The organism is Delftia acidovorans SPH-1 (assembly GCF_000018665.1).
GTDB classification, from domain to species: Bacteria; Pseudomonadota; Gammaproteobacteria; order Burkholderiales; family Burkholderiaceae_C; genus Comamonas; species Comamonas acidovorans.
The window spans coordinates 110,776-167,448 of sequence record NC_010002.1 but is presented as its reverse complement, the minus strand read 5'-3'; the positions used below and the strand labels follow the sequence as shown (position 1 = coordinate 167,448).

The 56,673-nt window shown below is 69.0% G+C and carries 49 protein-coding genes and 1 pseudogene (2 of these 50 cut by a window edge); 25 read left to right on the top strand and 25 right to left on the bottom strand.

Annotation, left to right across the window (positions count from 1 at the left end):
* The 9 genes from hutI to DACI_RS00710 all read right to left on the bottom strand — a co-directional run.
* Positions 1 to 1,012, bottom strand: partial view of an imidazolonepropionase gene (hutI, locus tag DACI_RS00750; RefSeq protein WP_012202091.1) — the 5' portion only. The gene continues 284 nt to the left of window position 1, outside the view; the window shows 1,012 of its 1,296 coding nt (coding positions 1-1,012); the start codon lies at positions 1,010 to 1,012; its stop codon lies off the left edge, out of view.
* Positions 1,013 to 1,041: 29 nt separating this feature from the next.
* Complete coding sequence (locus tag DACI_RS00745; protein ID WP_043783094.1) at positions 1,042 to 1,602, bottom strand: HutD/Ves family protein; 561 nt, start codon at positions 1,600 to 1,602, stop codon at positions 1,042 to 1,044.
* Between the two features lie 23 nt (positions 1,603 to 1,625).
* A complete protein-coding gene (gene hutU, locus DACI_RS00740; RefSeq protein ID WP_012202089.1) occupies positions 1,626 to 3,359 on the bottom strand; it encodes a urocanate hydratase in 1,734 nt (577 codons plus the stop codon).
* A 39-nt stretch (positions 3,360 to 3,398) separates the two neighbouring features.
* On the bottom strand, positions 3,399 to 4,970 hold the full coding sequence (hutH, locus tag DACI_RS00735) for a histidine ammonia-lyase (RefSeq protein ID WP_012202088.1): 1,572 nt from the start codon (positions 4,968 to 4,970) through the stop codon (positions 3,399 to 3,401).
* A 113-nt stretch (positions 4,971 to 5,083) separates the two neighbouring features.
* A complete protein-coding gene (gene hutC / locus DACI_RS00730) occupies positions 5,084 to 5,854 on the bottom strand; it encodes a histidine utilization repressor (protein ID WP_049801468.1) in 771 nt (256 codons plus the stop codon).
* A 27-nt stretch (positions 5,855 to 5,881) separates the two neighbouring features.
* Positions 5,882 to 6,661 carry an ABC transporter ATP-binding protein gene (locus DACI_RS00725; protein ID WP_012202086.1) on the bottom strand — a complete coding sequence of 260 codons (780 nt, stop codon included), beginning with the start codon at positions 6,659 to 6,661 and terminating at the stop codon, positions 5,882 to 5,884.
* Complete coding sequence (locus DACI_RS00720) at positions 6,661 to 7,545, bottom strand: ABC transporter permease (protein WP_016447378.1); 885 nt, start codon at positions 7,543 to 7,545, stop codon at positions 6,661 to 6,663. The genes DACI_RS00725 and DACI_RS00720 overlap by 1 nt, the downstream gene beginning before the upstream one ends.
* Before the next feature lie 18 nt (positions 7,546 to 7,563).
* Positions 7,564 to 8,538 (bottom strand): ABC transporter substrate-binding protein, encoded by a 975-nt coding sequence (locus DACI_RS00715; protein WP_012202084.1) that lies wholly within the window; start codon positions 8,536 to 8,538, stop codon positions 7,564 to 7,566.
* Positions 8,539 to 8,812: 274 nt separating this feature from the next.
* A complete protein-coding gene (locus DACI_RS00710; protein WP_012202083.1) occupies positions 8,813 to 9,703 on the bottom strand; it encodes a LysR substrate-binding domain-containing protein in 891 nt (296 codons plus the stop codon).
* Between the two features lie 94 nt (positions 9,704 to 9,797).
* Between DACI_RS00710 and DACI_RS00705 the strand changes: the two genes are divergently transcribed.
* From DACI_RS00705 to DACI_RS00695, 3 genes are all read left to right on the top strand, one after another.
* On the top strand, positions 9,798 to 11,039 hold the full coding sequence (locus tag DACI_RS00705; RefSeq protein WP_012202082.1) for a CaiB/BaiF CoA transferase family protein: 1,242 nt from the start codon (positions 9,798 to 9,800) through the stop codon (positions 11,037 to 11,039).
* A gap of 10 nt (positions 11,040 to 11,049) precedes the next feature.
* On the top strand, positions 11,050 to 12,201 hold the full coding sequence (locus tag DACI_RS00700) for an acyl-CoA dehydrogenase family protein (protein WP_012202081.1): 1,152 nt from the start codon (positions 11,050 to 11,052) through the stop codon (positions 12,199 to 12,201).
* A 220-nt stretch (positions 12,202 to 12,421) separates the two neighbouring features.
* Positions 12,422 to 14,353, top strand: coding sequence for a RecQ family ATP-dependent DNA helicase (locus DACI_RS00695; RefSeq protein ID WP_043780224.1), 1,932 nt, complete (start codon positions 12,422 to 12,424; stop codon positions 14,351 to 14,353).
* Positions 14,354 to 14,453: 100 nt separating this feature from the next.
* Here DACI_RS00695 and DACI_RS00690 read toward each other — a convergent pair whose 3' ends face one another.
* The 3 genes from DACI_RS00690 to DACI_RS00680 form a co-directional block, all read right to left on the bottom strand.
* On the bottom strand, positions 14,454 to 15,263 hold the full coding sequence (locus DACI_RS00690) for a DUF4198 domain-containing protein (RefSeq protein WP_012202079.1): 810 nt from the start codon (positions 15,261 to 15,263) through the stop codon (positions 14,454 to 14,456).
* A gap of 6 nt (positions 15,264 to 15,269) precedes the next feature.
* Positions 15,270 to 15,758, bottom strand: a complete 489-nt coding sequence (locus DACI_RS00685; RefSeq protein ID WP_012202078.1) for an EF-hand domain-containing protein — start codon at positions 15,756 to 15,758, stop codon at positions 15,270 to 15,272.
* 172 nt (positions 15,759 to 15,930) lie between these two features.
* Positions 15,931 to 18,363, bottom strand: a complete 2,433-nt coding sequence (locus tag DACI_RS00680; RefSeq protein ID WP_012202077.1) for a TonB-dependent hemoglobin/transferrin/lactoferrin family receptor — start codon at positions 18,361 to 18,363, stop codon at positions 15,931 to 15,933.
* Between the two features lie 277 nt (positions 18,364 to 18,640).
* Between DACI_RS00680 and DACI_RS00675 the strand changes: the two genes are divergently transcribed.
* From DACI_RS00675 to DACI_RS00660, 4 genes are all read left to right on the top strand, one after another.
* Complete coding sequence (locus tag DACI_RS00675) at positions 18,641 to 20,014, top strand: aspartate aminotransferase family protein (protein ID WP_034397609.1); 1,374 nt, start codon at positions 18,641 to 18,643, stop codon at positions 20,012 to 20,014.
* A gap of 7 nt (positions 20,015 to 20,021) precedes the next feature.
* Complete coding sequence (locus DACI_RS00670) at positions 20,022 to 21,095, top strand: GNAT family N-acetyltransferase (protein ID WP_012202075.1); 1,074 nt, start codon at positions 20,022 to 20,024, stop codon at positions 21,093 to 21,095.
* Entirely contained in the window at positions 21,077 to 21,988 is a 912-nt protein-coding gene (locus DACI_RS00665; RefSeq protein WP_012202074.1) for an arginase family protein, read from the top strand. The genes DACI_RS00670 and DACI_RS00665 overlap by 19 nt, the downstream gene beginning before the upstream one ends.
* Positions 21,989 to 22,065: 77 nt before the next feature.
* Entirely contained in the window at positions 22,066 to 23,388 is a 1,323-nt protein-coding gene (locus tag DACI_RS00660; protein ID WP_012202073.1) for an SAM-dependent methyltransferase, read from the top strand.
* Here DACI_RS00660 and DACI_RS00655 read toward each other — a convergent pair.
* The 9 genes from DACI_RS00655 to DACI_RS00615 all read right to left on the bottom strand — a co-directional run bounded on the left by DACI_RS00655 (position 23,351) and on the right by DACI_RS00615 (position 31,560).
* Entirely contained in the window at positions 23,351 to 24,577 is a 1,227-nt protein-coding gene (locus tag DACI_RS00655; protein WP_012202072.1) for a DegT/DnrJ/EryC1/StrS family aminotransferase, read from the bottom strand. The two genes, DACI_RS00660 and DACI_RS00655, sit on opposite strands and share 38 nt — an antisense overlap.
* Positions 24,570 to 25,064: a DMT family transporter gene (locus DACI_RS00650; protein ID WP_012202071.1), complete on the bottom strand. Its 495-nt coding sequence runs from the start codon at positions 25,062 to 25,064 to the stop codon at positions 24,570 to 24,572. Before DACI_RS00650 ends, DACI_RS00655 begins: the two co-directional genes overlap by 8 nt.
* 164 nt (positions 25,065 to 25,228) lie before the next feature.
* Positions 25,229 to 25,597 carry a DMT family transporter gene (locus tag DACI_RS00645; RefSeq protein ID WP_012202070.1) on the bottom strand — a complete coding sequence of 123 codons (369 nt, stop codon included), beginning with the start codon at positions 25,595 to 25,597 and terminating at the stop codon, positions 25,229 to 25,231.
* Positions 25,587 to 26,528 carry an alpha/beta hydrolase gene (locus DACI_RS00640; RefSeq protein ID WP_012202069.1) on the bottom strand — a complete coding sequence of 314 codons (942 nt, stop codon included), beginning with the start codon at positions 26,526 to 26,528 and terminating at the stop codon, positions 25,587 to 25,589. The genes DACI_RS00645 and DACI_RS00640 overlap by 11 nt, the downstream gene beginning before the upstream one ends.
* The gene (locus tag DACI_RS00635) at positions 26,525 to 27,229 is read right to left on the bottom strand and encodes an MtnX-like HAD-IB family phosphatase (RefSeq protein WP_012202068.1); all 705 of its coding nucleotides are present in this window, start codon (positions 27,227 to 27,229) and stop codon (positions 26,525 to 26,527) included. Before DACI_RS00635 ends, DACI_RS00640 begins: the two co-directional genes overlap by 4 nt.
* A complete protein-coding gene (locus DACI_RS00630) occupies positions 27,222 to 28,166 on the bottom strand; it encodes an HlyD family secretion protein (RefSeq protein WP_012202067.1) in 945 nt (314 codons plus the stop codon). Before DACI_RS00630 ends, DACI_RS00635 begins: the two co-directional genes overlap by 8 nt.
* On the bottom strand, positions 28,163 to 28,921 hold the full coding sequence (locus tag DACI_RS00625; RefSeq protein ID WP_012202066.1) for an ABC transporter ATP-binding protein: 759 nt from the start codon (positions 28,919 to 28,921) through the stop codon (positions 28,163 to 28,165). The genes DACI_RS00630 and DACI_RS00625 overlap by 4 nt, the downstream gene beginning before the upstream one ends.
* A 15-nt stretch (positions 28,922 to 28,936) precedes the next feature.
* On the bottom strand, positions 28,937 to 30,091 hold the full coding sequence (locus DACI_RS00620) for an ABC transporter permease (RefSeq protein ID WP_012202065.1): 1,155 nt from the start codon (positions 30,089 to 30,091) through the stop codon (positions 28,937 to 28,939).
* A complete protein-coding gene (locus DACI_RS00615) occupies positions 30,088 to 31,560 on the bottom strand; it encodes an efflux transporter outer membrane subunit (RefSeq protein WP_043780213.1) in 1,473 nt (490 codons plus the stop codon). Before DACI_RS00615 ends, DACI_RS00620 begins: the two co-directional genes overlap by 4 nt.
* A 344-nt stretch (positions 31,561 to 31,904) precedes the next feature.
* On the opposite strand from DACI_RS00615, the gene DACI_RS00610 reads away from it, so the two are divergent.
* The 3 genes from DACI_RS00610 (at position 31,905) to DACI_RS00600 (ending at position 34,931) form a co-directional block, all read left to right on the top strand.
* Entirely contained in the window at positions 31,905 to 32,909 is a 1,005-nt protein-coding gene (locus DACI_RS00610; protein WP_012202063.1) for a fimbrial protein, read from the top strand.
* A gap of 133 nt (positions 32,910 to 33,042) precedes the next feature.
* On the top strand, positions 33,043 to 33,768 hold the full coding sequence (locus DACI_RS00605; protein WP_012202062.1) for a response regulator: 726 nt from the start codon (positions 33,043 to 33,045) through the stop codon (positions 33,766 to 33,768).
* Positions 33,753 to 34,931 (top strand): sensor histidine kinase, encoded by a 1,179-nt coding sequence (locus DACI_RS00600; protein WP_012202061.1) that lies wholly within the window; start codon positions 33,753 to 33,755, stop codon positions 34,929 to 34,931. The genes DACI_RS00605 and DACI_RS00600 overlap by 16 nt, the downstream gene beginning before the upstream one ends.
* Positions 34,932 to 34,972: 41 nt before the next feature.
* Here the strand turns inward: DACI_RS00600 and DACI_RS00595 are convergent, their stop codons facing one another.
* Positions 34,973 to 35,632, bottom strand: coding sequence for a TetR/AcrR family transcriptional regulator (locus tag DACI_RS00595; protein WP_043780208.1), 660 nt, complete (start codon positions 35,630 to 35,632; stop codon positions 34,973 to 34,975).
* 45 nt (positions 35,633 to 35,677) lie between these two features.
* Between DACI_RS00595 and DACI_RS00590 the strand changes: the two genes are divergently transcribed.
* Entirely contained in the window at positions 35,678 to 37,372 is a 1,695-nt protein-coding gene (locus DACI_RS00590; RefSeq protein WP_012202059.1) for an acyl-CoA dehydrogenase family protein, read from the top strand.
* Between the two features lie 45 nt (positions 37,373 to 37,417).
* Positions 37,418 to 38,938, top strand: coding sequence for a class I adenylate-forming enzyme family protein (locus DACI_RS00585; RefSeq protein WP_012202058.1), 1,521 nt, complete (start codon positions 37,418 to 37,420; stop codon positions 38,936 to 38,938).
* Between the two features lie 21 nt (positions 38,939 to 38,959).
* Here DACI_RS00585 and DACI_RS00580 read toward each other — a convergent pair whose 3' ends face one another.
* Both DACI_RS00580 and DACI_RS00575 read right to left on the bottom strand, forming a co-directional pair.
* Positions 38,960 to 40,072: a siderophore-interacting protein gene (locus DACI_RS00580; protein WP_012202057.1), complete on the bottom strand. Its 1,113-nt coding sequence runs from the start codon at positions 40,070 to 40,072 to the stop codon at positions 38,960 to 38,962.
* 138 nt (positions 40,073 to 40,210) lie between these two features.
* The gene (locus tag DACI_RS00575) at positions 40,211 to 41,239 is read right to left on the bottom strand and encodes a helix-turn-helix transcriptional regulator (RefSeq protein WP_012202056.1); all 1,029 of its coding nucleotides are present in this window, start codon (positions 41,237 to 41,239) and stop codon (positions 40,211 to 40,213) included.
* 135 nt (positions 41,240 to 41,374) lie between these two features.
* On the opposite strand from DACI_RS00575, the gene DACI_RS00570 reads away from it, so the two are divergent.
* The 3 genes from DACI_RS00570 (at position 41,375) to DACI_RS00565 (ending at position 45,008) form a co-directional block, all read left to right on the top strand.
* Positions 41,375 to 42,574: a threonine ammonia-lyase gene (locus DACI_RS00570; RefSeq protein WP_043780198.1), complete on the top strand. Its 1,200-nt coding sequence runs from the start codon at positions 41,375 to 41,377 to the stop codon at positions 42,572 to 42,574.
* A gap of 90 nt (positions 42,575 to 42,664) precedes the next feature.
* The gene (locus DACI_RS32330) at positions 42,665 to 42,817 is read left to right on the top strand and encodes a hypothetical protein (protein ID WP_012202054.1); all 153 of its coding nucleotides are present in this window, start codon (positions 42,665 to 42,667) and stop codon (positions 42,815 to 42,817) included.
* 325 nt (positions 42,818 to 43,142) lie between these two features.
* Complete coding sequence (locus tag DACI_RS00565; RefSeq protein WP_012202053.1) at positions 43,143 to 45,008, top strand: phosphoenolpyruvate carboxykinase (GTP); 1,866 nt, start codon at positions 43,143 to 43,145, stop codon at positions 45,006 to 45,008.
* A gap of 141 nt (positions 45,009 to 45,149) precedes the next feature.
* Here DACI_RS00565 and DACI_RS00560 read toward each other — a convergent pair whose 3' ends face one another.
* Positions 45,150 to 45,569 carry a hypothetical protein gene (locus DACI_RS00560; protein WP_012202052.1) on the bottom strand — a complete coding sequence of 140 codons (420 nt, stop codon included), beginning with the start codon at positions 45,567 to 45,569 and terminating at the stop codon, positions 45,150 to 45,152.
* 141 nt (positions 45,570 to 45,710) lie between these two features.
* Between DACI_RS00560 and DACI_RS00555 the strand changes: the two genes are divergently transcribed.
* The 10 genes and pseudogenes from DACI_RS00555 to DACI_RS00510 form a co-directional block, all read left to right on the top strand.
* Complete coding sequence (locus DACI_RS00555; RefSeq protein ID WP_012202051.1) at positions 45,711 to 46,670, top strand: LysR family transcriptional regulator; 960 nt, start codon at positions 45,711 to 45,713, stop codon at positions 46,668 to 46,670.
* Between the two features lie 48 nt (positions 46,671 to 46,718).
* A complete protein-coding gene (locus tag DACI_RS00550; RefSeq protein WP_012202050.1) occupies positions 46,719 to 47,618 on the top strand; it encodes a metallophosphoesterase in 900 nt (299 codons plus the stop codon).
* Positions 47,619 to 47,681: 63 nt separating this feature from the next.
* Positions 47,682 to 48,104 (top strand): universal stress protein, encoded by a 423-nt coding sequence (locus DACI_RS00545; RefSeq protein WP_012202049.1) that lies wholly within the window; start codon positions 47,682 to 47,684, stop codon positions 48,102 to 48,104.
* A gap of 209 nt (positions 48,105 to 48,313) precedes the next feature.
* On the top strand, positions 48,314 to 51,985 hold the full coding sequence (locus tag DACI_RS00540) for a fibronectin type III domain-containing protein (RefSeq protein ID WP_225971017.1): 3,672 nt from the start codon (positions 48,314 to 48,316) through the stop codon (positions 51,983 to 51,985).
* 173 nt (positions 51,986 to 52,158) lie between these two features.
* On the top strand, positions 52,159 to 52,839 hold the full coding sequence (locus DACI_RS00535) for a fumarylacetoacetate hydrolase family protein (RefSeq protein ID WP_012202047.1): 681 nt from the start codon (positions 52,159 to 52,161) through the stop codon (positions 52,837 to 52,839).
* Positions 52,836 to 53,597, top strand: coding sequence for a fumarylacetoacetate hydrolase family protein (locus DACI_RS00530; RefSeq protein ID WP_012202046.1), 762 nt, complete (start codon positions 52,836 to 52,838; stop codon positions 53,595 to 53,597). The genes DACI_RS00535 and DACI_RS00530 overlap by 4 nt, the downstream gene beginning before the upstream one ends.
* A gap of 28 nt (positions 53,598 to 53,625) precedes the next feature.
* Positions 53,626 to 55,083, top strand: coding sequence for a 5-carboxymethyl-2-hydroxymuconate semialdehyde dehydrogenase (gene hpaE, locus DACI_RS00525; protein ID WP_012202045.1), 1,458 nt, complete (start codon positions 53,626 to 53,628; stop codon positions 55,081 to 55,083).
* Positions 55,084 to 55,125: 42 nt separating this feature from the next.
* Positions 55,126 to 56,121: pseudogene (locus DACI_RS00520) on the top strand (tripartite tricarboxylate transporter substrate binding protein); the annotation flags it as partial.
* Positions 56,122 to 56,141: 20 nt separating this feature from the next.
* A complete protein-coding gene (locus DACI_RS00515; RefSeq protein ID WP_012202043.1) occupies positions 56,142 to 56,468 on the top strand; it encodes an aromatic ring-opening dioxygenase subunit LigA in 327 nt (108 codons plus the stop codon).
* Between the two features lies 1 nt (position 56,469).
* On the top strand, positions 56,470 to 56,673 hold the beginning of the coding sequence (locus DACI_RS00510) for a DODA-type extradiol aromatic ring-opening family dioxygenase (protein ID WP_012202042.1). 615 nt of this gene lie beyond the right edge of the window; 204 of the gene's 819 nt are visible here — the first part of the coding sequence; the start codon lies at positions 56,470 to 56,472; the stop codon falls past the right edge of the window.

Below are 56,673 nucleotides of genomic sequence, written 5' to 3'. Positions count from 1 at the left end.
GATTGTGATCGGTAGAGACGGCCATGGGAACGCCCGCGGCGCGCAGGCCCGCGATGGGCGGCATGTGGGTGTCGTGCAGCGTGTAGTAGGCGCCGGGCAGCAGCACGGCCACGGAACCCGCGCCGCGCATGGCGGTGATGCCGGATTCGGACAGGTGCTCGATGTGGTCGCACGACAGCGCGCCATAGCGGGCCGCGAGGGCCGCCCCCTCCATGTTCGACAGCTGCTCGGCATGCAGCTTGACGGGCAGGCCCAGGCGGCGTGCGGCCTGGAAGACCTGCTCGGTCTCGGCCAGCGAGAAGGCGATGCGCTCGCAGAACACATCGACCGCATCGACCAGGCCCTCGGCCGCCAGCGCGGGCAGCATGGTGCCGGCGACGAGGTCGATGTAGTCCTGGCTGCGCCCTGCGTACTCGGGCGGCAGCGCATGAGCGCCCAGGAAGGTGGTGCGCACGGTCACGCCCAGGGTCTGGCCCAGGCGCCGCGCCACGCGCAGCTGCTTGCGCTCGTGCTCCAGCGCCAGGCCGTAGCCCGACTTGATCTCGATGGCGCAGACGCCCTCGTCCAGCAGCTGCTGCAGGCGCGGCAGGGCCTGGGCGAACAGCTCGTCCTCGCTGGCCTCGCGCGTGGCACGCACGCTGGAGACGATGCCGCCGCCGGCGCGTGCCACCTCTTCGTAGCTGGCGCCGTCCAGGCGCATGGCGAATTCGTTGGCGCGCTCGCCGCCATAGACCAAGTGGGTGTGGCAATCGACCAGGCCCGGCGTGGCCAGCATGCCCTGGCCGTCATGGCGCGGCAGGGACGCATATGCGGGCGGCAGGGCCTGCTGCGGCCCCACCCAGGCCACGCGGCCCTGCTGCACCACGATGCAGGCATCCTCCCCGTCACCCACGGCCTGGCCGGCCTCGAACATGTCAGGCGCCAGGCGCAGGTTCTGCCAGCAGCCGTCGGCCGAAGAGGATGGAGCGAGTGCGCAAGCGGATGCAGAAGCGGGTGCGTGGGGCTCGGTCATGGAGGTGATTCCTTGGATGTCGTGGGTCGTCAGCAGGCTTGCAGCAGCACCTGCACCAGCCGCGCGTCGTCGGTCTGCGGCACCAGCTGCTGCGGGTCGGGCTGCTGCGCGCTCCACCACAGGCCCTGGCCGGGGATGAGCGCAGCGCCATCCGCCTGCCAGTTGCCCTGCAGCACCATGCACAGGCCGGCGTCGGCGCGGCCGGCGTCGGCAGCGCTGTCCAGCACCTGGACCTGCGCCCGCCACCGGCCGCGCCGCGCCATCACGTTGAAGTCGGTGGAAGTGCCGCCCAGCAGCGAGCAGCCCAGCGCCACATCGCCGGAGAAGGCAAACGGCTGCCAGCGCGCGTCCAGCACATGGTCGATGCCTTCGCCGCGCAGGTGCACGCCGTCGCCATCGAGCAGCATGATCTGCCGGTCCACGCCCGCAAAGGCCGAGAACGGGCCGGGCTGGTCGATGGTGGCCACGCTGATGCGCCAGCCGAAAGCCTCCATGCCCGCCCCGGGCGGCCAGCAGGCGATCTCGCGCGTGCTGCCGCCCCCGTTCTTCCAGGGGCTGGCGGCGATCTGGTTCAGGTCGAAACGCTGCATGGCCGTGGTGTCCTGCAAGCGGCTCACTTGACCATGGGCAGGTTCAGCTGATGGCGCTTGGCCGCAGCCACGGCGATGTCGTAGCCCGCATCCGCATGGCGCATGACGCCGGTGGCCGGATCGTTCCAGAGCACGCGGCCCAGGCGGGCGGCGGCCTCGTCCGTGCCGTCGGCCACGATGACCACGCCCGCATGCTGGGAGTAGCCCATGCCCACGCCGCCGCCGTGGTGCAGGCTGACCCAGGTGGCGCCACCTGCGGTGTTGAGCAGGGCGTTGAGCAGCGGCCAGTCGCTGACGGCGTCCGTGCCGTCCTTCATGGATTCGGTCTCGCGGTTGGGGCTGGCCACCGAGCCGCAGTCCAGGTGGTCGCGGCCGATCACGATGGGGGCCTTGAGTTCGCCGTTCTTCACCATCTCGTTGAAGGCCAGGGCCGCCTTGTGGCGCTCGCCCAGTCCCAGCCAGCAGATGCGCGCGGGCAGGCCCTGGAAGCTGATGCGCTCGCGCGCCATGTCCAGCCAGCGGTGGGTGTGCTTGTTGTCGGGGAACAGTTCCTTGATCTTGGCGTCGGTCTTGTAGATGTCCTCGGGGTCGCCGGACAGGGCCACCCAGCGGAACGGGCCCTTGCCTTCGCAAAACAGCGGGCGGATGTAGGCGGGCACGAAGCCGGGGAAATCAAAGGCGTTCTTCACGCCCTGGTCCAGGGCCACCTGGCGGATGTTGTTGCCGTAGTCCACCGTGGGAATGCCCATGGCCTGGAAGTCCAGCATGGCCTGCACGTGCTGGGCGCAGCCCTGGGCAGCGGCGGCCTTGAGCTGGGCATGGCGCGACGGATCGGCCGCGGCGGCACGCCACTCGTCCACGGTCCAGCCCACGGGCAGGTAGCCGTTGATCAGGTCATGGGCCGAGGTCTGGTCGGTCACGATGTCGGGGCGGGCGCCGCCGGCCTGGGCGCGGCGCACCAGCTCGGGCAGGATTTCGGCGGCATTGCCCAGCAGGCCGATGGAGATGGCCTCGCCCGCAGCCGTGTGCTGGGCGATGAGCTCCAGCGCGTGGTCGATGTCGCGCGCCTGCTTGTCCAGGTAGCGCGTGCGCAGGCGGAAGTCGATGCTGCTTTGCTGGCATTCGATGGCCAGCACGCAGGCGCCGGCCAGCACGCCGGCCAGGGGCTGGGCACCGCCCATGCCGCCCAGGCCCGCCGTGAGGATCCACTTGCCCGTGAGGTCGTTGTTGTAGTGCTGGCGGCCGGCCTCGACGAAGGTCTCGAACGTGCCCTGCACGATGCCCTGGGCGCCGATGTAGATCCAGCTGCCGGCCGTCATCTGGCCGTACATGAACAGGCCCTTCTGGTCGAGCTCGTTGAAGTGCTCCCAGTTGGCCCACTGGGGCACGAGGTTGGAGTTGGCCAGCAGCACGCGCGGTGCGTTCTCGTGCGTCTTGAACACGCCCACGGGCTTGCCCGACTGGATCAGCAGGGACTCGTCGGCCTCCAGCTTTTTCAGCGACTCCAGGATCTGGTCATAGCACTCCCAGTTGCGCGCCGCGCGGCCGATGCCGCCGTAGACCACCAGGGCCTTGGGGTTCTCGGCCACGTCGGGGTCCAGGTTGTTCTGCAGCATGCGGTAGGCGGCCTCGGCCAGCCAGTTCTTGCAGTGCAGTTCGCTGCCGCGCGGGGCGCGGATGACGCGGCTGGCGTCATAGCGGGGATTGGTGGCAGCCGTGGCAGCGTTGGCGTTGAGGATGGCGTCGTTGGCGTTCATGGCGATCTCCTGGATGCGGGGGGTGAGCGGTTGCGGGGTTCAGGCAGCCTGGAGGCTGGGCAGGTGGCGGACGATGGCCTGGGGCCAGTCCGTGGCAAGCGCCCACTGGCGCATGGTTTCGATGTCGGGTGCCAGGTAGCGGTCACGGTCCAGGTGCGGAACCTGGCTGCGGATCAGCGCGTACTGCGCCTCGATCAACTCGGAGCTGTTCAGGCTGCGGTCGAAGTCCATGCCCTGGGCGGCGGCCATGGCTTCCACGCCCACGATGACGGCGGTGTTGCGCGCCATCTCGCCCAGGCGCCGCGCGCCGTAGGTGGCCATGGAGACATGGTCTTCCTGGTTGGCCGAGGTGGGCAGGCTGGTGACGCTGCTGGGATGGGCCAGGCACTGGTTCTCGGCAGCCAGGGCGGCGGCCGTGACCTGGGCGATCATGAAGCCCGAGTTCACGCCGCTGTCGGCAATCAGGAAGGCCGGCAGGCCCGACAGGCCGGTGTCCAGCAGCAGGGCCATGCGGCGCTCGGAGATGGCGCCGATCTCGGCCAGGGCCAGGGCGATGATGTCGGCCGCGAAGGCCACGGGCTCGGCGTGGAAGTTGCCGCCCGAGATCACGTCGCCGTTGTCGAAGACCAGCGGGTTGTCCGAGGCGGCGTTGGCCTCGATCACCAGCACGCGGGCCGCATGGCTGAGGTTGTCCAGGCAGGCGCCCATGACCTGGGGCACGCAGCGGATGGAGTACGGGTCCTGCACGCGGCCGCAATGGGGGTGGGAGGTGTCGATGGCGCTGCCGTCCAGCAGCTCGCGCACGGCGGCGGCCACGGCGATCTGGCCAAGCTGGCCGCGCGCCTCGTGGATGCGCGCGTCGAACGGCTTGACCGAGCCCTTGATGGCCTCCAGCGTCAGGCAGCCCGCCACCAGGCCGGCCGCGAACACGCTCTCGCCCTGGAACAGGCCCACCAGGGCCAGGGCCGTGGACACCTGGGTGCCGTTGAGCAGGGCCAGCCCTTCCTTGGGGCCGAGCACGAAGGGCTCCAGGCCCAGGTGGCGCATGGCCTCGGTGCCGGACACCACCTGTCCATCGATCTTGGCCTGGCCTTCGCCGATCAGCACGCAGGCCAGGTGCGACAGCGGCGCCAGGTCGCCCGAGGCGCCCACCGAGCCCTTGGCGGGAATCACGGGCAGCACGTCGGCGTTGGCCAGGGCCAGCAGCGCGTCCACCAGCTCGGGGCGCACGCCCGAGTGGCCGCGCGCCAGGCTCACGGCCTTGGTGGCCAGCACCAGGCGCACCACGGCGTCAGGCAGCGGATCGCCCGTGCCCACGCTGTGCGACAGCACCAGGTTGCGCTGCAGCTCTGCCAGGCGGTCATGGGCGATCTTGGTGGAGGCCAGCTTGCCGAAGCCGGTGTTGATGCCATAGACGACCTGGTCCTCATCCACGATGTGCTGCACATGGGCCTGGGCGGCGCGCATGCGCTCGTAGGCGGACGCCGCCATGGACAGGCGCACGCCGCCCTGCTGGATGGCCCGCAGCTGGGCCAGGCTGACCTGGCCGGGCTGCAGCGTCAGCGCGGTGCCGGGACGGGAGGTGAGGCCGGGAGTCGTGATGGTGTTCATGGTGATGCCCTGTCGGTGTCTGGGAGGGTGTGCCGGGATGGATGTCTATGCCTGTCTATACAATATCAATCGAAGCGGAACAGCGCAAGAGCGGGAACCCCGCCTTTCAGGCCTCAGCCGTCGTGCGATCCGCCGTCGGTGCGAAAGCGGCTGCCCAGCCGGTAGCGCATGCCCGGATGCACGCAGTGCACCCAGGTCACGGGCGTGCCCAGGTACCAGGTGCGGCGCGTCAGCGTCAGGCAGGGCTGGTCAGCGTCCATCTGCAGCCAGCGCGCCTGCTCGGGCGTGGGCAGCATGGCGTCCACCACATGCTCGATCTGGTCGAAGGGCACGTTGCGCACCAGATACACCGAAGGCTGGATCAGCGAGAAGTCCTGCTCCATGAAGTCCGGCGCCATGCGCGGGTTCACATGGCGGTCTTCCAGCTGCACGGGCACGTCGTTCTCGAAATGCACGCCCTGCAGGTGGAACACCGAGCTGCCCGCAGACAGCTGCAGCGAAGCCGCCGCCTCGGGCGAGGCCGACTCGCGGCGCACGCTGATCAGCTCGAAGCGGTGGTCATGGCCGCGCTGGCGGATCTCTTCGGCGATGTTGGCGATGCGCAGCAGCGTGGACTGCGGCTTTTCCTCGGCCACGAAGGAGCCCACGCCGGCCACGCGCACGATCACGCCCTGCTCGGCCAGCTCGCGCAGCGCGCGGTTGGCCGTCATGCGGGCCACGCCGAACTCCTGCACCAGCTCCTGCTCGGACGGCACGCGCTCGCCGGCCGACAGCGAGCCATCGGCGATCTTGCGCAGCACATGGTCCTTGACCTGCTGGTACAGGGCCATGGGCACCTCCGCCGTCGTTGCGGAAAGTCGGGAAGCCGTGGAACGCGAAGACATGGTGTGGGCAGTGGTCATGGGAAAGCGTCAGTGTGCAGCAGCGGCCAGCGACTCTGCGCGAATCTCTTCGGTCAGCCGGGCTTTCAGCTCCATGAACTCGGGCGATGTCTTGACCGTGTAGTGGCGCGGATGCGGCAGGTTCACGGGGATATCGGCCTTGATGCGGCCCGGGCGCGCGCTGAACACGGCCACGCGGTTGGCCATGAAGATGGCCTCGTCGATGTCGTGGGTGACGAACATCACGGTCTTGCGCTCGGCCTCCCAGATGCCCAGCAGCAGCTCCTGCATGAGCACGCGGGTCTGGTTGTCGAGTGCGCCGAAGGGCTCGTCCATGAGCAGGATCTTGGGATCGTTGGCCAGCGCGCGCGCAATGGCCGTGCGCTGCTGCATGCCGCCCGACAGCTGCTTGGGAAAGTGGTTCTCGAAGCCGCGCAGCCCCACCTTGGCGATGAAGTAGTCGCTGCGCTCCTTTTGCAGCGCCTCGCTCACACCCTTCTCGCGCAGGCCGAAGCGGATGTTCTGGGCCACCGTCAGCCAGGGGAACAGCGTGTAGCTCTGGAACACCATGCCTCGGTCGGCGCCCGGCCCGTCCACGGCGCGGCCGTCCAGCAGCACCTGGCCCGTGGTCGGGAAATCCAGCCCCGCCGCAATGCGCAGCATGGTGGACTTGCCGCAGCCCGAAGGGCCGAGGATGGTGACGAAGTCGTTCTCGCGGACCTCGAAATCCACAGGCAGCAGGGCCTGCGTGCTCGTGCCCTTGTGGCTGGTGAAGGTGCGCGAAACACCTTGAATGGACAGCAGATTCATCACAGGGTGCTCCACTCGAACATGCGACGGTTCAGAGATTTGAAGATGAAATCGGACACCAGGCCGATGAGGCCGATCACGATGATGCCGAAGATGATCTGGCCCGTGTTCAGCAGCGCCTGGCTGTCGGTGATCATGTGGCCGATGCCCGAGGACGAGCCGATCAGCTCGGCCACGATCACATAGGTCCAGGCCCAGCCCAGCACCAGGCGCAGCGTCTCGGCAATGCCGGGCGCGGCGCCCGGGATCAGCACGCGGCGCACCACGCCGGTGTTGGAGGCGCCCAGCGTATAGGCGGCCTCCACCAGGTCCTTGCGCGCGCCGCCCACGGTGACGGCCACCATCAGCGTGATCTGGAACACCGAGCCGATGAAGATGACCAGCAGCTTCTGCGTCTCGCCCACGCCGGCCCACAGGATCAGCAGCGGGATGAAGGCCGAGGCCGGCAGGTAGCGGCAGAACGAGACGAAGGGCTCGAAGAAGGCCTCGACCGGCTTCCAGGCGCCCATGGCAATGCCCAGGGGCACGGCCACGACCGAGGCCAGGATGAAGCCGCCCATCACGCGCCATACCGTCATGCCGATGTCGTGCAGGAAGCCGTACTCGGTGAACAGCAGCACGCCCTCGCGCGCCATGGTCATGGGGCTGGCCAGGAAGGTCGGGGAGACGAAGCCGCCCAGCGTCACAGCCGCCCAGACGAGAAAGAACAGCACGAAGAAGGCCACACCCAGCACCCACTTGGCCGTGGGGCTGACGGGCTCCAGCGGCGCCATGCGGCGGCGGCGGACGGGGGCTGGCGCCGCGGCGGGAGCGGGAGCGTGCGGTGTGGCGTGGGTCATGGGCTTGTTAGCCGGCTGGACTGCGGAAGTGGATGCGGCTTGCATGGTCATCCCCTGGCGGGCTTACTGGATGAAGCTGGCGTCGTACATCACGCCATAGTTCTCGGGGATGGAGCGGATGATGCCGGCCTCCTTGAGGATCACGGCCGACTCCTTCATGAAGGGCACCAGCTCGTTGGCGAAGAATTTCTGGTTGGCTTCCTTGTCGGACCACTTCAGGTAGGAGGCCGACTTGCCGAACTGCTCGCCACCCTGCTTGACGGCCGCGCCCATGATCTCGAAGGACTTGGTCTTGTCGGCCTCGATCATGGCCACCGCATCGAAATACGACTGGGCCAGGGCCTTGGCGGCGGCCGCGTTGGCCTTGAGCCACTTGGGATCGCAGCCCACCGTGTCCATGACCATGGGGTAGTCGATGGTGGTGGCCAGGATCTTGCCCGCGGCCGGGTTGGCGCGGATGGTGGACAGGTAGGGCTCGTAGCTCATGGCCGCATCGTTCTGGCCGGCCACGAAGGCCTGGGCCGCGGGCTGGGGCTCCAGCGAGACGGTCTTCACATCCTTCATGGTCATGCCGTTCTTGTGCAGCATCCAGGCCAGGCCGAAGTACGGCGCCGTGCCCGGCGCGCTCACGGCCACGGTCTTGCCCTTGAGGTCGGCAAAGCCCTTGACGTCATTGCGCACGGCGATGCCGTCGGCGCCATAGGACTTGTCCATCTGGAAGATCTGCACGATGGGCACGCCGTTGGTGTTCCAGGCCACATGCGTCTCGATGGTGGTGGCCGCGCACTGGATGGCGCCCGAGGCCAGGGCCAGGTGGCGGTCCTTTTGCGGAATCATCTTCAGGTCCACCGCCAGGCCGTTCTTCTTGAAGATGCCGGCCTTGTCGGCCAGGGTCAGCGGCGCGAAGCCGGTCCAGCCCGACATGCCCAGGGTGATCTTGGTCTCCTGCGCGGCAGCGGGCTGCAGTGCGGCGGCAAGGCAGAGGGCGGCGGCCAGCGGCCCCAGGGGCAGGCGGCGGAACGTGGGGATCGAACTCATGTGGCACTCCTCGGTCGGGAAAGCAAGTTGGCGATGGCAGTTTCGGGGTCCGCAGGCAGACCAGTGCGGGAGCCCGAAGTGTGTTTTTGCCGACCGGACATGTATATACAGGATTACCCGGCAAACCGGTGATGGAGCGAGCATCCTGCATCTACCTGCGATCAACACGGAGAGCAACAGCAAATGCCGTGCCAACCAAGCTTGTCCATACAACCTGGGGAAAATCCCGGGTAACAGCTCACCACCGTGGTGCATGCCACGGGGCTGCGCGCCGCTACGGTGCAATCACGGCACGCGCCACCTTCAAGAACGGTGCAATCAGCGGCGAGGCATTGCCCGCCGGCACGGCCAGCACCACGCCCTGGGGGGCCACGCGGCCCCGGATGCGGCGGCAGGCCAGGCGCTGGCCATCGTGGGCGCGGTCCACCACCGGCCGCGTGGTCAGCACGCTCAGGCCGTGGCCGTTGGCCACCATGGAGCGCAGCATCTCGATGGAGGCGAACTCATGGGCCACCAGCGGCGTCACGCCGGCCTCGCGGAACAGCGACAGGAAATACTCGCGGCTGTGCGGCAGGTTGATCAGGACCAGCGGGTAGCGGGCCACCTCGGCCAGCCCCACGCTGGTCCTGGCCGCCAGCGCATGGCGCTGCGGCAGCAGCACATAGGGCGGCAGCGCCGCCACGGGCAGCAGCTCCATGCGGGGACGCGCCAGGCCCGTGTCGTACTGCAGGGCCGCATCGAGCTCGCCGCGCTCCACCTGCTGCGTGAGCGAGGCGATGTCGCCCTCCACCAGCTCCAGCGCAATGCCGGGGTGCAGGCGCTGCATCTGCGCCAGCAGGGCCGGCACCCAGCGCGCGCCCAGCGTGCTCAGAAAACCCAGGCGCAGCACGCCCGCCATCGCCGCCGTGCGCGGCCCCTGCAGGCTGCGTGCGCCGCCCAGCAGCGCCTGGGCCTCGCGGCTGCGCACCGCGCCGGCCGCCGTGAGATCCAGCCCCCTGGCATGGCGGCGCACGAACAGCGCCTCGCCCCACAGCGCCTCCAGGTCGGCAATCGCCTTGGAGATGGACGGCTGGGACACGCCGATGGCCTCGGCCGCGCGCGCCGTGCTGCCATGGCGCGAGGCGGCCACGAAATACTCCAGCTGGCGCAGGCTGATTTGAATCATCTTTTTGAATGCAGTGAATCAGGAATGAATATTTTCCATTGATTCAATCACGCGCCAGCATGCAGCCATAGACCACCCGTCCAAGGCTGCACCCATGACCAAGTCCTCCCCCCTTACCGCCCGCCCGCTGGACGGCGTGCGCATTCTCGACTTCACGCGCGTGCTGGCCGGGCCGCTGTCCACGGCCCTGCTGGCCGACCTGGGCGCCGAGGTCGTCAAGATCGAGCCGCCGCAGGGCGACGACTACCGCGCCATCGGCCCCATGAACAACGGCGAGAGCGCGCTGTTCACGGTGATGAACCGCAACAAGCAAAGCCTGGTGCTGGACCTCAAGCACCCCGAGGCCGTGGCCCTGGTCCACGAGATGGCGGCCCAGGCCGACGTGGTGGTGGAGAACTTCCGGCCCGGCGTGGCCGAGCGCCTGGGCATAGGCGCAAGCCAGTTGCGGGCGCTCAATCCGCGCCTGGTCTATGTCAGCGTCTCGGGTTTCGGCCAGACCGGGCCGCTGGCCCACCGGCCGGCCTACGACATCATCGTGCAGGCCATGAGCGGCCTCATGGAGGCCACGGGCGAGCCCGATGGCGCGCCCACCGTGGTGGGCGAGGCCGTCAGCGACGTGGTGGCCGGCCTGTTCGCCTCCTGGGCCACGCTGGCCGCGCTGCTGCAGGCCCGCGCCACGGGACAGGGCCAGCAGGTGGACGTGGCCATGTTCGACACCACGCTGAGCTTTCTGGCCACCTCGGTGGCGCGCTACCTGTTCACGGGCCGGCCCGCGCGCCGCGTAGGCAACCGCCATCCGCTGTCCGCGCCGTTCGGCGTGTACCGCGCAGGCGACGGCCACTTCGCGCTGGCCGTGCTCAACAACAAGCTGTTCGCCGCCGCCCTGCAGGCCATGGAACTGGGCAGCCTGGCCGGCGACCCGCGCTTTGCCAGCGACGAATCACGCTCGGCCCACGAACCCGCGCTGCGCGAGGCCATCGAGGCCTGGGCCGGCCGGCATGAAGTGGCGCAGGTGGTGGCCGCGCTGGATGCAGCCGGCGTGCCCGCCGCACCCATCTGGAACATTGCCCAGGCGCTGGAATCGCCCCAGAGCCAGGCACGCGGCCTGCTCGGCGCGGTGCAGGACCCGCGCCTGCCCGGCCTGCGCCTGCCCACCCAGCCCGTGCATTTCAGCGGCGCCGCACCCAACCGCGCCGAGCGCGCACCGGCCCTGGGCGAGCACACCGACGCCCTGCTCTCGCAGTGGCTGGGCCGGGGCGCCGAAGCCATTGCCGCGCTGCGCGCATCCGGTGCCCTGGGCACCGCAGCCGCGGCCCCCTCTTCCCCATCACATTGAGCGAACCTCCATGAACTTCCAACGACTGGGCACCACCGCCGACGACCACGCCATTGCCGATGCCGTGGCCCGCTTTGCCGACGACGCACTCGCCCCGCTGGCGCAGCGCATGGACGAAGAGGCACTGTCCGCCACCTGCCATGTGCCGGGCCTGTCGGCCCTGGGCGTGATGGGCATGAACCTGCCCGAGGCCCTGGGCGGCCCCGGCGTCACGCCCACGGCCATGCTGCTGTCCCTGGTGGCCATCTCGCGCGCCTGCGCGGCCACCTCGTCCATGATCGGCGCCCACTACCTGGGCACGGACGCCGTGCTCATCGGCGGCGACGATGCCCAGCGCCAGCAGTGGCTGCCGCGCTGCGCCAGCGGCGAATGGCTGGCCGCCTTTGCGCTGACCGAGCCGCGCGGCGGCTCCCACCCGGCCGACATGCGCACGCGCGCCGTGCGCGATGGGGACGACTATCTGATCACGGGCGTCAAGCACTTCATCTCCAACGCCGCCGAGGCACGCTTCATGGTGGTCTTCGCCAAGACCGACATGGATGCCGGCGCGCGCGGCGTCAGCGCCTTCATCGTGCCGCGCGATCTGCCCGGCATACAGGTCTCGGCGCCCGAAAAACTCATGGGCATCCGCGGCGGCCATGCCTTCGAGGTCTCGCTGGACGGCGTGCGCGTGCCCGCCAGCCACCGGCTGGGCGCCGAGGGCACAGGCTTCAAGACGGCGATGAAGGTGCTGGACAACAGCCGCCTGGACGTGGCGGCCACCGCCCTGGGCGTGGCCGAGGCCGCCCTGGCCGCCGCCGCGCAATGGGCCAATCAGCGCCTGGTCGGCGGCGAGCCACTGGCCACGAAACAGGGCATCCAGTGGAAGCTGGCAGACATGAAGCTGCGGCTGGAGGCCTCGTGGGCGCTGACCATGCAGGCCCTGGCCTTGCGCCAGGCCGGCCAGCCCTTCACCCAGCACTCGGCCATGGCCAAGCTCCATGCGTCCGAAATGGTGGGCTTCGTCACCGACGAGGCCCTGCAGATCCACGGCGGCTACGGCTACACGCGCGAAATGCCGCTGGAGCGCCTGGTGCGCGATGCACGCATCCTGCGCATCTACGAGGGCTCGTCCGAAGTGCAGCGCAGCATCATTGCGCGCGGGGTGCTGGGCGGCAGCTGAATGCAGCAGCGGGTGGCTAGGAGAAATCTGAAAATGGCACCCTCGCGCCCGGAAAAGGCCGTTGATGCAGAGCGGTTCAAACCCCAGGTCTTCCCTGGACCTTGCGAGGGGGCGCAAAATGGCGGCTGTTGCGGCCTCCGGGCCGCAGCGCATTTTTTGCGGGAAGCGCCCGCATCCCGCTCCCTCCCGCGCCAGCCGCCTCTGCCGAAAGAAGTCCCCGTTGTCCGCCGCGCATTCCGTCCTGCAAGCCGTGTTCGGCTACGAACAATTCCGCGGTCCGCAGGAGGCCATCGTCTCGCACGTGGTCGCCGGCGGCGATGCGCTGGTGCTCATGCCCACGGGCGGCGGCAAGAGCCTGTGCTACCAGGTGCCGGCCATCGTGCGCCAGCAGCAGGGCCACGGCGTGGCGGTGGTGGTGTCGCCGCTGATCGCGCTCATGCACGACCAGGTGGGCGCGCTGCACGAGGCCGGCGTGAGCGCCGCCTACCTGAACTCCACGCTGTCCTATGACGAGACGCAGGAAGTCGAATGGCGCCTGCAAAGCGGCGACATCACATTGCTGTATGCCGCGCCCGAGCGCCTGAACACGCCGCGCTTCCTGGGCCTGCTCGACGACCTGCATGCCCAGGGCAAGCTGTCGCTGTTCGCCATCGACGAGGCGCACTGCGTGAGCCAGTGGGGCCATGACTTCCGGCCCGAGTACCGCGCGCTGAGCGTGCTGCACGAACGCTATGCGGGCGTGCCGCGCATTGCGCTCACGGCCACGGCCGACGCACTCACGCGCGCCGACATCGTCGAGCGGCTGCAGCTGGAGAGCGCACGGCACTTCGTCAGCAGCTTCGACCGCCCCAACATCCGCTACCGCATCGCCGAGAAGAAGGACGTCAGCAACCAGCTGCTGCGCTTCATCGAGCGCGAGCACGAGGGCGAGGCCGGCGTGGTCTATTGCCAGTCGCGCAAGCGCGTGGAGGAGCTGGCCCAGACGCTGAGCCAGGCCGGCGTGCCCGCCCTGCCCTACCACGCGGGCCTGCCCTTCGAGACGCGCCAGCTGCACCAGGACCGCTTCCTGCGCGAGGACGGCATCGTCATCGTGGCCACCATCGCCTTCGGCATGGGCATCAACAAGCCCGATGTGCGCTTCGTGGCCCACGTGGACATGCCCAAGAACATCGAGGGCTACTACCAGGAAACCGGCCGCGCAGGCCGCGACGGGCTGCCCGCCGATGCCTGGATGGCCTACGGCCTGTCCGACGTGGTCAACCAGCGCCGCATGATCGACGAAAGCCCGGCCGAGGACACCTTCAAGCAGGTCATGCGCGGCAAGCTCGATGCCCTGCTGGGCCTGGCCGAGGCCACGGACTGCCGCCGCGTGCGGCTGCTGGCCTACTTCGGCGAGCAGTACGGCCTGGGCGCACCGGGAGAAGACGCAGAGACGGACCTTGAAGGCAGGCCGCTGCAGCGCGTGGCAAAGACCGCCTGCGGCAACTGCGACAACTGCATGGAGCCCCCGGCCCTGTGGGATGGCACGGACGCCGCGCGCAAGCTGCTGTCCACCATCTACCGCGTGCACGAGGCCAGCCAGCTGACCTTTGGCGCGGGCCACATCATGGACGTGCTGCGCGGCAAGGACACCGAGAAGGTGCGCCAGTACGGCCACGACAAGATCTCCACCTTCGGCCTGGGCAAGGACTACAGCGAGCCCCAGCTGCGCGGCGTGATGCGCCAGCTGCTGGCCACGGGCGCCCTGGGCCTGCACAAGATCACCAGCGAGAACAGCGGCCACAGCTTCGACACGCTGTGCCTGGCCGATGGCTCGCGCGACGTGCTGCGCGGCAACGTCCCCGTGCAGCTGCGCGAGGCCGTGGCCGCGCCGCGCACGCGCACCTCCAAGCGCGCCACCCAGCCCAACGCGGCCGCCGCCAGCCTGGGCCCCGACGCCCAGGTGCGCTTCATCAACCTCAAGGCCTGGCGCGCCGAGGTCGCGCGCGAGCACAACCTGCCCGCCTACGTCATCTTCCACGACGCCACGCTGGCCGCCATTGCCGAACGCAACCCGGCCTCGCTGGACGACCTGCAGGGCATCAGCGGCATGGGCGCCAAGAAGCTCGACGCCTATGGCGCCGAGGTGCTGCGGGTGGTGGCCACGGGTTGAGGCGCATAGCCCTCATGCACATCGCCTGGGGCTGGGCTTCACCATGAGAAAAGGCCTGCACCTCCATGGCGGCAGGCCTTTTTCGTGAAACCGGAACCCCTTACTGCGCCAGCACCCTGAAGGTCAGCGTGTAGTTGTTGCCGTACTGCGGCGCGGCGGCGCCGGCGGGGGCGTCGGCGCGGTAGCGCACCAGGGCCAGGTAGATGCCGGACTTGGGCAGGGCGTAGGAGATGCGGCCCTCGCCATCGGTGGTCAGCGCGTCCACGCTGTGCTGGCTGGCCAGGTCCATGGCCGAGCGGAAGATTTCCACCTTCTGCGCGGCCAGCGGCTTGCCGTCGTATTGCACGGTGAAGTCGAACTTCTCGCCCGCGAACAGGTCGGCGGGATGCGTGACGGGCACGATCTCCAGGCCCTTGCCTGAGGGCGCGAGCGCGGCCCGGCTGGGCTTGCCCACCGTGATGTAGGTCTCGGAGACCGACAGCGACTGGTAGTGGCTCAGCAGCCTGGCATCGGCCGGCGTGGGCGTGGCGGGATCACGCGCCGTCTCCACCTTGCCGTTGCGCTCCCACGAACGGAAGACGGCGCCCAGGCGCGGGCCGGTGCTCACGCGGTAGGTGCCCTTCTCGTCGGGCAGTTGGTGCTCGGCGACGGTGCGGGTCTTGAACTGGCGCACATCGGCCATGGGCGTGACCGAGCCGTCGGGCGCCGTCACGGTGAAGCGCGTTTCGCCAAAAGCCACTTCGGGGATGAAGAACTTGTCGGCAAAGCTGGCGTCCACGCTGATGACGGCCCGGGGCGAAGCCTCGAAGCTGGTGGGCAGCAGGTAGGGCGTATGGGCCTGGGCGGAGATGCACACGGCCGACAGCAGCGGCAGCCACCAGGCCAATCGCTTGGATGGGGTTTTGGCCATGTCCGCTCAGGGCTTCTTGACGTCGTTCTTGTCCACGACGCCATCGGCATTGACGTCGGCTTCCTTGAAGCTGCGTTCGGCGATGGCCATGTCTTCTTCCACGGTGTATTTGCCGTCGCGGTTCCTGTCCACGATGCCGAAGCGCACATGGGCCTGCTTCATGGACTGGGCATAGCGCTCGTCGGGCTGGCGGCCCGCGTATTGCTGCTTGAGGCGGGCCTCGAACTCGTCCACGTACTCCTTCTCGCTGAGCCAGCCGTCGCCATTGGTGTCGCCGGCCAGGAAGCGCTGCTTGCGCACGGTGTCGTACTCCTGGCGCGTGACCACGCCATCACGGTTGGCGTCGTAGCTGCCCATGAAGGCAGACTGGCCATGCCCGCCCGCAGGCTGGGCCGGGCCGCTGGCGGACGGTGCCGTGGGCGATGCGCAGGCGGTGAGCAGGGCCGCCAGGCCGGCAGCGGCCAGCATGCGGTGGGACAGAGAAAACTCGATCATGAAACGACTCCTGAAGTAGGCAGATACAGCGGCGGCTGCGATGGTGGTGGAGGCTTTCCGGCCGACACCGCCGCTGTAGGGAAGGCCGGCCGGCCCCTGGAGAAACTCCTCGGATCCGCGCCACGCGGCAAGTGAAGGTGGCGTGGGTGCAATGGCATGGTGCGCAGGGTGCTCAGAACGCAACGTTCATGGACACGGCGAAGGTGCGGCCCGGGTTGCTCAGCAGCTCGATGTCGCGGCGGTCGCGCGCCACGCCGGGCTGCAGGCTGCGGGTGCTGGAATAGTCCCAGTAGCGCTTGTCGCCCAGGTTGTAGATGCCGGCGTTCAGGCGCACGTTCTTTGCGACCTGCCAGTAGCCGGCCAGGTCGAAGATGGCATAGCCGGGCACGCGGAACAGCTCGGTGGTCGAGTCGGTCAGGCCGGTGCCCGCGTTCAGGTAGCTGTCGCGGTTGGTGGCCACGGCCTGCTTGCCCGCGACGAAGGTGCCGGTCAGGTTCAGGCCCCATTGCCGGGCCGGTGCGTCATAGCCCACGCCGACGATGGCCTTGCGCGGCAGCACGCTGTCCAGCGGCACATCCTTGTCGCCTGCGTAGTAGGACTTGGAGGTGCCGCGGCTGATGCCCAGCGCCCAGGTGGAGTACAGGCCCCTGGCGGCGGGCATCCACTGGCCGTGGTCCAGGCGCGCGCTGGCCTCGAAGCCGTAGATCTTTGCGCTGTCGCGGTTCTCGGCCTGGTAGATGGTGCCGATGTGGGCGGGCACGTTGACGAACAGGTCGGGACGGCCCGCGCGCAGGTAGCGCGTGTAGGCGATGAAGTCGGAGTACCTGGTATAGAAGACCGAGCTGTTGAAGGTCACGCCCGGCGTGGGCGAACCCTTGAGGCCGAAGTCGAAGGCATTGCTGCTTTCCTCCTTCAGGTTGGGGTTGCCCACCAGGGCGTACTGGCCTGCCGCGTTGTAGTTGCTGGCCATGTTCCACGAGCCGAAGATCTCGCCGGCCGAGGGCACTCGCCCGCTGCGCTTGAACTGGGCATAGGCGCTGAACGTGGGCGTGAGGTCATAGACCAGGGCCAGGCTGGGGCTGAGGATGGTGTTGCCGCGCGTGCCTCCGTAAATCTTTTCCACATCGGCGGCCGTGAGCACGCCCGAGACGAAGTTGTCCAGGTCGCGTGTCTTGATCTCCACGCGGTCCACGCGCAGCGCGGGAATCAGCGCCAGGCGGCGGCCGCCGGCCTGGAAGCTGATCTCGTCCTGCAGGAAGGCGCCGTAGCGGCGGGTGGTGGTGTCGGGCTGGGGCTTCATAACGGGCGTGCCGGTAGCGAAAACGTTCCACGGACGCTCCGTGTCCTGTGTCGATGCATTCACGCCAAAGCTCAGGCGGTGGCGGTCGATGCGCTTGTCGCCCGTGCTCGAGAAACCCCAGGTGCGCGTCTCGTTGCCCGAGACGTTGTGCACCTTGGCGCCCGTGGCCAGCGTGGTGGTGTCGGTGACGTCGTTGGTGTCCGTGTTCTGGAAGTACAGCCGCGTGTCCAGCTGGTCCACCCAGGCGCCGGCCGGTGTCCACAGGTGCTGCAGCTGCAGCGTGTTGCGACTGGTGTCGCTGTTCTGGCGCGAGCTTTCGGTGATGCTGGTGTTGGTGGTGTCCCAGCCGTGGAAGGAGGTGTCGTTCTTGCGGCGGTACAGGTCGGCCGACAGCACCAGGCGGTGGGCCGGGTTGATGCGCAGGCCGCCCTTGAGCAGCAGCGCGTTGGAGTTCCAGTCATCGGGATAGCTGTTGACGATGGCGCTGTGGTTGCGCGTCTCGTGGCCGTCGCGGCGCGAATAGGCGATCAGGCCGTCGAGGTCGCCCGAGCGGCCAGCGGCCGTGAAGCTCTCGTTCCAGGAGCGGTCGGCCGTGTCGTGGCCGATCTTGCCGCCCAGGTAGGAGGTCTTGCCGCCCACCAGGTAGTCCTCGGCGGACTTGGTGCGAAAGCCCACCGAGCCGCCGATGCCACCGGCCGCGCGCCGCGCCGTGGTGGTGCCGGAGAGGATGTCCACGGCCGAGAACATCTCGGGGTCGATGAAGTCACGGCCCACGCCGAAGGTGTTGGCGCCGACACGGCTCACATAGGGGCGCGTGGTGGCGTCGGGCATCTCGACGCCGTCCACATCCATGCCGATGCGGTTGCCCTCGATGCCGCGGATGTTGTAGCCCGTGGTGCCCGAACGGTCGAAGCTGCTGCGGTTGCGGCTGGTGCCCGAGGCCGTGCCCGGCGCGGAGACCAGGGGCTGGTAGCGCACCACGTCGGCCATGCTGCCGGCCTGCTCCAGCGCCGGGCCGCTGACGGTGGTGGAGGCGCCCGGCGTGCGCTGCACGGGCTCGGCTGCATCGACCACATCGACCTGGGCCAGCGCCTTGGTGGGAGCCTGTGCCATCAGCCGGGCCTCATCGTCCGCAGTCTGCACATGCGTTTGCGTCTGCGTCTGCGTCTGTGCCCAGGCGCCGGGCGAGGCCAGACCGATCACGGCGGCCTGCACGGCCACGGCCAGCAGGCTGGGCCGCAATACCGGCGTGCGCGAGGGATTGCGGGAGAGGGAGAGGAAAGACGAACGCGAAGACACAGCCATGGCGGGAATCGGGGAAAGAGGGTTGCTGGCTAGCTGCCGACCTGTCCGCGGAGTGCTCTTGCGAGACCATTGCTCCCCCGTGTGTGATTGTTCCTGCTGGCTTTCCGTGATTCTCCCATCAATTGATAATGATTATCATTTGTTTTGTCTCATTTACGTCACAGGGGCCGATCCAGGCTCCGCGCGGGCCTCCTCCACAAACCCCACACAAAGACTCGACAGCGCAGCAAGATTGCCCGCTCACACTGCGGCGGCTGAATATCTGGAGCCCTTTGCTGTGATCAATAACGCCCAACTTCTGGCCGACGAAGCCAAGTACTGCTCGTTCGGGGATACCGTCCACTACGTCAACCCGCCCAAGATTTTCTCGGGCTGCGAAGGCAGCTACATGTACGACGAGGCCGGCACGCCCTACCTTGATCTGCAGATGTGGTATTCGGCCGTGAACTTCGGCTACAAGAACAAGCGCCTCGAGCAGAAGATGATCGAGCAGCTGCAGACCCTGCCCCAGGTCGCCAGCCAGTACCTGCACCCCACCAAGATCGAGCTGGCCAAGTTCATCGCCCAGGATGCGGAGCGCAAGTGGGGCCATGCCGGCCGCGTGCACTTCAACGTGGGCGGCGCCCAGGCCATCGAGGACTCGCTCAAGGTCGTGCGCAATGCCAGCGGCGGCAAGAGCCTGATGTTCGCCTTCGAGGGCGGCTACCACGGCCGCACGCTGGGCGCCTCCAGCATCACCTCCAGCTACCGCTACCGCCGCCGCTACGGCCACTTCGGCGACCGCGCGCAGTTCATCCCCTTCCCCTACCCGTTCCGCCGCCCCAAGGGCATGACGTCCGAGGAGTACGCGGACTCCATCGTCCGGGAATTCGCGCGCAAGTTCGAGAACGAGTACCACGCCATCTGGGACCCCAAGACCAACCAGTGCGAGTACGCGGCCTTCTACGTGGAGCCCATCCAGGGCACGGGCGGCTACGTCGTGCCGCCGCCCAACTTCTTCAAGGGCCTCAAGAAGGTGCTGGACGACCACGGCGTGCTGATGGTGGTCGATGAAATCCAGATGGGCTTCTGGCGCACCGGCACGCTGTGGTCGGTGGAGAACTTCGGCGTCAAGCCCGACGTGCTGGTCTTCGCCAAGGCGCTGACCAACGGCCTCAACGCCCTGTCGGGCCTGTGGGCGCGCGAGGAGCTGATCAACCCCACCATCTTCCCGCCGGGATCGACGCACTCCACCTTCGCCTCCAACCCGCTGGGCACGGCCCTGGGCCTGGAAGTCATGAAGATGACCCACGAGATGGACTTCGGCCGCCAGGTGCGCGAATCGGGCGCCTACTTCCTCGAAGGCCTCAAGGAGCTGCAAAAGCGCCACAAGGAAATCGGCGACGTGGACGGCCTGGGCCTGGCGCTGCGCGCCGAGATCTGCACCGAAGACGGCTTCACGCCCAACAAGGCGCTGCTGGACAAGATGGTGGACATCGGCCTCGAAGGCGGCCTGGAATACCAGGGCCAGAAACGCGGCCTGGTGCTGGACGTGGGCGGCTACTACAAGAACGTGATCACCTTCGCGCCCTCGCTGATGATCTCGCGCCCCGAGATCGACGAAGCCATGGTCCTGCTGGACCAGTTGCTCACGAAAGCCAAGGCGGCCTGAAGGCGCGATGCCCGCAGAGCGCCTGCACAACCAGCTCGAACCCCCAGGCCTGCTCGCGCAGTTCGCGGCCCATCCTCCCGAGGGCTTCGCACTGCTGCAGGACTGGCCGGCGCCGGCCTTCACGGCGCCCTTCGATCTTCTGACCACGGCGGACGACGCGCTCAAGGCGCGTCTTTTGTCGTTGCCCGGTGGCGGCTGGCTGTCGCGCCGGCTGCGCCTGTCCACCGACTTCGTGGGCACCACGGTCAGCGAGTACGCCGTGCTGCCCATGGGCATCCCTGCCGCCCGGCAGGCTGCCGCGCTGCGCGCGCGCGCAGGCCGGCGCATGCTGACCATCGTCAAGGACCTGCCCCAGGATTCACCGCTGCTGCCGGACGCCGACAACGCCCATGCACGGGCGCTGGCGCAGGCCCTGGCCGATGCGGGCTTCATCCTGGTCGAGGGCCAGGCCCTGGCCCATGTGCCCATCGACTTCTCCAGCCTGGACGAATACCTTGCGCGCCTGTCCAGGAGCCGCCGCCAGAACCTGCGCCGCAAGCTCAGGAGCCGCGCGCAGCTGCAGGTGCAGCGCATTCCCACGGGCGCGGCCTTTGCCGATGACGTCTGCGTCGATGCCTACTACGCGCTGTTCGATGCGGTGTATGCGCAAAGCGAGATCCACTTCGACAAACTCACGCGCGATTTCTTCGCGGCCCTGCTGCGCGATGCAGGCAACGGCGGCACCGTGTTCGAGTACCGCGCGCTGCAGGACGACGGCACGCCCGGCGCGCTGCTGGGCTGGAACCTGTGCTTCGAGCACGGCGGCAAGCTGATCGACAAGTACATCGGCCTGTCCTACCCGGCCGCGCGCGAGGCCAATCTCTACTTCGTGAGCTGGATGGTCAACCTTGAATACGCCATCGAACGCGGCCTGAGCCACTACGTGGCCGGCTGGACCGACCCCGAGGTCAAGGCCCAGCTGGGCGCCAGCTTCACCTTCACGCAGCATGCGGTCTTCATCCGCAATCCGCTGCTGCGCGCACTGGGCCGGCGCTTTGCCGGCCACTTCGAAAGCGATCGCCAATGGAGCGAACAGAACTGAATGCCCAGCCGGTCGTGCTGGATGTGGATGGCTCGGTGGGGACCTTGCCCGGCGAGCTGCGCCTGCCGCTGCAGGACTGGCAGGAGCAGGTGCGCTTTGGCTGCGGCCTGCGCCGCTTTGCGCAGTTCCGCGCGGCGCTCGACGCGCAACTGCCCGCCTCGCATGGCACGGCCCTCATGGGCAGTGGCGACTTCCACCACCTGAGCTGGCCGCTGATCGAGCGCTGCATCACCGCCCAGGCCCTGTCCGCAGGCCGGCCGCTGCGCGTGGTCGTGCTGGACAACCACCCCGACAACATGCGCTTTCCCTGGGGCGTGCACTGCGGCTCCTGGGTGCGGCGCGTGGCCCTGCATCCGGCCGTCTCGCATGTGCATGTGGCCGGCATCACCTCCGGCGACATCGGCCGCGCGCACGCCTGGGAGAACTACCTCACGCCGCTGCGCGCCGGCCGCCTGAGCTACTGGAGCGCGGGCGTGGACACGGGCTGGGCACGCCGCCTGGGCGTGGATGCCGCCTTTCGCGGCTTTGCCAGCGTGGCCGACCTGTCGCGCACGCTGGCGCGCATGCTGCGCGAGCAGGCCCAGCCCACCTACCTGAGCATCGACAAGGACGTGTTCGCGCCCGAGGTGGTGCGCACCAACTGGGACCAGGGCCGCATGCAGGAAGGCGAGGCCCTGGACATCATCGGCGCGCTGGCCGGCCAGATCGTGGGCAGCGACATCACGGGCGATGTGTCCTCCTGGCGCTACACGACCTGGTGGAAGCGCTGGATGAGCGCCGGAGACGGCCAGGACACGCAGATCGACGCGCAGACGCTGGCCACCTGGCAACTGGGCCAGCATGCCTTCAACGAACGGCTGGTCGAATACATCCAGACCTGCACCAGCCCCTAGGATCCGTTCACACCCCGCACACCCCACATCCCCCACGTCCGCGCACCGCGGCCGACCGCAAGACAGGAGGCAACCCCATGATCGACCGGCTGACCGAAAGACTGCTGCAGCGCAGTTTCACACCCCTGGTGCGCGAGGGACTGCTCGAAATCTGCCTGCCCTGGGGGCGCATGCTGGCCTTCGGCGACGGCGGCCAGCCGCAGGCACGCATCCGCTTCACGGACAGGCGCGCGCTGTGGGCCCTGATGCGCGACCCGGACCTGAACCTTGGCGAGATGTTCATGCAGCAGCGCCTGGTGGTGGAGCGGGGCAGCATCTACGACGTGCTGGAGCTCGTGCTGCGCAACGCGCGCAACCTGCCCGTGCCGGCCAGCGTTCGGCTGCTCGATGCCTGGCGCATGCGGCTGCGCCCGCTGCTGCAGCACAACCGCCGCGGCAAGGCGCGCGCCAACGTGGCGCACCACTATGACCTCGACGACCGGCTCTATCGGCTCTTTCTGGATGGCGAGCGCCAGTACTCCTGCGCCTACTTCGAGCATGGCGACGAAAGCCTGGAGCAGGCCCAGCGGGCCAAGATGCGCCACATCGCCGCCAAGCTGCTCGTGGAGCCCGGCCACCGCGTGCTGGACATAGGCTGCGGCTGGGGCGGACTGTCGCGCTACCTGGCCGAGGTGGCTGGCGCGGGCCATGTGACGGGCGTGACGCTGTCCGGCGAGCAGCTGGCGGGCGCCCGCCAGCGTGCCGGCCAGTCCCCGTGCGCGGACCGACTCAGCTACCGCCTGGAAGACTACCGCGACACGCGCGGCACCTTCGACCGCATCGTCTCGGTGGGCATGTTCGAGCATGTGGGCACGCGTTTTCACGACGCCTTCTTCCGCCAGTGCCGGGAGCTGCTGTCCGACGATGGCGTGATGCTGCTGCACTTCATCGGCAACAGCGATGTGCCCGACTTCAACAATCCATGGATAGAGCGCTACATCTTCCCGGGCGGCCACATCCCGTCCCTGTCGGAGTTCACGCCGGCCATCGAACGCAGCGGCCTCGTGGTCACCGATATCGAAGTGCTGCGCCTGCACTATGCGCGCACGCTGCGGCTGTGGCGCGAGCGCTTCATGGCGCGCCGCGACGAGGCCGCCGCGCTCTACGACGAGCGCTTTTGCCGCATGTGGGAGTTCTATCTGTCCATGTCGGAAGCCGCCTTCCGCTACCAGGACATCGCCATTTTCCAGGTGCAGCTGGCACGCCGCCAGGAAGCGGTTCCGCTCACGCGCGACTATGTCGCCGAACGCAGCCAGGCCCTGCGCGGGCGCGAGCCACCGCCCGGCGCCACGACACAACCCGGCGCCACGCAGGCCGCAGCCGTCAGCCAGGCGCGGCGTGCGGCCCCTCCAGCAGACTGAGCAAGGCCTCGAAGCGCGCGTCGTCGAACCACAGGCTGTTGCCCACGGCCACCAGGCGCTGCGCCCAGTCGCGCCCCTGGTCCACCACGTCCTGGCGCGCCAGGCCCAGCACATGGTCGTAGCGGCCATAGTCGGGCAGCACATGGACGAAGGGCAGCGACAGACCCCAGCCCAGCCCCCATTGCGCGCGCAGCAGCGCATCGCGCGTGGCCGCATCGCGCAGGCGCAGCAGCAGCACGGGCCAGACGCCTTGCGCACCCGGCACGGTGTCACCCACCACCTCGATCCCATCGATGGCCGACAGCCAGGCGCCGCGCTCACGGGCCTGGCGCTGCAGTTGCTGCTGGAAATCCGCCAGCCGCGCCAGCGCGCGCCGGCCCACGCGGCGGCGCCAGGCGCCCAGTTCATGGCAGGGAATGGCGTCGTCGAAATCATCGCCGGCGGCCTGCACCCAGTCGCTGCGCGACAGCGCAGCGCGCAGGGGGCGGCCATAGGCCAGGTCCAGCCCGGCGGGGCGGTACAGCGCCGCATAGCCCAGCAGCTCCAGGCTGCGGCGCAACTCCCAGCCCCGGTCCTGGCGCACGCTGGCTGCATGTGTCTCGCGCAGTGCCTCGCGCAGCGCAGGGTCGCGCGCCAGCAGCACGCCGCCCTCGAAGGTGGTCAGGCCCTTGCCCACGGCCAGGCTGTAGAAGCCCACATCGCCCTGCCAGCCCACGGGCTCGCCGCGCAGGCGCGCGCCCAGGGCCTGGGCCGCGTCCTCCACCACCCAGGCGCCCACGGCGCGCGCGCAGTCCACGGCCGTGGCCACGTCGGCCACGCGGCCGCACAGATGCGTCGGCAGCACGGCCAGGGTGCATTCGCTGCACAGGGAGCGCAGGCGCGCGGGGTCCATGTCCAGCGTGTCGGGATGCAGATCGCACAGGCGCAGTTGCAGGCCGCAGTGCGCCACGGCCAGGGCCACCAGCGGGCAGGTATAGGCGGGGGCGATGACTTCGCTGCGGCCCGGCGCCAGGCGGCGCAGGGTCTGCAGCGCCACCATCAGCGCCGAGGTGCCCGAGCATTCAAGCTGCACGGCGGGCACGCCCAGCCATTGCGCCAGCGCCGTCGCCAGGTCCGCATCGCCCCAGGGCAGCAGGTCGGCCGCGCGCAGCGGCAGGCCCGCCGTGGGCGGCAGCACGCGTTCAGCCACGGTGCGTGCCGTGCTCGGCCGAGGCCGCCAGATGCGCGGCGCCCGCGCTGGCCGAACCCGCGCCCGGATTGCCGCCCGCATGGCCCGGCGTGTCATCGTCTGCGCCGGGCCCCTCGGCCTCCTGCGTCTCGCTGACGGCCAGGCAGGCGATGCCGGCCACGATGAACAGGCAGCCGATGATCTGGGGCATGCCTATGCGCTCGTCGAACAGCCAGTACGACAGCGCCAGCACGGAAAGAATCTCCAGGTGCGATGCCGCAAAGGCCGGGCCGATGGGCGCGCGCTTGAGCAAGGTCATCCACGAGAAAAAGGCGCCGATGTAGCCCACGAAGGCGCCATAGATCCAGGGCTGGCCGAACACGCGCGCCAGCCAGGCCGTGGAGAACTCCAGCGGCAGCGCCGCATTGCCGGCCTGCTTGAAGCTCAGCTGGGCCAGCGTGTCGAAGGCCATGAGCACCAGAAAGCCAATGAAATAGAAACGTTTCATCTCAGTTATTCACGGGGCTGCGCGCCGCCCGCATCGTATGAAACTGGCGAGCCCCAAAGCCTGGGACACCGAGGAAGGGCCGCCCCGCCCCGAGGGTGTCGTCCCCCTCCCGCGAAGCGAGAGAGGGGGAAGGCGCGAAGCGACTCAGGGGGTGCTGTTTCATCTCAATGCAGGCCCACGATGGCGACGCCTATGGACACGAGGACAATTCCGGCGACCCGCATGGGTGCCAGCTTCTCGGCAAACAGCAGCCGGCCCGCGATCATGATGGCCACGATGTTGATGGAGCCCAGCAGCACGCCCTCGGACAGCGGCACCAGCGAGAGAAAGGCCAGCCACAGCACGAACTCGGCCACGTAGCAGCCCACGCCCAGCCACAGCCAGGGCCTGGAGGCCATGAAGCGCCAGCGCGCCAGGCCGTCGAGGTCACCGGGCTGGCTGGCGGCGGCCTTGAAGGCCAGCTGGCCCCCGCTGTCCACCAGCACGTTCAGCACCCACAGCGTGATGACCAGCGGCGAGAGATCACTGCCCATGCCGTGCGGCCTCCGCAGCCCGCACCTCGCGGGGGGCGGCACCGCTGGCGATGCGCGCCACGAATTCGGTGGTGCGCGCGATCACGGTGCGGCGGTCGCGGTCTATGGTGACCATGTGGTAGCTGTTGTCCAGCAGCACCAGCTCGACATGGGCCTGGCTGGCGCCATGCACGATGTCATGGGCGTTGGCCACCGACGAGATGTCGTCGTTGCGCGCATGGATGACCAGGCAGGGCGAGCGCAGCTGGGGCAGTCGCGCCAGCACATGGGCCGAGAGGCGGCGCAGCTCGATGATGGACCACCAGGGATTGCCCGGCAGGCCGGCCGCCGCGCTGTCGCCCGAATGCATTTGCTCGACCACGCGCGCGCGCAGGGCCTCGTCCTTGATGCCGTAGGGCGGCTGCTTCATGAACACGCTGTGGCGGCCAATGCCCAGTGCGCGGAACAGCGGCAGCAAAAAGGCCAGGCGCGTGTAGAAGGGAATGCTCCAGCCGTCGTAGCGGAAGGTGGTGGACAGGGCGCAGACACCGTCCACCTTGTCGGGGTGGCGCTGGGCCACGGCCAGGGAGAGCACGGCGCCCATGGACAGGCCTCCGACCACCACATGGTCCATGTGCTGCGACAGCCGCTGCAGGCCGGCCTCCACGCTGGCCAGCCAGTCGGTCCAGCGCGTGTCCACGAGATCTTCCATGCTGCCGCAATGGCCGGCCAGCTGGACCGCATAGACGGTGAAGCCCTGCTTGTTCAGCCCCTTGGCCAGCAGGCGCATCTCGGCCGGCGTGCCCGTAAGCCCGTGCACCAGCAGCACGCCGGTGCGCGCGGCCACGCCCGTGCCGGGCATGACGAATTCATGCTCGGTCACGCAAACGTTGTCCAGCCCCGTGGCAGGCTCGCTGCGCTGAACGGCGTCGAATCCATCGGCCATGTTCATGCCAGCGCCTCCAGGCCCAGGACGACCTTGTCGAGGAGGGACGTGGCCTGCTCGAAATGCTCGAAGGGCGCATGGGCGATGCCCCGGCTTTCGCAGTGGGCGATGAGCTTGTACTTGGCCAGCACGAAATCGGCCCGTCCCGAGACGCAGAAGTCCGAGGTGCTGTCGCCCACGTAGAGCACGCGGCCGTGCAGGGCCTGCTGCTCGGCCAGGCGCTCGCACTTGCAGTTGCCGCTGGCGCGCGCGCACTGCGCGCTGGCCCAGGGGGAGTCCAGGCGCCAGCTGCGCTCGCCGGTCTGCACCAGGCGGTTGGCGATGACCTGCAGATGGCCCAGGCCATGGCGCTCCAGCACATGGCGTATGGCGTAGTCGATGCCGTCGCTGACCACCTGCACCACCATGCCGTGGGCCTGGGCGGCAGCCACGAAGCCGGCAAAGCCGGGGTCGATCTCGATGGTGTCCAGGTGGGCGCGCAGCTCGGCCTCGTCCATGTCCAGCAGCGCGACCTGGCCCTTCATGCATTCGCGCGAGCCGATCTCGCCGCGCTCCCAGGCGTCTTCCAGTTCCTGCCAGCCGGGCTTGCCGAAGCGGTTGAGCAGGGTGTCGGTCACGTCCAGCAGGCTGATCGTGCCGTCGAAGTCGCTTTGCACCATCCAGCCGGGGGCGGCGGTGTCCAGATACAGGGGAATGCGCTTATTCATGAAACTGCACCCTTACGTTTTGACCCACGCGCACGGCGGCGGCAGGAGCTTGCTCGAAGACCAGCACGCACTCGATGACACGCACCGGCCCGCGCTGCTGGTCGTCCTGCAGCCGCGCCGTGCCATAGACGGGGCTGATGCGCAGCACGCGTGCCGAGGGCAGTTGCTGCTGTGCGGCGCCATCGGCGTCCAGCGTCACCGTGGCCCGCATGCCTTCGCGCACGGCGGCGGCGAAGCTTTCATTGATTTCGGCGCGCACCTGCAGCGGGCGCTGCGGCAGGAGCACCACGGCCGGCGTGCCGGGCACGGCCTGGCTGCCCGCATGGGTGGCCAGGCGCACCACGGTGCCGGCCTCGGGCGCGCGCAGTTCCTGGCGCTTGTGCTGGGCGCGCAATTGTTCGAGCTTGCGCTGTGCCACCTGGGCCTCGGCCGCGGCCACGTCGATCTCGGCCTGGGCATCGCGCAGCGCCTGCGCGGCCTCGTCCACGTTCTGCGCATCGGCGGCGCCTTCGCGCGCTGCGGCCTGCCAGCGCGACAGGGTCTGCTTGAGCTGGGGCAGGCGCGCGGCGCGTGCCTTCTGGCGGGCCTTGGCCAGCTGGGCCTCGGACTCGGCCACCGCCAGGTCGGCCTGGCCCGTGTCGTCGGCCAGCCTCAGCAGCAACTGGCCGCGCTGCACGGACTGGCCTTCCTTGACGGACAGCTGCTGCACCACGCCGGCCACGGCGGGCGACAGGTCCAGCAGGCCGCCTTCCACCTCGATCTTGCCGCGCGCCACGGCCACGGACGCCGGGCCGTTTTGCTGCGCCTTGGCGCTGGCCTGGCCGGCATTGGCAGGCGCATCGTGCGAAGGACCGCAGCCCGCCAGCAGCGCGGCGGCGGCCAGCGCCGCAGCCAGGCCCGCAGTGGAAGCGGAAAGGCCGCTCAGTGGGTGCTTCATTCTTTTTCCTTGATGGGGCAGGACTGGCGCCAGTCGCTGCGGATGGCGCCGTCCTCCATGCCGAGCACGCGGTCGGCATGGCGCACCAGGCGCGGGTCATGGCTCACGCACAGCACGGTCGTGCCATGGTTGCGCGCCGCGCGGTGCAGGATGTCGATGACGCGCTGGCCGCTTTCGGCATCCAGCGCACTCGTGGGTTCGTCGGCAAACAGCAGCTGCGGCGCCTTGGCCATGGCGCGGGCGATGGCCACGCGCTGCTTTTCGCCGCCCGACAGTTCGGCCGGGCGCATGTGGCTGCGGTGGGACAGGCCGACCTCGTCCAGCGCCTGCTGGGCGCGGCGCAGGGCCTCGTCGCTGCGCAGGCCCATGTAGCCCAGGGGCAGCTGTACCTGCTCGATGGCCGTCAGCGCCGGGAACAGGTTGAAGCCCTGGAAGACGAAGCCCGTGTGGCGCAGGCGGAATTTCTCCAGCGCCCGCGTGCCCAGCTTGCCCAGGTCCTCGCCCAGCGCCATGGCGTGGCCGCTGTCGGGCGCCTGCAGGCCCGACATCAGCGACAGCAGCGTGCTCTTGCCGCAGCCCGAGGGCCCGGAGATCAGGCTCAGCTCGCCCGGGTACAGCGACACGGACAGGCCTTGCAGCACCTGCACGCTGACCATGCCCGACAGGAAAGACTTGCACAGGCGCACGGCCTCCAGGCTGGGTGCCGTGCGGGGCGCCGCCGTGGGCGCGGGGGAGTGGGCATTCATCACGTTCATGGGGTCTGGCCGTCTTCAGCGCAGCAGCGTGGCCGGGTCGGCACGCAGCAGGCTGCGCATGGCGCCCAGGCCCGACAGCAGGGACAGCACGGCCACCAGCACGGCGCAGGCCAGCACGGCCGATGCGTTCAGCGCCACGGGCACGCGGTAGGCCATGGCCAGGGCCAGCAATACGGCGCTGGCCAGCGCGGCCATCACAAAGCCCAGGCCGCCGATCCAGCAGGCCTGCTCGACCACCACGCGGCCCAGTGCCGCGCGGCTCACGCCCAGCGCGTTGAGCACGGCGTACTCGCGCGAGGAAGCGGCCACCACGGCCTTGAGCGACTGGCTGGTGACCACCGAGCCCACCAGGCAGACGATGACGGCCATGAACAGCACGCCCGCGCCGGCGCCCGTGTCGAACATCCAGTAGCGCTGCGAGCGCCGCGCGAATTCCCTGGCCGTCCAGGCCTCGTAGGGGCCGAAGCTGGGTGTGGGCTGGTTCAGGCGCTGCTTCACGGCCTTGGCCGAGGCGCCCGGGCGCACGCGCGCCACGAAATAGGTACTGCCCTGGCCGGGGTCGCCCGCAATCTCGCGGGCCGTGGCCAGCGAGGCCAATACGTTCACGCCGCCCAGGCCACGCAGGCCGTCCACAGCCGCCACCACCTGCACGCGGTGGTTGTTGACCCAGGCCACGCCGCCTTCGCTGGTGCCCAGGGTCTGCAGGTCGGCCCGGTCCACGATCACGGCGCCGGTCTCGCGCAGGCGCTGGCGCTGCCAGGGCTGGAGCACGTGGGAAAACAGCATGGAGGCGTCATCGGTGGCAATGCCCGACAGGTAGACCGACACGCCGCCGCCGTGCTCGCTCGCCGCGCCGCCGGCGGCCGAGTCCGAGCGCCAGTCGCCGTCCACCCAGACATAGGGCTCGACCGCCGCGACATCGGGGTCCATGCGCAAGCGCATGTCTACGTCGCGGCCGATGGTGCGGCCGAAGTTCACGCTCTGCGTGCCCGGGTAGCCGATCCACAGGTCGGCCGAGGAAGCCGTCACATACAGCGCGGCCGATCCGAAGATGCCCAGCACCAGCGCGGCCTGCATGGCCAGCAGCACGCCGGAGAAGCCCACCGCGAAGACGGAGGGAATGAAGCGGCGCCACTCGTGCACCAGCGTCTTGCGTGCCAGGGCGATCATGAGGGCGCCCCTTCTGCCTGTGGAGCCGGCCGCGCCATGCCGCTGTCGGCGTCGTCCCTGTCCTCGGCCGGCAGCGGCGCGCCGCCCAGGGCCTTGTACAGCGCCACATAGGCCAGCGCATGGGCGGCCAGGGCCGTGGTCTGCTCGCTGCGCGCCTGCAGCGCGGCGCGACGGGGCGCCAGGCCGCCGAATTCGCTGTCCAGGCCCAGCTTCAGGCGCTGGTCCTGCACGCGCTCGCGCTCGGCCAGCACCTGCTGGGTGGACTGCAGCGAGGCAATGCGCTCGCGCTGGGCGTCCAGCGCGGCCAGTGCGGACTCGACCTCGGCCACGCCGTCGAGCACGCTCTGGCGGTAGGCCTGGACGGCGGCCTGCAGCGCCAGCTCGCTGGCGTCGGCCTGCGAGCGGCGGCGGCCCCAGTCGAACAGGGGAATGTCGATCTGCGGCCCGAAGGTGGGTGCGTTGTCCTGCGTGGTGCGGTAGTTCTGGGTGATGTTGAACGAGTACAGCAGCGAGCCGCCGAGCACGAAGCGCGGGTACAGCGCGGCATGCGCTATGCCCTGCTCGGCCGCCGCGCGTTCCACGGCGGCCTGCGCCACCTGGATGTCGGGCCGCGTGCGCAGCAGGTCGGCCGGCAGGGCGGCCACGCCCAGTGCCTGGGCACCGGGCAGCGGGGCCTTCGCATCGGCCTGCAGCCACTGGGCATCGGGCCGCGTGCGGCCCAGCAAGGCGGCCAGCATGTGGGCGCTGCGGGCCTGGGTTTCGCGCAGGCTGGCACGCAAGGCGGCGCTCTGGCCGGCCTGCAGTTGCAGCTGGTGCACGGCCTCTGCCGTGCCCAGGCGCTGCTGCTGGCGCACCTGGGCCAGTTGCAGGGCACGCGCATCCAGCAGTGCCTGTTCGTCGATCAGGGCGCGCTGGCGCTGGGCCATGCGGATGTCCAGATAGCGGTGGACCACATCGGCCACCAGGGCCACGCGGGCCGCCTGCAGGCGACCCCGTGCGTCAAGCACGGAGGCGGCGGCATTGCGCTCGCCGGCCTCGCGGGCGCCGAACAGGCCCAGGTCCCAGCTCACGTCGATGCTGGCGTGGAAATACGAGTCGATGGCCGCAATGTCCTGCAGCGTGCGCGCACCGGCCGTGAACACGGGCCGGAAGGCCGAGCCGGCCGTGCCGGCCAGCAGCCGTTGCTGGCGCAGGCGCGACTGGGCCTGGGACAGGTCGAGGTTGGCGGCCAGCGCCTCCTCGACCAGGGTGTTGAGGGATTCGTCGCCCCAGGCCTTCCACCAGCCCTGCAGGTCGGGCGCTGCGGCCGAGCCAGGTGCACCCGGCGCGGCGGCGGGCAAGGGCTGCGTCCACTGCGTGGGCACCGAGCCGTCAAGCTGCGCCGGAGGCGGCGAGGAGCAACCGGCCAGCGCCAGGGCGGCGCCCAGGCACAGGCTGGAGAGGCGATGCGTCGCGGCGGCGTGGTTCACGGGATGGACAGGCGGGAGGGGATGATCGAGGGAAGGGCCGGGAAAACGAGGCCAGGGAACCATGTCCCCGGATAGCCATTGGACGCGGCCAAGCTTGCGCGAGGTTGCAGGCTTTATGGAGGAAACATGGAGAACGCGACGCCTTGCGGGAGCCTCTCTGCCCCAACCCGGGCGAGAGCCAGTTGCGGACCGCCCGATCACTGTGGACTCGGATGATTCCGAGTTTATTTTCAGAACGCTCCAATTCCAAGGCCGCATGCAGGTCAGTACATTGGCCGGATATCGCGCCCTATGCCACCTGTCCCAAGGCATTGATCCATATCTTCCAGGCTGGAGTTCACAGCATGTCTTTCACAGCCATCTTGCGCCATGGATTGGCCACGCCTCTCCTCTTGATGTTCTGTATGGCCCCTATTTCATCCTGGGCCCGTTGTTCCTCCCAGGGCTGGAATGCCCAGTTTCCGGGTTCAGCCAACACCCCCACCATCGTCAATGAAAATTATCCGATTGGCAGCGTTGTCTATTCCAGGACAATGGCTTTGCAAAATACCGGGGCCGGCAGCTACCACATTTCTTGCGACAATGATTTTTATTACATAGAAGGCATTGGAACGGAAAGCGGTGGAATATATTCCACCGCCATCCCCAGTCTGGGCATGAGAATCACGTGGGAAAGAGCCGCGCCTTATTCAGGGTCCATGCTGAAACAGGGCATATTCCATTCACTGCCAAGCAACAACATGACCATCGAGCTCGTGAAAACCGGGGAACTCACATCTGGCGGTTCCCTGAATGGCAGCTTCGCACGAATCTACTCAGGGACCAGCAATGCCCGTGACTTGCTGGCCACGGTATTCTTTTCAAGTGGCATCACCGTCAACGTCAGCAGCCGCCCCAGGCCGCCGACCTGCCGGGTGTCCACGGGCAAGATCGACGTGACCATGGCCCCCGCCCCGTTCGCCGATTTCAAGGGAATCGGGTCCGTCACGGCAGCCAAGGACTTCAGCATCGAGTTGACCTGCGCGGGAGGCGAAGCCAATACACGCCTGACCGCCTTCATCACGCTGACGGATGCCACCCAGGCCACCAATCGATCGAGCACGCTGACGCTGGCGCAAAATTCCAAGGCCCGGGGTGTCGGCATACAGGTACTGAGAAACAACGTGCCCGTGAGCTTCGGCCCCGACTCCGGCAGCCTGGGCAATGCCAACCAATGGAATGCGGGCCAGGTCGCACAGGGGCAGAACAGCCTGAAGATTCCGCTGAGCGCGCGCCTGGTGCAGACGGCCGGCAGCGTGACACCTGGCATGGCCTATGGCCGGGCGACCTTCACGATGAGCTACCAATAGCCGCTGATGGGCCCGCAGGAAATGAACAGCGCCAGCCTTGCGCGCGATTGCAGACTTCGTGGAGCCAATATGGAGGGACTGCGGCACGCAGGGCATCGCACCATAATGTGCGCCTGGCCCTGCCAGCTTTCCCATGAACTCCACAGCACAGCCAACGGCAACCACCCCCCTCGTGCTCGTCGTCGAAGACGAGCCCGCCATCGCCAGCATCCTGACGGCCTATCTCGAGCGGGACGGGCTGCGTTCGCGCATGGCCTCGGACGGCCAGGAGGCGCTGCAGCTGTTCCGCCTGCTGCGGCCCGACCTGGTGCTGCTGGACATCCACCTTCCCGGCATGGACGGCATCGACGTGCTGCGCGCCATCCGCGATGACAGCCAGACGCCCGTGATCATGGTCACGGCCCTGGCCGACGATGTGGACAAGCTGCTGGCCCTGCGCCTGGGCGCCGACGACTACGTGGTCAAGCCCTTCAATCCGCCCGAGGTCGTGGCCCGCGTGCGCGCCGTGCTGCGCCGCACCCAGGCGCGCAAGAACCCGGCGCCCGCGCCCATCCGCGTGGGGCCCATCGAGATCGACGCCGAGGCGCACAGCGCCGTGGTCTACGACAACGAGGGCCGCGCCCTGCCGCTGCCCCTGACGCTGACCGAATTCCGCCTGCTGGCCTGCCTGGCGGCCCAGCCCCGGCGCTGCTTCTCGCGCTCCCACCTGATCGAGCACTGCCTGCCCGAGAGCGATGCGCTGGAGCGCGTCATCGACTCCCATCTGTCCAAGCTGCGCCGCAAGCTGCAGCTGGCCGGCCAGGAAGGCCTGATCGAGACCGTGCGCGGCATTGGCTACCGGCTATGGCCCTGGGACTGAGGCCCAACCGCATCTGGGTGCGCTTCGGCCTGTGGATCACGGCCACCGTGCTCAGCACCATTGCCCTGCTGGCCATCGGCGTGCTGGTGTTCTCGGAGATCCAGTACCGCGACTTCTACAGCAGCCTGCCGCCGGCCGTGCAGATCGAGCTGGACGAACTCAACGCGCAGTCGCTGGAAGACAGCCCGCGCGCCATGCAGATCTACGGCCAGTACTGGACGGGCGATCTGCTGTTCGGCGAGAAATGGTCCCTGGTCATCGGCCTGCTGGTGTGCCTGCCCTTCGGGCTGGCCGTGGGCTTCTGGGTGTCTCGCCTGGTGACGCGGCCCCTGGCTTCCATGGTCGAGGTGGCCAAGCGCGTGGAGCTGGGCGACTTCAGCGCGCGCGCCCTGCCCGGCAAGGCCCATGGCGAGATGGCCGAGATGGTGGTGGCCTTCAACCGCATGATCGATTCGCTGGAGACGCTGGAGGCCGAGCGCCGCGCCACGGCGGCCTCGATCTCGCACGAGCTGCGCACGCCGCTGACCGTGCTGCAGGCGCGCCTGCATGCCATCTGCGACGGCGTCATCGCCGCAGACGACACCGAGCTGAACACGCTGCTGTTCCAGGTCGAGCACCTGGGCCGGCTGGTCGGCGACCTGCACACGCTGTCCATGGCCGATGCCGGCCAGCTGTCGCTGCAAAAGCAGCGCCTGGACCTGGCAGAACTCGTGGCCGAGACGCTGGACCACCTGCACCCCCAGCTCCTGCAGCATGGCATGCAGCTGGAGATGCACCTGCCCGCGCCCAGTGACATCGGCATGGCCGACATCCGTGCCGACGCCGACCGCATGCGCCAGATCCTCTCCAACCTCGTCAGCAACGCCATCCGCCATGCGGCCAGCGGCGCATGGCTGGGCGTGGCGCTGACGGTGGAATCCGATATCGAAGGCCGTGCCTGGGCCGTGCTGCGCATCAGCGATGCCGGCCCCGGCCTGCCCAGCGAGCTGCGCGCCCACCCCTTCCAGCGCTTTGCCCAGGTGCCCGGCAAGCGCCGCCGCGAGGGCTCGGGCCTGGGCCTGTCCATCGTCAAGGCACTGACCGTCTCCCAGGGCGGCAGCGTGGAGGCCGACGACTCCGAGCAGGGCGGTGCCCGCTTCACGCTGCGCTTTCCGCGCGTCTGATCCCGCGCCGCTGGAGGCCGCCGGGGCCGCTGCGGGGTCCGCTACGCGGACGGAGCCTGCGCCTCGCGCAGCAGCGCATGGATGGCCCAGCCCAGCGGCGCGCGCAGCTGCTGCAGCGTCTGCTGCGGCCCCAGCGCCAGCAGCGACTGCGACACCCAGCCATAGGTCAGCGTGTGCAGCAGCCGTGCCAGGGGCTGGGCCGGCGCGGGCAGTGGCGGATCGCAGTCCTGCAATGCCGTGCCCCACAGCTGTACATAGGCCTGGTAGTGGCGGCGGAAGGGCTCGGGCGCGGACACCTTGCGCTCCAGCATGAACAGCGCGGCCCACATCGGCGCCTCGCGCGCAATGCCGTCGACCAGGGTGTCCAGCAGGCGGTCCACGCGCGTGGCCAGCGGCATGCCGGCACTGTCCTGCAGCGTCTGCAGCCCCTGGGCGTGCAGGGCCTGCACCTGGCGGTGGATGCACATGGCCGCCAGCGTGTCCATGTTGCCGAAGTATTCATAGAAGGTGCCCAGGCCCACGCCGGCCACGGCGGCCACCTCGCGCACCGTGGTGCGCTCGTAGCCCTGCTCGATCACAAGCCGAACAAAGGCGTCCTGCAGCGCCTGCGATGTGGCCTGCGCGCGCGATTGCAGGGGGCGGCGCCGCACTTTGGGCGGCTGCGGCTGCTGCCGTGAAACCCGAACACCTTTGCTGGGCATTTTTCCTAGACTTTTGCGTTGAGACCAACGATCACGGAGACACGCATGAGCACCGGCCAGACATTGCAGACAGGGCACACCTGGAACACGCACGACGTCCTGAACCAGGTCGACGAACTCACCGACTTCAACCTGCTGGAGGCCGACCCTGCCCTGGCCGAGGCCCTTCAGCGCAACGGCGCCGCGCGCCACATTCCGTCGCTGTCGCGCTATGCGCAGCAGCTGGGCGAACGCGCCACCTGGGAATTGGCCGAGCAGGCCAACCGCCACACGCCCGAGCTGCACCGCTTTGACGCGCGCGGCCGCATCATCGACGCCGTGGAGTTCCATCCGAGCTGGCACACGCTGCTGGGACTATACCGGCAGCAGGGGCTGATCTCCCTGCCCTTCGAGGACAGCAGCGCGGGCCGCTGGAGCGCCTGGGCCGCAGGTTTTTACCTGCACGGCCAGGTCGAACAGGGCACGCTGTGCCCGGCCACCATGACCACGGCCGCCATCCCGCTGCTGCAAAAGGAACCGGCGCTGTGGCAGCAGCTGCAGGGCAAGCTGTTCAGCCACGAATACGATCCGCGTGACCTGCCCGTGGGCGACAAGGCATCGATGTGGCTGGGCATGGGCATGACCGAGAAGCAGGGCGGCTCCGACGTGCGCGCCAACACGACGGTGGCCATGCCGGTGCACGCCGGCGGGCGCGGCGGCGAGTACCTGTTGCGCGGCCACAAGTGGTTCTTCTCGGCACCCATGTGCGATGCCCACCTGGTGGTGGCGCGCATGGGGGAAAGCGGGGGGCAGGCCTGCTTCTACGTACCGCGCTGGCGCCCGGACGGCAGCAGGAATGCCGTGCGCGTGCAGCGCCTGAAGGACAAGGTGGGCAACCGCAGCAACTCCAGCAGCGAGGTGGAGTTCGAGGACGCCTGGGGCATCCTGATGGGCGAGGAAGGCCGGGGCATTCCCACCATCATCGAGATGGCCACCTACACCCGCCTGAACTGCGTGCTGGGCAGCGCCGCCATCCTGCGCTCGGCCACGGTGCAGGCCCTGGCCTATGCGCGCCGGCGCAGCGTCTTCGGCAAGCTGCTGGCCGAGCAGCCGCTGATGCGCACCGTGCTGGCCGATCTGGCGCTGGAAAGCGAGGCCGCGCTGCAGATCGCCATGCGCCTGGCCCAGGCCTATGAGCGTGGAGGCGACGAGGGCGATCCGTTGGAGCGCGCCTGGAAACGCATCATGACGCCAGCGGCCAAGCTCTGGGTCTGCAAGCGCGGCGTGGAGCTGACGGGCGAGGCCATGGAGGTGCTGGGCGGCAACGGCTATGTGGACACGGGCGTGATGGCGCGCCTGTTCCGCGAGGCGCCCGTGAACTCGATCTGGGAAGGCTCGGGCAACGTCATGTGCCTGGACGTGCTGCGCGCCATCTCGCGCGAGCCCGACGGCGCGCAGCTGCTGCTGCAGGACCTGATCGACACGGCGGCGGGCGAGCCCGCGTTGCTGCAGCAGGCGCAATCGCTGGCACGGCGCCTGTCCGGCCCGCCTGACCAGCTCGAGGCCCAGGCACGCCGCCTGGTGCAGGACCTGGTGCTGCTGGCCCAGGCCTGCCTGCTGCGCCGCCATGCGCCGCCCGCCATGGCCGACGGCTTCATCGCCACGCGCCTGGGGGCGCAGCAGGGCGCCATGGTGGCGGGCGCCTTCGACCCGGCAGGCCTGGACATCGCCGCCATCGTGCAGCGCGCGCTGCCCGCCTGAAGTGGCCGCCGGCCCACCACACAACAAAGCACAAGGAGACAAGACATGAACCTGCTCGACGCCTTCGACAGCGCCGTGCGCAAGACGCCCGCCAAGGCCTTTCTGCGCGACCGCGGCGCCTCCATCAGCTATGCCGACATGCAGCGGCGCTCGCAGCGCGCGGCCGCCGTGCTCCAGGCCCAGGGCGTGGGCCGGGGCGATACCGTGGCCCTGATGTGCCTGAACGCGCCGGGCTTTGTCGAAGCCCTGTTCGGCGCCTGGCGCCTGGGCGCCGCGCTGATGCCCGTCAACCACAAGCTGCAGGCGCCCGAGCTGCAGTACATCCTCGACCACGCGCAGTGCAAGGCCCTGGTGTTTGACGCCGCACTCGCGCCCGTGGTCGCCGCCGCGCCACACCCCTGCGCCCGCCTTGTGACCGAGGCGCAAGAGGCCGTCCCGGGTGTTCAGGACTGGGACACGCTGGTGGCGGCCGCCAGGCCCATGGAAGGCACGCGGCCCGCCGATGGCGACATCGCCCAGGTGCTCTACACCTCGGGCACCACGGGCCGGCCCAAGGGTTGCCTGCTGAGTCACCGCGCCGTCACGCTGGCGGCGATCACGGCCGCGCTGGGCCTGTCCATCACGCGCGAGGAACGCACGCTGATGGCCATGCCCATCTGGCACTCCTCGCCGCTCAACAACTGGTTTGGCGGCACGTTGTACATGGGCGGCACCGTGGTGCTGCTGCGCGAGTACCACCCGCAGCATTTCCTGCAGGCCGTGCAGGACGAGGGCGTGACGCTGTACTTCGGCGCGCCCGTCTCCTACTTTGCACCGCTGCAGATGCTGCCCGACTTTGCCCGCTACGACCTGAGCAGCGTGCGCGCCTGGGTCTACGGCGGCGGCCCCATCGGCGCCGACATGGCGCGCAAGCTGGCCACGGCCTACCGCAGCGACCGCTTCTACCAGGTCTACGGCATGACCGAGACCGGCCCCACGGGCACCACGCTCTACCCCGAGGAGCAGGTGGAGCGGGCCGGCTCCATCGGCCGCGTGGCCCTGCCCGGCGTGGACATGCGCGTGGTGCGCGACGACGGCGAGGATGCCGGCCCGGGCGACACCGGCGAGATCTGGCTGCGCACCGGCAGCGTGATGGACGGCTACCTGCACGACGCCCAGGCCACGGCTGCCGCCTTCGCGCCCGGCGGCTGGTACCGCACGGGCGATCTTGCGCGCCTGGACGACGCGGGCTATCTCTTCATCGTGGACCGGACCAAGGACATGGTCATCACGGGTGGCGAGAACGTGTATTCCAAGGAGGTGGAGGACGCGCTGTCGGCCCATCCCCAGGTCGCCGATGTCGCCGTCGTGGGCCGGCCCCACCCCGAATGGGGCGAGACCGTCGTCGCCCACGTGGTGACGCGCGGCGAGGCCGCGCCGGAAGCCGAGGCACTGCAGCAGTTCCTGGCCGACAGGCTGGCGCGCTACAAAATCCCGCGTGAATTCGTCTTTGCGGCCAGCCTGCCGCGCACGCCCACAGGCAAGCTGCAGAAATTCCTGCTGCGTCAGGAGCGCAGCGCCACCTGAGGCGCCGGCCTCCTGCGTGGCCTACTTCGCGGCCTTGAAATCCGACTCGCTCATGCCGCGCCGCCAGTAGGCCACGATCAGCTGCTCGTGCTTTTCCAGACCGCGCTCCTCGCGCGCCCACTGGCGCACGGCCTGGGCGGTGTCGAATTCGCCAGCGGCCCAGACGAAGCGGCTGGGGGGATGACCGGCCAACGCATCCGGCCAGCGCACGGCGCGCAGCGCGTCGATCAGCAGCGTGGTGGTGCCGGCCTCGGCAGCGCCACGGTGCAGCCAGTGCCATTGCAGGCCTTCGGGCGCCTGCACGGGCTGCTCGTCCTGCGGGCCCTGGACTTCGGCAAACACATGGCCGCGCGTGTGCGCCGGCAGGGCGGCCGCAATGCGCAGCATGGCCGGCAGGCCGGTGTCGTCGCCAGCCAGCAGCATCCAGTCGGCCGGGGTGGCCGTGCGCCCGCCGGGGCCGGTCATGCCGATGCGCTGGCCCGGCTGGGCGCGCGCGGCCCAGGCGGACCCGGGGCCGGCGTCCTCGTGCAGCACGAAGTCCACGTCCATCCATCCGTTGGCGCCGTCTTGGGCCATTCCCATCGCACGCATGGTGTACGTGCGCATGTCCAGGCGCATGTCACCCTCGGGCAGGCGCAGCAGGCCGCTGGCCGACAGCGTGGGCCATTCGGGCTCGGCCACGCCCGGCTGGGGGAACAGCAGCTTGACGTGGATGTTGGTGTCCTGCGCATAGCGCGCCATGTCGTCACAGGCAAAGCGCACGCGGCGCATGTGCGGCGTGAGATCGCGCACGGCCAGCACCCGCAGCTCGCGGAAGGCCGGCGGGCGCTGCAGCGCGGCGCCGTCACCCTCCCAGGCCAGGGAGCCGTCGGCGGCGCCCGTGGCCTCCAGCAGCAGGTGGGCCAGCATGAGCTTCATGTCCTGCAGCAGCTCCACGCCGGGCGCCGCCACCTCGGCATGGACCTGCCGGCCCTCCAGCCACAGCTGGCCCTGGCCGCCTTCGTAGTCGGCCACCCAGCGCGAGCCTTCGCGGCGCACGGTGATGTCGTGCTCCTGCATGTGCCCGACGATGGCGGCGATGGCCTCCTCGGCCCTGTCCATGCGCACCGAAGTGCGTGCCTGCAGCTGTGTCATTGACGGATGTCCTTTCGTTCGGTGATTGCAGCATCGCCCGGCGCCCGTGGGGTTTGCGCCAGCCCCGCCGACGTTTGCGCAGCGCGCCCATAAGTCCATAGGCCCATAGGCCCATAGCCCATACAGCGACCCTGGCCCTCAGAGCCTGGCGCGCACCAGCTTGGGAGAGATGCCAAAGCGGCGCTTGAAGGCCGTGGAGAAATTGGCGGCGCTGGAATAGCCGGCCGCATGCGCGACCTCGGAGACGCTGCAGCCCGTCTGCTCCAGCGCGGCCCAGGCGCGTTCCAGCCGCTGCTCGCGCCGGTACTCGTCGATGCTCGATCCGTAGGCCAGGCGGAACTGGCGCTGCAGGGCGCTGGCGCTCAGGCCGACCTCGCGCGCGATTTCGGCCAGCGGGCGGCAGCCGTCGCCGCCACTGTCCAGCAAGGCCTTGAGGCGTGCCATGCGCCGGTGTTCGCGCACGCCCAGCACGCCCGGCACGGTCTGCGCCGGGTCGGGCTCGGGCGCGTCGAGCGCCTGCACGGCCTCGTGCACCAGCTCCAGCGTGCGGCTGGCCAGCAGCAAGGGGGCAGAGCCTTCGCGCGCCAGCTGGATGATCTGCTCGGCCACCGCCACGGCGCGCGGCGATGGCTGCCAGGGTCGTATGGCCAGCAACTGCTGCTCCATCCAGTGCCGCAGCAGCGGTGGCGCGACCATGGGCAGGGCCTGGGCGGCAAACCATTGCGGCTGCACGGTGATGCTGAGCTTGCGCTCGAACTTGCCGCGCCGCCAATGCCGCATGAACATGTCGCCGGGCCGTGAATGGATGACGGCGCCGCAGGCCTGCACATGGGCACCGGCCGGGCTGGCGGGCGCCACCTGCATCTGCAGACCCTGGCTGCCGAAGGCCACGTCCACGCAGCCCTCCAGCAGCACGACCAGGTGCAGCCCCGGCACGGCCGGCGAACGCGTGCTCATGGTGCGCAGGTCGCGCGCCTCCACGCCATGCAGCCACAGGCCGGGCTGGACCTGCCAGGACTGCAGGTGCCCGGCCAGCAGCGCGTCCTCGGCCGTGACCTCGGCGTCGAGGATGCGGTAGTCGGGACCGCTGAAGTCGCAGGCACGCAGCGTGCCCCGCCCCAGCCAGCGTGGAGGGCGTGCAGGTGTTTGGACAGAGGAAAGAGCCATGGCCAGCCGGAGCGGTGCGCGCCCCAAAGACAAGAATGATTCTCATTTTAAAGATCGCTCCGGTGCGGCGCTTTCTGCGGGGAATCCATGGCGTGCCCTGCCGCGCGCCCGGGCCGCCGTGCGCCACAATGCGTGATGCTCAGCCTCCAAGACATCCAGAACGCCGCCGACCGCCTGCGCGGCGCCGTGCTCGATACGCCCTGCGTGGAATCGCGCACGCTGTCCCAGATCACGGGAGCGCAGGTCTATCTCAAGTTCGAGAACCTGCAGTTCACCGCCTCGTTCAAGGAACGCGGCGCCCTCAACAAGCTGGCCCAGCTCTCGCCCGAGGAGCGCGCACGCGGCGTGGTCGCCATGAGCGCCGGCAACCATGCCCAGGGCGTGGCCTACCACGCGCAGCGCCTGGGCGTGCGTGCCGTCATCGTCATGCCGCGCTTCACGCCGGGCGTGAAGGTGGAGCGCACGCGCGGCTTCGGCGCCGAGATCGTGCTGCACGGCGACTCCCTGGCCGAGGCGCGCCAGCATGCCTACACGCTGGCCGAGCAGCAGGGCCTGTGCTTCGTCCACCCCTATGACGACGAGCAGATCGCGGCGGGCCAGGGCACGCTGGCGCTGGAGATGCTGGCCGAGCAGCCCGACCTGGACCAGCTCATCGTGGCCATCGGCGGCGGCGGCCTGATCGCGGGCGTGGCCACGGCCGCCAAGGGACTGAACCCGGGCATCGAGATCATCGGCGTGCAGACCCAGCGCTTTCCGTCCATGTTCAATGCCGTGCGCCAGGCCGGGCTGCCCATGGGCACCTCGACCATCGCCGAGGGCATTGCCGTCACCCAGCCCGGCGCGATCACGCAGGAAGTCGTATCGCGCCTGGTGGACGACATGCTGCTGGTCGATGAAGGCGACATCGAGCAGGCCGTGCTCATGCTGCTGGAGATCGAGAAGACCCTGGTCGAGGGTGCGGGCGCCGCGGGCCTGGCCGCGCTGCTGCGCCATCCGCAGCACTTCGCGGGCAAGAAGGTGGGGCTGATCCTGTCGGGCGGCAACATCGACCCGCTGCTGCTGGCGGCCATCATCGGGCGCGGCATGGTGCGCTCCGGGCGGCTGGCGCGCATCAAGGTCAGCGCACGCGACGTGCCCGGCGTGCTGGCGCGCATCACGGCCACGGTGGCGGCGGCGGGGGCCAATATCGAGGAGGTCCACCACCAGCGCGCCTTCACCATGCTGGCCGCGCAGAGCGTGGAGATCGAGCTGGTGCTGCAGACCCGCAACAAGGCCCACATCGAAGAGGTCATCGCTGCCCTGCAGGCCGAAGGCATGCAGGTCAATGCGGCGTGATACCGCGCGCGTCATGGCTTTCCCCAGACGCGCGTGCCGCCGACACTGCCTAGAATGGTCCGAACCCCACTGCAGCCAGGAGCGCACCGCATGTCGCATGATCCCGCCGCGAACCACGCCACCGAAGCCACGGCCACCGACGACGCCACGGAGGCCGTCGTGCCCTACATCCCCGTCATCCTGCCGCTGGCCGGTGCCGTGATGATGTTCCTGCTGGCCTTCATTGCGGTGAACATGGCCTGACCAAGCCTTGCCTTCCCCCGTCAAAAGCCCCGCCCTGCGGGGCTTTTTGCTTGCCTGTTCGGCAGGCAAATCAAACATCCATATTGCATACTTTGATGCATAGAATGCATAGTTTTTGCCATTCGTTTGCTGACAAATTCGTGACCGCTCCCTAGAATCGAATCCCCAGCCGGTGCGCCGCCAGCTTCCGCCAGCGCCGCCTCGCCGCCCCGAGAAGAGCTTCCTTCGCGCGCCGACTGAACGAGAGCCCGTTTCTCAAAGTTGGCGCGGCAACAGGCGCGTCCCCTTTGAAAAACTGGTTTTTTCAATTGAAGGAAGCTCCGCGATGAACGCACCCGTCATGCAAGGCCTGAACATCCAGGCCCCTGCCTACGTCAAGAACAGCCGCCTGATCGCCTGGGTGGCCGAGATGGCCGCACTGTGCAAGCCCGCCAAGATCCATTGGTGCGACGGCTCCCAGGAAGAGTACGAGCAGCTGTGCCAGCAGCTCGTCGATGCCGGCACCTTCAAGAAGCTCGATCCCGTCAAGCGCCCCGGCAGCTACCTGGCCTGGTCCGACCCGTCCGACGTGGCACGCGTCGAGGACCGCACCTACATCTGCTCGGCCAACAAGGAAGATGCGGGCCCGACCAACAACTGGATGGCCCCGAACGAGATGCGCGCCACGCTGCAGCCGCTGTTCGACGGCTGCATGGCCGGCCGCACCATGTATGTGGTGCCTTTCTCCATGGGCCCGCTGGGCTCGCCCATCGCCCACGTGGGCGTGGAGCTGTCCGACAGCGCCTACGTGGCCGTCAACATGAAGATCATGACCCGCATGGGCCGTGCCGTGTATGACGTGATCGGCGTGGAAGGCGAGTTCGTTCCCTGCGTGCACACCGTGGGCGCGCCCCTGGCCGAAGGCGAGAAGGACCAGACCAGCTGGCCCTGCAACAAGACCAAGTACATCGTCCACTACCCCGAGACGCGCGAAATCTGGAGCTATGGCTCGGGCTACGGCGGCAACGCCCTGCTGGGCAAGAAGTGCTTTGCGCTGCGCATCGCCTCCACCATGGGCCGCGACCAGGGCTGGCTGGCCGAGCACATGCTCATCCTGGGCGTGACCAGCCCCCAGGGCAAGAAGTACCACGTGGCTGCGGCCTTCCCCAGCGCCTGCGGCAAGACCAATTTCTCGATGCTGGTGCCGCCCAAGGTCTTCGAAGGCTGGAAGGTCACCACCATCGGCGACGACATCGCCTGGATCAAGCCCCAGGCCGACGGCTCGCTGCGCGCCATCAACCCCGAAGCCGGCTACTTCGGCGTGGCCCCGGGCACGAACTACCACACCAACCCCAACTGCATGGCCAGCCTCGACAAGAACGTGATCTTCACGAACGTCGCGCTGACCGATGACAACGACGTGTGGTGGGAAGGCATGGACAAGGACACCGGCAAGCAGCCCGATCACCTGATCGACTGGCAAGGCAAGGACTGGACGCCCCAGATCGCCCGCGAGACCGGCGCCAAGGCCGCCCACCCCAATGCCCGCTTCACCGTGGCCGCGACCAACAACCCCGCGCTGGACGAAGCCTGGGACGATCCCAAGGGCGTGAAGATCGACGCCATCATCTTCGGCGGCCGCCGCTCCACCACCGTGCCGCTGGTGACCGAGGCCCGCAACTGGACCGAAGGCGTCTACATGGCCGCCACCATGGGTTCGGAAACCACGGCCGCCGCCTTCGGCGCCCAGGGCGTGGTGCGCCGCGACCCCTTCGCCATGCTGCCGTTTGCCGGCTACAACATGAGCGACTATTTCCAGCACTGGCTCACGCTGGGCGCCAAGATCGAAGGCCAGGGCGCCGTCCTGCCCAAGATCTTCACCACCAACTGGTTCCGCAAGAACGCCGACGGCAAGTTCGTCTGGCCCGGCTACGGCGAGAACATGCGCGTGCTGAAGTGGATGATCGACCGCCTCGAAGGCCAGGCACAGGGCGAGCAGACAGCCTTCGGCATTGCGCCCCAGTACGCCGAGATCAACTGGACCGGCCTGGACTTCTCCGCAGACCAGTTCGCCAGCGTGACCAGCATCGACAAGGCCGCCTGGGCCGAGGAAATGCAGCTGCACACCGAGCACTTCGACAAGCTGGCCCACAAGCTGCCCCAGGAGCTGCTGGTGACCAAGGCCGAACTAGAAAAGCGCTTGGCGGCCTGATCCGGCGCCAGCCCATGGAAAAAGCCTCGCACTGCGAGGCTTTTTTGTGGCGTTTCAACGACGCCCCCAGACAACAAAAAAGCCGCGCCTTGTGGGCAGCGGCTTTTTTGGAGGAGCGCCGCAAGGCGCCCCAGGCAGAGATCAGTTGCCTTGACGATCCATGGCGCGGGCCAGGTCGGCCATCAGGCGGGCGTCCTGCAGGGCGGCGTTCCAGATGCGCTCGTCAGCGGCGGCCTGCTGGCGGCTTTCGGTCCAGGCGCGGTAGCCGGCGCGGGCCGTCATGGCAGCGCGGCGGGCGGGAGCGGAGAACAGGGCCAGGCCCATGAAGGCGGCAACCCACAGCACCACCCAGGCGCCCAGCATGTGGCCGTCGGTCCAGTTGTGGGCGACCTCGTTGACCACCACCATCAGCGCGGCCACCAGGGCAGCGAGCAGCAGGGCGCTGGCGCCACGCTTGCCGGAGAAACGCTTGGCAGCGCTCTTGCGGTCATCGGCGGCTTGATAGACATGCACCACACCAGGGTGCTCGACACAGTAGGAGTTGTAAATGAAGTTGCTCATGGCAGATAAACCCAGTTAAATAGCCGCTTTTGACGGCGTGGCGGGCGACTAGGTGTAACTATAGGGTTTACCCTAGAGCTCTTCAAATTTATATCTTGAATCTGTAGCATTCACGCCAGTGATGACTCAGCGCCCGCCGCCATGTCTGCCCTGAACTTCCGCACACTGGATCTGAACCTGCTGCGCGTCTTCGACGAGGTGATGGCAGAGCGCAGCCTGACGCGGGCGGCCCACAAGCTGGCCATCACCCAGCCGGCCGTGAGCAACGCCCTGCGACGCCTGCGCGAGGCCCTGGGCGACGAGCTCCTGGTGCGCCAGGGCCAGGGCGTGGAGCCCACGCCGCGCGCGCTGGCGCTGTGGCCCGTGATCCGCGAGGCGCTGCAGCAACTGCAGGACACGCTGACGCCAGGCGAATTCCACCCTTCCACCGCCACCGCCACCTTTGTGCTGGCCATGGCCGACGCCACGGCCGCCACGCTGATCCCGCCCATGTTCAGCCTGCTGGAGCGCGAGGCGCCCGGCGTGGGCATCCGCGTGCTGCCGCTGACCACGCGCGACCCGCGCGGCCTGCTGGAGGCCGGCGAGGCCGACATGGCCGTGGGCTACTTCCCCGCAGCGCTGGCCGACCTGACGGCGCGCGCGCAGTCGGGCGCCCTGGTGGCCTTCGACAGCCGGCGCCTGTATGAAGGCGAGTACCTGTGCGTGATGCGCCAGGGCCATCCGCTGGCCGATGTGCCGCTGACGCTGGACAACTACTGCGCGGCGCGCCACATGCTGGTGAGCTTCTCGGGCCGCTCCTTCGGTTTCATCGACGAGGCCCTGGCCTCGCTGGGCCGCACGCGCCAGGTGGTGCTCACCGTCAACCAGTTCTTCACGGCCGGGCGCGTGGTCATGAACTCCAACCTGCTGACCATCCTGCCGCGCCACTTCGTGCCCGTGACCGGCATGGCCGACAAGCTGGTGCTGCGCGAGCTGCCCTTCGACGTGCAGCCCGTGCATGTGGATGCGCTGTGGCGCCGGCGCGGCCAGCATCCGCAGGCCTACGACTGGCTGCTGCGCACGCTCACGCGCTCGGCCGAAGCCACCTTCCCGCACACCTGAGAGCGTGTTGCGGGGGCGCGCGCCAGCGCAGGTTCTACACTTGGCCGCATGAAGATCCAGCTGCTGTCCGACCTGCACCTCGAGGCCCATCCGCATTTCATCGCCGAGCCCGCACCCGATGCCGACGTGCTGGTGCTGGCCGGCGACATAGGCTCCTACCAAAGCGGCAGCCTGCTGCAAGGCGAGCACTTCGGGCTGGAGCGCTTCTCTCCCCTGCCCCAGTACGCGGGCTGGCCCTGCCCCGTGATCTTCGTGCCGGGCAACCATGAGTACGACATGCAGGACTTCGACGCCGCCCATGCCCGCCTGCGCGCCGCCTGCGAGCGCATGGGCATGGTCTGGCTGGAGCGCGAGACCGCCGTGCTGGGCGGCGTGCGCTTCGTGGGCACCACGCTGTGGAGCGACTACGACGCCATGTCCATGCACGAAGGCGTGACCGATCTGGCCCGGCTGCTCAAGCTGCGCGAGAAGGCCTTCCGCGCCGCCAACTTCTACCTGCACAAGACCGGCGGCACGCGCGGCGGCGAGCCCTTCCTGGCCGAGCCCATGCGCGAGCAGTCGCTGGTCTGCCAGCAATGGCTGCGCCAGGCGCTGGCCCGGCCTTTCGACGGCCCCACGGTGGCCGTCACGCACTTCGCGCCCAGCCTGCGCAGCGCCGATCCGCGCTATGGCCTGGTGCCCGGCACGGCCGGCTTTTGCAATGTGCTCGACGATCTGCTGCCCTTTGCCGATCTGTGGCTGCACGGCCACCTGCATTCGCCCAGCGACTATGTGGCCGAGGGCCTGCGCGACGATGGCAGCGCCTGGCGATGTCGCGTGGTGGCCAACCCGCTGGGCTATGCACGCAAGGGCGAGCAGGAGGGCTTTTTCCCGCGCTCTACCATCGAGTTGCCGGCGCACGTGACCGCAGGGGCGGCAGAGGTGGCAGATGCGCCGGTCCGCGCTTGACCTGGATCAAGCACTCCATCCCGGCTTGGGCTTAGTCTTGGGCCATACCAAAGGAGGACTTTCATGAACATCCTGCTCGCAGTCGATGGCAGCCCCTACACCCAGAAGATGCTGGCCTATCTGACCTCGCACCCCGAGATCCTGGGCTCCGCCCACAGCTACAGCGCCATCACTGTCCAGCCCCAGCTGCCGGCCCGCGCGCGCGCCGCCCTGGGCAAGGAGGTGGTGGACGAGTACTACGCCGAGGAATCGACCAAGGTGCTGGACCCCGTGTGCAGCTACCTGGCCGAACACGGCGTGCAGGCCACGCGCCTGAGCAAGGTGGGCCCGGTCGCCGACTCCATCATCAAGGCCGCCGAGGAAGGCAAGTTCGACCTGCTGGTCATGGGCACGCATGGCCATGGCGCGCTGGGCCGCCTGGTCATGGGCTCGGTCAGCACCCAGGTGCTTGCCGGCAGCCAGGTGCCAGTGCTGCTGATCCGCTGATCCGCTGCACCGTGGACATGCGGCGCCCATAACCAGAAAAAGCAAAGCGCAGGCTTCACGGCGCAATGAACCAAAGACGGCTCCCGCGCGGGAGCCGTCTTTTTTGCATGGCAGCTTGCCGCCGTCGTGCATGGCCTGCCGTCACCGGGCTGTCACAGCCGCCTTTTACAGTCGCGCGATTTGTCACACAGGGGATGGTGAGCATGCGCATGGATACTTTGGATTGGCGGCACAAGGCGATTGCAACGGCCTGCCTGGCCCTGTGTGGCGCTGCATGGTCCGCGCCCTTCACCCCGGGCAACCTGGTGGCCTACCGCGTGGGCACAGGCACGGGCGCCCTGCCTGTGTACCTGGACGAGTACCGCGTGGACGGCACCCTGGTCCAATCGCTGCCGCTGTCAGGCGGTGCAACGCCGCTGACGGCCAGCAGCAAGGGCTCGGAAGGCCTGCTCAACCGCTCGGACAATGGCCTGTGTCTGGTGGTTCCCGGCTATGCCGTGGCCACCGGTGGCACCGAGCCCAACGGCGTCACGGCAGCGGCGGCCCAGCGCGCCGTGGCCGTGGTGGGGTTCGACTCCGACGTGAAAAGCCTGCGCCCGCTCGGCACCACGGCTTTCAGCAAGGACACCATCCGCGGTGCAGCCAGCAGCGACTGCGGCGCCGTCTGGGCCAGCGGCAAGGGTACGGCCACGGCCAACAATGGCGTCTGGCACGTGGCTGCAGACGGCACGGGCATCTCCCAACTGAACAGCAGCAATGTCCAGGGCCTGGCGGTCGCCGGCGGCCAGTTGATCGCCGCCATCAACGGCGGCTCGCTCAACCAGATCGGCACGAATTTGCCGACCACGGGCATCCAGACGGCCCTGCCCCTGGCGGGCCTGACGCCCTCCACCTACCGCGGCATCGCCTTCCTGCAACTCGATGGCGGCCCCGCCCTGGCGAACACCGTCTACGTGGCGGACAACGATGCCGGCGCCATCCGGAAATTCCGCCTCTCGATGGACGGCACCAGCTGGCAGCCCGCAGGCTCCATTGCCGGCCTGTCCAAGGTCCACGGCTTGGCCGCCTTCGATACCGGCGGCGGCAATGTGATGCTGATGGCCACCGACACCACGGGCCGCCTGTACCGCGCCTTCGATCACGGCGGCTACGCCGGCACGCTGTCGGGCACGGCCGAGTCCATCGCCGCGCCGCAGGGCGGCGTGTTCTATGGCGTGGCCTGGGCTCCGCTGGAGACCGTGCCGGCGACCGTGCCCGCCGCCCCCTCCAACCTGGCGGCCACCCCGGCCGGCAACCGCGTGACGGCCGCCTGGGACGCCGTGCCGGGCGCAGCCTACTACGTGGTGGAGCTGTCGCAGGACAGCTTTGCATCGGTAGCCTCCACGGCCGTGGCCCTGGGCAACAGCCAGGCGCTGGAAGGCCTGCAGCCCGGCAGCTATACGCTGCGCGTGCGCGCCGTCAACGGCCTCGGCGGGAGCACGGCTGCAGTGAGCGTGCCTTTCATGGCCTCGGCCCCGCCGACGGCCTCGCTGCCCGAACTGACCGCGTTTTCCGGCGTGGTCGGCGACGCCAACGACCCGCTGGCCTCGGCAGGCATCGGCTTCACGGTGCAGGATGCGGGGGGCGCTGGCGGCGTACAGGTCACTGCGCGTTCGAGCAACCAGGCCGTGGTGGCCGACGCCGGCCTGGCCGCGTCCAACCAGGCCGGCAACGCCGTGCTCAGGATCACGCCCACCGGCGTGGGCTATGCCGACATCACCGTCACGCTGACCAACGCGGGCGGCGCCTCCGTCAGCCGCACCATCAAGTACGCGGCCTCGGCCAACACCGCGGCCAACACCAGCCCGCGCTGGCTGGCCGGGCGCTCGGACGCATCGACGGCCATCGTCATCGATGCCGCCACCATGCTTGTGGGCGACGACGAGGCGCCTGCCCAGGATGCCTCGGGCAATGCGCTGCCGGCCGGCAACTCCTTCTCGGCCTATGGCCCGGCCGGCGGGCTGCCCATCAAGCCGCTGATGCTGGACAGGACCGCCCTGGGCCTGGCCGATGCCGCCGCCTGCACCGCCCCCGGCCTCACGGGCCTGGACAGCTGCAAGAGCGACGAGGAAATGGACATCGAGGCCAGCTTTGCCCTGGGCAGCCGCGTGTACGTGGCGGGCTCGCACTCCAACAACAAGAGCGGCAAGTCGCGCACCGACCGCTGGCGCCTGGCGGCGATGGATGTGACCGGCTCCGGCGCCTCCACGGCACTGACCACACGAGGCTACTACCGCTGGCTGCGCGAGGACCTGCGCAGCTGGGACGCGGCCGCGCATGACGGCCTTGCCGCCAACTACCTGGGCCTGGTGGCCAGCTCGGACGGCGGCGCCACCAAGGCGCCCGAGGCCGAGACGATGAGCGGCTTTTCCATCGAAGGCATGTCCACCAGCCCCGACGACGGCGCCGCATGGCTGGGCTTTCGCGCGCCGCTGGTGCCGGCACCGGGCGCGTCGGCCGTCACGGCCGACGACGCCACGGGCCGCACGCATGCGCTGATCGTGCCCGTGACCAACTTCGCGGCCCTGCCTGCGGCCGATGGCGGCAGCAAGGGCAGCGCCATCATGGGCCAGCCGATCCGCCTGGACCTGGGCGGCCGAGGCATCCGCGAAATCCGCAAGAACGCGGCCGGCGAGTACCTGATCATTGCCGGTCCCTCGGCCAGCGCCACGGGCACCGCGCCGCGCAACTTCCAGCTCTATTCCTGGGATGGCCGCGTGAACGGCGCAGGCCTGGCCCTGAACCTGCGCCCGCGCGCTGCCGACCTGGCCGCCATTACCGTGCCCAATACCGCCTGCTCGGCCGAAGGCATAGGCGCCATGCCGGCCAGCCTGGACGCAGGCGGCAGCGTGGACATCATCAGCGACTGCGGCGATGCCGATTTCTACGGCGATGGCACCGCGGCCAAGGACCTGCCCTATGCCGCCTGGAAAAAGGCGCGCCTGGACAGCCTGGCGGTGCCGGCGCTATCTACCGTGGCCCTGACCGCCCAGGCCGTGGACCAGACATCGGCCGTGGTCCAGGCCACCCCCAGCATGGGCGGCAGCCTGCGCGCCGTGGCCCTGCCTGCCAACGCCCCCGTCCCCAGTTGGGAACAGGTCATGGCCGGCCTGGATGCCGCCGGCCTGCCGGCCCCTGCCAGCAATACGGTCAGCACCGCAGCCGGCACGGCCGCCACGCTGTCCTTCACGGGCCTGGACCCCGCCGTGAGCTACCGCGTGCATGCGGTCAACCTGCCGGCATCGGGCACGGCCAGCGCGCCGGCTGTGCTGGCGCTGAGCAAGCCAGTGCCCATCGGCACGCAGATCGGCACGGGCAGCAATACGGCGGGCGTGAGCAACGGCACCGGCAACGTGGGTGCAGACCAGTGGCAGTTCGCCTCGAACTCGGCAGGCTTTCAGCCCGCGCCCTCGCAAAGCCCGCTGCCGGGCGACCTGCGCCTGCCCTATGGCAGCCTGAGCTTCGTGCTCATGGGCGGCACGCCGGGCTCCATGGCCACCATCCGCATGGACCTGCCTGAAGCCGCACCCGCCCAGGCCACGCTCTGGAAGTACGGCCCCACGGCCGCCACGCCCACGGCGCACTGGTATGAGCTGAGCGCCTCGGCCTACCGCTTCGCACCCGACCGCCGCTCGGTGAGCTTCGACATCACCGACGGGCAGACGGGAGACAGCGACCTGACCGTCAACGGCGTCATCGTGGACCCCGTGGCGGTGGCCGCGCCTGCGGCCCTGCCGCCCGGCGCCACGGCCACCCCCGTGCCCGGCCTGTCCACACTGGCCCAGGCGCTGCTGGCGCTGGTCCTGGGCGGCATGGCCGCACTGCGCCGCCGCCGCGGCTGACGCCAGCACCGGCCAGCCACCGCCAGCACCGGCAGCTCCCGGTACCCCCTTCAAGCCCCTGCACGGTTCGCCGCGCAGGGGCTTTTTGCTGCGGCCTGGGAAAACCCTGAATCCACCGTGTTGACGGGGCTTGTTGCAAAAACAATAATTACCACGTTAACTAAATCCACACCATGCAGATTCAGCCCTTTCTCCTGGATGACGGCCTTGCGCTGGGCACGGTCTACGGCACGCTGCTCAACCAGCAGGCCACCGTGCAGCGCCTGTCGCCGCAGTTCGACAGCGCGCCCTACAAGGCCGCTCCGCGCGCCCCCGTGCTCTACCTCAAGCCGCGCAACACCTGGGCACGCGATGGCGCTGCGGTGGCCGTGCCGGCCGATCCGGGCGAGGTCCGCGTCGATGCCAGCATCGGCCTGGTGATCGGCCGCAGCGCCACGCGCGTCAGCGAAGCAACGGCCCTGGACCATGTGGCCGGCTGGCTGATCGCCAGCGACCTCACGCTGCCGCACGAGAACTACTACCGCCCCGCCATCCGCCAGCGCTGCCGCGACGGTTTCTGCCCGCTGGGCGCTCTCGTTCGCGGCACAGGCTTTGACGCACAGGCGGCCACGCTCACGGTGTCCATCAATGGTGAACAGGTCTGGCAGCGCGGCTTTGCCGACCTGGTGCGCTCGCCCGCAAGGCTGCTGGCCGACGTGACCGAATTCATGACGCTGTCGCCCGGCGACGTGCTGCTGCTGGGCCCGGGCGAGGGCGCGCCGCTGGCGCGGCCCGGGGACCGCGTGGTCATCGAGGTGCCCGGCCTGGGCCGGCTCACGCATTCGGTGGTGGCAGAACAGGGAGCAGCAGCATGAAGCACGGACGCGTCATCTTCGAAGGACAGACCCTGCAGGTCACCGAAGGCCCGCACGGACAGGTGCAGTTGCCCGATGGCCGCCTGGTGGCGGAGACCGCCGTGCAGTGGCTGCCGCCGCTGCAGTTCGGCACGGTCTTCGCGCTGGGCCTGAACTATGCGGACCATGCCAAGGAAATCGCCTTCAACAAGGCGCCCGAGGAACCGCTGGTCTTCCTCAAGGGCCCGAACACGCTGAACGGCCACCACGGCCGCACGTACCGGCCCGCCGACGTGGCCTACATGCACTTCGAGTGCGAGCTGGGCGTGGTCATAGGCAAGACCTGCCGCAACGTGCGCCGCGAGGATGCCTACAGCGTGATCGCCGGCTACTGCACGGCCAACGACTACGCCATACGCGACTACCTGGAGAACTTCTACCGGCCCAACCTGCGCGTGAAGAACCGCGACGGCGCCACGCCCGTGGGCCCGTGGTTCGTCGATGCGGCCGATGTGCCCGACCCCATGAACCTGCGTCTGCGCAGCTGGGTCAACGGCGAGCTCAAGCAGGACGGCAGCACGCGCGACATGGTGCATGACATCCCCTCGCTGATCGCCCACCTGTCGGGCTTCATGACCCTGAACCCCGGCGACCTCATCCTCACCGGCACGCCCGACGGCGTGGCCGACTCCCGCGTGGGCGACGAGATCGTCACCGAGATCGAAGGCCTGGGCCGCCTGGTCAACACCATCGTCGGCGACGCGCCGGCCGCCTCCTGAAACCCATCGCACACGCCAAGGAATCCCCATGCGCATTGACCACCTGATCGACGGCAAGGCCGTCGCCGGCAAGGACTATTTCGAGACCGTCAACCCCGCCACCCAGGAGGTGCTGGCCGAGGTCGCCGCTGGCGGCGAGGCCGAGGTGCAGGCCGCCGTTGCCGCCGCGAAGAACGCCTTCCCGAAATGGGCCAACACGCCTGCCACCGAACGCGCCAAGCTCGTGCGCAAGCTGGGCGACCTGATCGCCCGCCATGTGCCCGAGATCGCGCAGACCGAGACCAACGACTGTGGCCAGGTCATCGCCCAGACGGGCAAGCAGCTGGTGCCGCGCGCGGCCGACAACTTCTACTACTTTGCCGAGATGTGCACGCGCGTGGACGGCCACACCTATCCCACGCCCACGCACCTGAACTACACCCTGTTCCACCCCGTGGGCGTGTGCGCGCTGATCTCGCCCTGGAACGTGCCCTTCATGACGGCCACCTGGAAGGTGGCGCCCTGCCTGGCCTTCGGCAACACGGCCGTGCTCAAGATGAGCGAGCTGTCGCCCATGACGGCCGCGCGCCTGGGCGAGCTGGCGCTGGAGGCCGGCATTCCGCCCGGCGTGCTCAACCTGGTGCACGGCTACGGCAAGGACGCGGGCGAGCCCCTGGTGCGCCACCGCGATGTGCGCGCCGTCTCGTTCACGGGCTCGACCCAGACCGGCAACCGCATCGTGCAGGCCGCCGGCCTCAAGAAGTTCAGCATGGAGCTGGGCGGCAAGAGCCCTTTCGTGATCTTTGACGACGCCGACTTCGAGCGCGCGCTGGATGCGGCCGTGTTCATGATCTTCTCCAACAACGGCGAGCGCTGCACGGCCGGCAGCCGCATCCTGGTGCAAAAGGGCATCTATGCGAAGTTCGTGGACCGCTTCGTGGAGCGCGCCAGGAAGATCACCGTGGGCGACCCGCTGGAGGAATCCACCATCGTCGGCCCCATGATCAGCGCCAGCCACCTGGCCAAGGTGCGCCACTACATCGAACTGGGCCAGAAGGAAGGCGCCAGCATGCTGTGCGGCGGCCTGGATGCGCCCGTGCTGCCCGAGCGCGTGCGCAAGGGCAACTATGTGCTGCCCACGGTGTTTGCCGACGTGGACAACCGCATGCAGATCGCCCAGGACGAGATCTTCGGCCCCGTGGCCTGCATCATCCCCTTCAGCGACGAGGCCGAGGCCGTGCGCCTGGCCAACGACATCCAGTACGGCCTGTCCAGCTACGTCTGGACCGAGAGCGTGGGCCGCGCCCACCGCGTGGCCGCCGCCATCGAGGCCGGCATGTGCTTCGTCAACAGCCAGAACGTGCGCGACCTGCGCCAGCCCTTCGGCGGCACCAAGGCCTCGGGCACGGGCCGCGAGGGCGGCAGCTGGAGCTACGAGGTCTTCTGCGAGCCCAAGAACGTGGCCGTATCGCTGGGCTCGCACCATATTCCGCACTGGGGCGTCTGAACGGGCGACCAGCGACAACGACAAAGAGAACCGAGGAGACAAGACATGCAACGCCGCCATTTCCTGCAATCCACCGCAGCCACCACGGCCGCAGCGCTGATGCTCCCGGGCCTTTCCCAGGCCCAGCCCGGTAGCCCGGCCGGCACCTGGCCTGCAAAACCGCTGCGCATCATCGTGCCCTTCACGCCGGGCGGCACCACCGACCTGGTGGCGCGCCTGGTGGGCACCGAGCTGGGCAAGTCCCTGGGCCAGCCTGTGATCGTGGAGAACAAGCCCGGCGCGGGCACGGTGATCGGCGTGGACTATGTGTCCAAGCAGCCGGCCGACGGCTACACCCTGGTGTGCGTGGCCAACAGCTTCACGGCCAACAAGACGCTGGTGAAGAACCTGCCCTACGACACCACGCGCGACCTCAAGCCCGTGGCGCTGATGGGCCTGTCCGAGCATGTGCTGGCCACCCACCCGGGCAGCGGCCTGAAGACGCTGGCCGACCTGCGCAGCCGCGCCAAGGCCAGGCCCGGCGAGCTCAGCTATGCCTCGTTCGGCAACGGCACCTCGGCCCATCTGTCGGGCGCGCTGCTGTGCCAGGAGATGGGCATCGACATGGTCCACATCCCCTACAAGGGCCAGGGCCCGGCGCTGGCCGACCTGCTGGGCGGCCAGGTGGACGTGATGTTCGGCAACTGGCCCGAGTTCCGTGGCCATGTGCAAAGCGGCAAGCTGGTGGCACTGGGCATGGCCACGCGCCAGCGCTCGCAGTTCGCTCCCCAGGTGCCCACGCTGGCCGAGCAGGGCGTGGCGCTGGAATCCAACTCCTGGCAGGGGCTGCTGGCACCCGGCGCCACGCCCGATGCGCTGGTGCAGCGCATCAACGCCGCCGTGGTCAAGGCCCTGGCCGAGCCCGCCGTGGTGGACGCCTTCGCGCGCGGCGGCATCGTCTCGCAGGCCGGCACGGCGCAGCAGTTCGCAGCCTTCGTCACCAGCGAAATCGCCAAGTACGAAGCCATCATCCGCCGCGCCAACATCACGCTGGGCTGAGGCAGACACCGGGAGCCGCCATGAGCCTGTACACCATGCAGAAATTCCTGTTCCAGCTCAACCGCGAGCCCGAGGTGCAGCGGCGCTTTGCCGAGGACCGCGCCGCGCTGCTGGCCGAGTACGCGCTGGAGCCCGAGGAGTACGAAGCCATGTTCCATGGCGACATCGGCAAGCTCTACGTGCTGGGCTGCAACGGCCAGCTGCTGATGCACTTCGCGCCGCTGCTGGGCATGCCCTGGGCCGACTACCTGCAGGCCATGCGCGACGGCGTGCAAAAGCACGGACCGGTGCGCGCGGGCGTCTACGCGATGACGACAGCCACCAACGAAAAGATCGCAGGAGTTTGAGATGAGTCTGGTATTTGCAGGCGTTTGCAGCCACGCGCCCGGCATCACGGGCCGCGCACACCTGGCCGATCCGGCCACCAGGGATGCCTTCCATGCCGCCTTCCGCGACATGGGCGCACGGCTGGAGGCGGCGCGGCCCGATGCCGTGATCGTCATCGCGGCCGAGCACTTCGCCAACTTCTTCATGAACAACATGCCGGCCTAT

Excerpts from the sequence above, each read along its gene's own strand:
- DACI_RS00745 (WP_043783094.1), bottom strand. The coding sequence starts at position 1,602 with ATGCAGCGTTTCGACCTGAACCAGATCGCCGCCAGCCCCTGGAAGAAC.
- hutU (WP_012202089.1), bottom strand. The coding sequence starts at position 3,359 with ATGAACGCCAACGACGCCATCCTCAACGCCAACGCTGCCACGGCTGCC.
- hutH (WP_012202088.1), bottom strand. The coding sequence starts at position 4,970 with ATGAACACCATCACGACTCCCGGCCTCACCTCCCGTCCCGGCACCGCG.
- hutC (WP_049801468.1), bottom strand. The coding sequence starts at position 5,854 with ATGTCTTCGCGTTCCACGGCTTCCCGACTTTCCGCAACGACGGCGGAG.
- DACI_RS00725 (WP_012202086.1), bottom strand. The coding sequence starts at position 6,661 with ATGAATCTGCTGTCCATTCAAGGTGTTTCGCGCACCTTCACCAGCCAC.
- DACI_RS00720 (WP_016447378.1), bottom strand. The coding sequence starts at position 7,545 with ATGCAAGCCGCATCCACTTCCGCAGTCCAGCCGGCTAACAAGCCCATG.
- DACI_RS00715 (WP_012202084.1), bottom strand. The coding sequence starts at position 8,538 with ATGAGTTCGATCCCCACGTTCCGCCGCCTGCCCCTGGGGCCGCTGGCC.
- DACI_RS00710 (WP_012202083.1), bottom strand. The coding sequence starts at position 9,703 with ATGATTCAAATCAGCCTGCGCCAGCTGGAGTATTTCGTGGCCGCCTCG.
- DACI_RS00705 (WP_012202082.1), top strand. The coding sequence starts at position 9,798 with ATGACCAAGTCCTCCCCCCTTACCGCCCGCCCGCTGGACGGCGTGCGC.
- DACI_RS00700 (WP_012202081.1), top strand. The coding sequence starts at position 11,050 with ATGAACTTCCAACGACTGGGCACCACCGCCGACGACCACGCCATTGCC.
- DACI_RS00690 (WP_012202079.1), bottom strand. The coding sequence starts at position 15,263 with ATGGCCAAAACCCCATCCAAGCGATTGGCCTGGTGGCTGCCGCTGCTG.
- DACI_RS00685 (WP_012202078.1), bottom strand. The coding sequence starts at position 15,758 with ATGATCGAGTTTTCTCTGTCCCACCGCATGCTGGCCGCTGCCGGCCTG.
- DACI_RS00680 (WP_012202077.1), bottom strand. The coding sequence starts at position 18,363 with ATGGCTGTGTCTTCGCGTTCGTCTTTCCTCTCCCTCTCCCGCAATCCC.
- DACI_RS00670 (WP_012202075.1), top strand. The coding sequence starts at position 20,022 with ATGCCCGCAGAGCGCCTGCACAACCAGCTCGAACCCCCAGGCCTGCTC.
- DACI_RS00665 (WP_012202074.1), top strand. The coding sequence starts at position 21,077 with ATGGAGCGAACAGAACTGAATGCCCAGCCGGTCGTGCTGGATGTGGAT.
- DACI_RS00660 (WP_012202073.1), top strand. The coding sequence starts at position 22,066 with ATGATCGACCGGCTGACCGAAAGACTGCTGCAGCGCAGTTTCACACCC.
- DACI_RS00650 (WP_012202071.1), bottom strand. The coding sequence starts at position 25,064 with ATGAAACGTTTCTATTTCATTGGCTTTCTGGTGCTCATGGCCTTCGAC.
- DACI_RS00645 (WP_012202070.1), bottom strand. The coding sequence starts at position 25,597 with ATGGGCAGTGATCTCTCGCCGCTGGTCATCACGCTGTGGGTGCTGAAC.
- DACI_RS00640 (WP_012202069.1), bottom strand. The coding sequence starts at position 26,528 with ATGAACATGGCCGATGGATTCGACGCCGTTCAGCGCAGCGAGCCTGCC.
- DACI_RS00635 (WP_012202068.1), bottom strand. The coding sequence starts at position 27,229 with ATGAATAAGCGCATTCCCCTGTATCTGGACACCGCCGCCCCCGGCTGG.
- DACI_RS00630 (WP_012202067.1), bottom strand. The coding sequence starts at position 28,166 with ATGAAGCACCCACTGAGCGGCCTTTCCGCTTCCACTGCGGGCCTGGCT.
- DACI_RS00625 (WP_012202066.1), bottom strand. The coding sequence starts at position 28,921 with ATGAACGTGATGAATGCCCACTCCCCCGCGCCCACGGCGGCGCCCCGC.
- DACI_RS00620 (WP_012202065.1), bottom strand. The coding sequence starts at position 30,091 with ATGATCGCCCTGGCACGCAAGACGCTGGTGCACGAGTGGCGCCGCTTC.
- DACI_RS00610 (WP_012202063.1), top strand. The coding sequence starts at position 31,905 with ATGTCTTTCACAGCCATCTTGCGCCATGGATTGGCCACGCCTCTCCTC.
- DACI_RS00605 (WP_012202062.1), top strand. The coding sequence starts at position 33,043 with ATGAACTCCACAGCACAGCCAACGGCAACCACCCCCCTCGTGCTCGTC.
- DACI_RS00600 (WP_012202061.1), top strand. The coding sequence starts at position 33,753 with ATGGCCCTGGGACTGAGGCCCAACCGCATCTGGGTGCGCTTCGGCCTG.
- DACI_RS00595 (WP_043780208.1), bottom strand. The coding sequence starts at position 35,632 with ATGCCCAGCAAAGGTGTTCGGGTTTCACGGCAGCAGCCGCAGCCGCCC.
- DACI_RS00590 (WP_012202059.1), top strand. The coding sequence starts at position 35,678 with ATGAGCACCGGCCAGACATTGCAGACAGGGCACACCTGGAACACGCAC.
- DACI_RS00585 (WP_012202058.1), top strand. The coding sequence starts at position 37,418 with ATGAACCTGCTCGACGCCTTCGACAGCGCCGTGCGCAAGACGCCCGCC.
- DACI_RS00580 (WP_012202057.1), bottom strand. The coding sequence starts at position 40,072 with ATGACACAGCTGCAGGCACGCACTTCGGTGCGCATGGACAGGGCCGAG.
- DACI_RS00575 (WP_012202056.1), bottom strand. The coding sequence starts at position 41,239 with ATGGCTCTTTCCTCTGTCCAAACACCTGCACGCCCTCCACGCTGGCTG.
- DACI_RS00570 (WP_043780198.1), top strand. The coding sequence starts at position 41,375 with ATGCTCAGCCTCCAAGACATCCAGAACGCCGCCGACCGCCTGCGCGGC.
- DACI_RS32330 (WP_012202054.1), top strand. The coding sequence starts at position 42,665 with ATGTCGCATGATCCCGCCGCGAACCACGCCACCGAAGCCACGGCCACC.
- DACI_RS00565 (WP_012202053.1), top strand. The coding sequence starts at position 43,143 with ATGAACGCACCCGTCATGCAAGGCCTGAACATCCAGGCCCCTGCCTAC.
- DACI_RS00560 (WP_012202052.1), bottom strand. The coding sequence starts at position 45,569 with ATGAGCAACTTCATTTACAACTCCTACTGTGTCGAGCACCCTGGTGTG.
- DACI_RS00555 (WP_012202051.1), top strand. The coding sequence starts at position 45,711 with ATGTCTGCCCTGAACTTCCGCACACTGGATCTGAACCTGCTGCGCGTC.
- DACI_RS00550 (WP_012202050.1), top strand. The coding sequence starts at position 46,719 with ATGAAGATCCAGCTGCTGTCCGACCTGCACCTCGAGGCCCATCCGCAT.
- DACI_RS00545 (WP_012202049.1), top strand. The coding sequence starts at position 47,682 with ATGAACATCCTGCTCGCAGTCGATGGCAGCCCCTACACCCAGAAGATG.
- DACI_RS00540 (WP_225971017.1), top strand. The coding sequence starts at position 48,314 with ATGGATACTTTGGATTGGCGGCACAAGGCGATTGCAACGGCCTGCCTG.
- DACI_RS00535 (WP_012202047.1), top strand. The coding sequence starts at position 52,159 with ATGCAGATTCAGCCCTTTCTCCTGGATGACGGCCTTGCGCTGGGCACG.
- DACI_RS00530 (WP_012202046.1), top strand. The coding sequence starts at position 52,836 with ATGAAGCACGGACGCGTCATCTTCGAAGGACAGACCCTGCAGGTCACC.
- hpaE (WP_012202045.1), top strand. The coding sequence starts at position 53,626 with ATGCGCATTGACCACCTGATCGACGGCAAGGCCGTCGCCGGCAAGGAC.
- DACI_RS00515 (WP_012202043.1), top strand. The coding sequence starts at position 56,142 with ATGAGCCTGTACACCATGCAGAAATTCCTGTTCCAGCTCAACCGCGAG.